At 34.4% G+C, this 57,671-nt stretch carries 41 protein-coding genes and 1 pseudogene (1 of these 42 only partly in view); 25 read left to right on the top strand and 17 right to left on the bottom strand.

All coding sequences use genetic code 11. The features are described 5' to 3' along the window. The 3 genes from JC605_RS04950 to JC605_RS04940 form a co-directional block, all read right to left on the bottom strand. Positions 1-291 carry the 5' portion of a CopD family protein gene (locus JC605_RS04950; RefSeq protein WP_198855528.1) on the bottom strand. 258 nt of this gene lie to the left of the window's left edge, so 291 of the gene's 549 nt are visible here — the first part of the coding sequence; it begins with the start codon at positions 289-291; the stop codon falls past the left edge of the window. A gap of 36 nt (positions 292-327) precedes the next feature. Then, the gene (gene hemH, locus JC605_RS04945) at positions 328-1,347 is read right to left on the bottom strand and encodes a ferrochelatase (RefSeq protein ID WP_198855131.1); all 1,020 of its coding nucleotides are present in this window, start codon (positions 1,345-1,347) and stop codon (positions 328-330) included. 231 nt (positions 1,348-1,578) lie between these two features. Further along, complete coding sequence (locus JC605_RS04940; protein WP_198855130.1) at positions 1,579-2,454, bottom strand: AraC family transcriptional regulator; 876 nt, start codon at positions 2,452-2,454, stop codon at positions 1,579-1,581. Positions 2,455-2,681: 227 nt separating this feature from the next. Between JC605_RS04940 and hemA the strand changes: the two genes are divergently transcribed. The 12 genes from hemA to JC605_RS04880 all read left to right on the top strand — a co-directional run bounded on the left by hemA (position 2,682) and on the right by JC605_RS04880 (position 12,594). After that, positions 2,682-3,932: a glutamyl-tRNA reductase gene (gene hemA, locus JC605_RS04935; protein ID WP_198855129.1), complete on the top strand. Its 1,251-nt coding sequence runs from the start codon at positions 2,682-2,684 to the stop codon at positions 3,930-3,932. 131 nt (positions 3,933-4,063) lie between these two features. Next, positions 4,064-4,468 carry a GxxExxY protein gene (locus JC605_RS04930; protein WP_089053462.1) on the top strand — a complete coding sequence of 135 codons (405 nt, stop codon included), beginning with the start codon at positions 4,064-4,066 and terminating at the stop codon, positions 4,466-4,468. A 94-nt stretch (positions 4,469-4,562) separates the two neighbouring features. Next, positions 4,563-5,486 (top strand): hydroxymethylbilane synthase, encoded by a 924-nt coding sequence (gene hemC, locus JC605_RS04925; RefSeq protein ID WP_198855128.1) that lies wholly within the window; start codon positions 4,563-4,565, stop codon positions 5,484-5,486. After that, a complete protein-coding gene (locus JC605_RS04920) occupies positions 5,486-6,151 on the top strand; it encodes a uroporphyrinogen-III synthase (RefSeq protein ID WP_198855127.1) in 666 nt (221 codons plus the stop codon). The genes hemC and JC605_RS04920 overlap by 1 nt, the downstream gene beginning before the upstream one ends. Before the next feature lie 52 nt (positions 6,152-6,203). Beyond that, a complete protein-coding gene (gene hemE, locus JC605_RS04915) occupies positions 6,204-7,229 on the top strand; it encodes a uroporphyrinogen decarboxylase (protein WP_198855126.1) in 1,026 nt (341 codons plus the stop codon). A gap of 82 nt (positions 7,230-7,311) precedes the next feature. Beyond that, a complete protein-coding gene (locus tag JC605_RS04910; RefSeq protein WP_198855125.1) occupies positions 7,312-7,989 on the top strand; it encodes a hypothetical protein in 678 nt (225 codons plus the stop codon). A 3-nt stretch (positions 7,990-7,992) separates the two neighbouring features. Beyond that, positions 7,993-8,376: a hypothetical protein gene (locus JC605_RS04905; protein ID WP_198855124.1), complete on the top strand. Its 384-nt coding sequence runs from the start codon at positions 7,993-7,995 to the stop codon at positions 8,374-8,376. Continuing rightward, on the top strand, positions 8,373-8,918 hold the full coding sequence (locus JC605_RS04900; RefSeq protein WP_198855123.1) for a GNAT family N-acetyltransferase: 546 nt from the start codon (positions 8,373-8,375) through the stop codon (positions 8,916-8,918). The genes JC605_RS04905 and JC605_RS04900 overlap by 4 nt, the downstream gene beginning before the upstream one ends. Beyond that, a complete protein-coding gene (gene hemF / locus JC605_RS04895) occupies positions 8,915-9,820 on the top strand; it encodes an oxygen-dependent coproporphyrinogen oxidase (protein ID WP_198855122.1) in 906 nt (301 codons plus the stop codon). Before JC605_RS04900 ends, hemF begins: the two co-directional genes overlap by 4 nt. A 306-nt stretch (positions 9,821-10,126) precedes the next feature. Next, positions 10,127-10,585, top strand: a complete 459-nt coding sequence (gene tnpA / locus JC605_RS04890; protein ID WP_198855121.1) for an IS200/IS605 family transposase — start codon at positions 10,127-10,129, stop codon at positions 10,583-10,585. 90 nt (positions 10,586-10,675) lie between these two features. Beyond that, on the top strand, positions 10,676-11,614 hold the full coding sequence (locus tag JC605_RS04885) for a DUF4421 family protein (RefSeq protein ID WP_198855120.1): 939 nt from the start codon (positions 10,676-10,678) through the stop codon (positions 11,612-11,614). Positions 11,615-11,697: 83 nt separating this feature from the next. Further along, positions 11,698-12,594 carry a fructose bisphosphate aldolase gene (locus JC605_RS04880; protein WP_198855119.1) on the top strand — a complete coding sequence of 299 codons (897 nt, stop codon included), beginning with the start codon at positions 11,698-11,700 and terminating at the stop codon, positions 12,592-12,594. Between the two features lie 53 nt (positions 12,595-12,647). On the opposite strand, the gene JC605_RS04875 is transcribed toward JC605_RS04880, so the two are convergent. Both JC605_RS04875 and JC605_RS04870 read right to left on the bottom strand, forming a co-directional pair. Then, on the bottom strand, positions 12,648-14,525 hold the full coding sequence (locus JC605_RS04875) for a hypothetical protein (protein WP_198855118.1): 1,878 nt from the start codon (positions 14,523-14,525) through the stop codon (positions 12,648-12,650). Positions 14,526-14,529: 4 nt separating this feature from the next. Further along, positions 14,530-15,162, bottom strand: coding sequence for a hypothetical protein (locus tag JC605_RS04870; RefSeq protein WP_198855117.1), 633 nt, complete (start codon positions 15,160-15,162; stop codon positions 14,530-14,532). Positions 15,163-15,426: 264 nt separating this feature from the next. Between JC605_RS04870 and hemB the strand changes: the two genes are divergently transcribed. The 3 genes from hemB to JC605_RS04855 are packed head-to-tail and all read left to right on the top strand — an operon-like array spanning position 15,427 to position 17,175. After that, positions 15,427-16,422 (top strand): porphobilinogen synthase, encoded by a 996-nt coding sequence (gene hemB / locus JC605_RS04865; RefSeq protein ID WP_198855116.1) that lies wholly within the window; start codon positions 15,427-15,429, stop codon positions 16,420-16,422. A gap of 1 nt (position 16,423) precedes the next feature. Next, complete coding sequence (locus JC605_RS04860) at positions 16,424-16,765, top strand: cupin domain-containing protein (protein WP_198855115.1); 342 nt, start codon at positions 16,424-16,426, stop codon at positions 16,763-16,765. Positions 16,766-16,776: 11 nt separating this feature from the next. Next, complete coding sequence (locus JC605_RS04855; RefSeq protein ID WP_198855114.1) at positions 16,777-17,175, top strand: c-type cytochrome; 399 nt, start codon at positions 16,777-16,779, stop codon at positions 17,173-17,175. 68 nt (positions 17,176-17,243) lie between these two features. On the opposite strand, the gene JC605_RS04850 is transcribed toward JC605_RS04855, so the two are convergent. Then, a complete protein-coding gene (locus tag JC605_RS04850) occupies positions 17,244-19,301 on the bottom strand; it encodes a M13 family metallopeptidase (protein ID WP_198855113.1) in 2,058 nt (685 codons plus the stop codon). Between the two features lie 226 nt (positions 19,302-19,527). Here JC605_RS04850 and JC605_RS04845 point away from each other — a divergent pair, with 226 nt between their 5' ends. The 6 genes from JC605_RS04845 (at position 19,528) to JC605_RS04825 (ending at position 24,067) form a co-directional block, all read left to right on the top strand. Further along, positions 19,528-20,193: an SCO family protein gene (locus JC605_RS04845; RefSeq protein WP_198855112.1), complete on the top strand. Its 666-nt coding sequence runs from the start codon at positions 19,528-19,530 to the stop codon at positions 20,191-20,193. A 103-nt stretch (positions 20,194-20,296) separates the two neighbouring features. Further along, positions 20,297-20,536 carry a FeoA family protein gene (locus JC605_RS04840; RefSeq protein WP_008465698.1) on the top strand — a complete coding sequence of 80 codons (240 nt, stop codon included), beginning with the start codon at positions 20,297-20,299 and terminating at the stop codon, positions 20,534-20,536. Then, a complete protein-coding gene (gene feoB / locus JC605_RS04835; RefSeq protein ID WP_198855111.1) occupies positions 20,536-22,635 on the top strand; it encodes a ferrous iron transport protein B in 2,100 nt (699 codons plus the stop codon). The genes JC605_RS04840 and feoB overlap by 1 nt, the downstream gene beginning before the upstream one ends. Positions 22,636-22,642: 7 nt before the next feature. After that, positions 22,643-22,768 carry a FeoB-associated Cys-rich membrane protein gene (locus tag JC605_RS04830; RefSeq protein WP_198855110.1) on the top strand — a complete coding sequence of 42 codons (126 nt, stop codon included), beginning with the start codon at positions 22,643-22,645 and terminating at the stop codon, positions 22,766-22,768. A gap of 188 nt (positions 22,769-22,956) precedes the next feature. Continuing rightward, positions 22,957-23,079 carry a hypothetical protein gene (locus tag JC605_RS23835; RefSeq protein ID WP_255562386.1) on the top strand — a complete coding sequence of 41 codons (123 nt, stop codon included), beginning with the start codon at positions 22,957-22,959 and terminating at the stop codon, positions 23,077-23,079. A 61-nt stretch (positions 23,080-23,140) separates the two neighbouring features. After that, positions 23,141-24,067 carry an alpha/beta fold hydrolase gene (locus JC605_RS04825; protein WP_198855109.1) on the top strand — a complete coding sequence of 309 codons (927 nt, stop codon included), beginning with the start codon at positions 23,141-23,143 and terminating at the stop codon, positions 24,065-24,067. A 334-nt stretch (positions 24,068-24,401) separates the two neighbouring features. On the opposite strand, the gene JC605_RS04820 is transcribed toward JC605_RS04825, so the two are convergent. The 3 genes from JC605_RS04820 to JC605_RS04810 all read right to left on the bottom strand — a co-directional run bounded on the left by JC605_RS04820 (position 24,402) and on the right by JC605_RS04810 (position 26,985). Continuing rightward, the gene (locus JC605_RS04820) at positions 24,402-25,055 is read right to left on the bottom strand and encodes an HD domain-containing protein (RefSeq protein WP_198855108.1); all 654 of its coding nucleotides are present in this window, start codon (positions 25,053-25,055) and stop codon (positions 24,402-24,404) included. Positions 25,056-25,197: 142 nt separating this feature from the next. Further along, complete coding sequence (locus JC605_RS04815; protein ID WP_198855107.1) at positions 25,198-26,193, bottom strand: acyl-ACP desaturase; 996 nt, start codon at positions 26,191-26,193, stop codon at positions 25,198-25,200. A gap of 45 nt (positions 26,194-26,238) precedes the next feature. Beyond that, positions 26,239-26,985 carry a 1-acyl-sn-glycerol-3-phosphate acyltransferase gene (locus JC605_RS04810; RefSeq protein ID WP_198855106.1) on the bottom strand — a complete coding sequence of 249 codons (747 nt, stop codon included), beginning with the start codon at positions 26,983-26,985 and terminating at the stop codon, positions 26,239-26,241. A gap of 125 nt (positions 26,986-27,110) precedes the next feature. Here JC605_RS04810 and rnpA point away from each other — a divergent pair, with 125 nt between their 5' ends. The 4 genes from rnpA to JC605_RS04790 all read left to right on the top strand — a co-directional run bounded on the left by rnpA (position 27,111) and on the right by JC605_RS04790 (position 30,878). Continuing rightward, the gene (gene rnpA / locus JC605_RS04805; RefSeq protein ID WP_198855105.1) at positions 27,111-27,515 is read left to right on the top strand and encodes a ribonuclease P protein component; all 405 of its coding nucleotides are present in this window, start codon (positions 27,111-27,113) and stop codon (positions 27,513-27,515) included. A 70-nt stretch (positions 27,516-27,585) separates the two neighbouring features. Then, the gene (locus tag JC605_RS04800; RefSeq protein ID WP_198855104.1) at positions 27,586-28,431 is read left to right on the top strand and encodes a DUF4349 domain-containing protein; all 846 of its coding nucleotides are present in this window, start codon (positions 27,586-27,588) and stop codon (positions 28,429-28,431) included. Positions 28,432-28,433: 2 nt separating this feature from the next. Continuing rightward, the gene (locus JC605_RS04795; protein WP_198855103.1) at positions 28,434-30,071 is read left to right on the top strand and encodes a S41 family peptidase; all 1,638 of its coding nucleotides are present in this window, start codon (positions 28,434-28,436) and stop codon (positions 30,069-30,071) included. A gap of 3 nt (positions 30,072-30,074) precedes the next feature. After that, positions 30,075-30,878: an OmpA family protein gene (locus JC605_RS04790; protein ID WP_198855102.1), complete on the top strand. Its 804-nt coding sequence runs from the start codon at positions 30,075-30,077 to the stop codon at positions 30,876-30,878. A 70-nt stretch (positions 30,879-30,948) separates the two neighbouring features. Here the strand turns inward: JC605_RS04790 and JC605_RS04785 are convergent, their stop codons facing one another. The 8 genes and pseudogenes from JC605_RS04785 to JC605_RS04750 all read right to left on the bottom strand — a co-directional run. After that, positions 30,949-31,395, bottom strand: a complete 447-nt coding sequence (locus JC605_RS04785) for a GNAT family N-acetyltransferase (RefSeq protein WP_198855101.1) — start codon at positions 31,393-31,395, stop codon at positions 30,949-30,951. A 155-nt stretch (positions 31,396-31,550) separates the two neighbouring features. Next, complete coding sequence (locus JC605_RS04780; protein ID WP_198855100.1) at positions 31,551-32,192, bottom strand: DUF1579 domain-containing protein; 642 nt, start codon at positions 32,190-32,192, stop codon at positions 31,551-31,553. 168 nt (positions 32,193-32,360) lie between these two features. Beyond that, a complete protein-coding gene (locus tag JC605_RS04775; RefSeq protein WP_198855099.1) occupies positions 32,361-33,326 on the bottom strand; it encodes a DUF4837 family protein in 966 nt (321 codons plus the stop codon). 46 nt (positions 33,327-33,372) lie between these two features. After that, positions 33,373-35,196: a LysM peptidoglycan-binding domain-containing protein gene (locus JC605_RS04770; RefSeq protein ID WP_198855098.1), complete on the bottom strand. Its 1,824-nt coding sequence runs from the start codon at positions 35,194-35,196 to the stop codon at positions 33,373-33,375. Between the two features lie 110 nt (positions 35,197-35,306). Beyond that, entirely contained in the window at positions 35,307-36,494 is a 1,188-nt protein-coding gene (gene pgk / locus JC605_RS04765; RefSeq protein WP_198855097.1) for a phosphoglycerate kinase, read from the bottom strand. Positions 36,495-36,652: 158 nt separating this feature from the next. After that, the gene (locus JC605_RS04760) at positions 36,653-37,633 is read right to left on the bottom strand and encodes a type IX secretion system membrane protein PorP/SprF (protein WP_233074027.1); all 981 of its coding nucleotides are present in this window, start codon (positions 37,631-37,633) and stop codon (positions 36,653-36,655) included. A 43-nt stretch (positions 37,634-37,676) separates the two neighbouring features. Beyond that, a complete protein-coding gene (locus JC605_RS04755) occupies positions 37,677-56,006 on the bottom strand; it encodes a T9SS type B sorting domain-containing protein (protein WP_198855095.1) in 18,330 nt (6,109 codons plus the stop codon). 120 nt (positions 56,007-56,126) lie between these two features. Next, positions 56,127-57,671 (bottom strand): annotated as a pseudogene (locus JC605_RS04750) (hypothetical protein); the annotation flags it as partial.

Raw genomic sequence — 57,671 nt, 5'->3', positions numbered from 1 at the left:
ACATAATTTTACGTGCATCCACGGCATTTTAATCCAAACGCTTCCTGCATCTGTAAAAAACAGCATCCAAAAAGCAAAAATACTTGCCAAAACTGCCGATGGCCATGTAATAATATACCACAAACGGTAGGCCATTATTTTGTATTGTGCCTGTAGAATTTCTTTTTCTGGCGAAAGTTTTTCATTTGCCTCAATTTGGTAAACAAACAAACGCACGATATAAAACAAACCTGCAAACCAAGTGATCACAAATATAAGATGCAGTGATTTTAAGTAATTATAGTACTCCATCATAAAGTCTTTTTTCTTTACTCTTTCTTCTATTTTCTATTTTGCCCAATCATTAATCCAATTAGAAACAGTCTCACACCATTCATCATCATCATTCAAACAAGGAATTGCTAAGAACTCTTCTCCTCCATTTGCTTCAAAATCTTCTTTGGCGCGCATTGCGATTTCTTCTAAAGTTTCTAAACAATCCGTAACGAAAGCTGGAGTTACAACCGCAATTTTCTTGATTCCTCTTGCTGGCATATTATCGATTTCAACATCAGTATATGGTTCAAGCCATTTATCGCCCGCCAATCTCGATTGGAAAGTCACGCAATATTTGTCTTTTGGAATTCCTAATTGTTCAACTACCAAACGAGTTGTTTCGTAACAATGTGTTCTGTAGCAGAATTCTGCTTCTGGAGTTCCTACTTCACAACACATTTCGTTGGTTACGAATTTTTTATGTGATTTTGTTTTATCTGTCTTGCGAACGTGACGCTCTGGAATTCCGTGGTACGAGAACACTAACTGATCGTAATCGAAATCACGCAGATGTTTTTTAATCGAATCTGCAACGTTTTTAATGTAATCCGGTTTATTGAAAAATGCTGGAACATCTGAAAATTTCATGTGAGGAAATTTCTTCTTGCGAATTTCTTCTGCTAAAACCAAAATGGTCAAAGTAGAAGCCATTGCATATTGCGGATAAAGCGGGAAAAGCAATACCTCAGTAACACCTTGATCGCTCAATTCCTGCAAACCTTTTTCGATTGTCATAGATCCGTAACGCATTGCAAGCGCAACTGGAACATTTGATAAAGGCTGTACTTTTTTGTGCATTCTTTCAGAAAGAACAATTAACGGCGAACCTTCTTTCCACCAGATTTTCTCGTAAGCGTGAGCCGATTCTTCTGGTCTTTTTCTTAAAATAATACCGCGAACTAATAATGCTCTTAATAAATACGGAACGTCGATCACGTATTTATCCATTAAAAATTCATCTAAATAAGGTTTTACGTCTTTTGGAGTTGGACTGTCTGGTGATCCTAAGTTTATTAAAAGTGCGCCTTTCATTATGTGTTTTTTGCTTTAGGCTTTAAGCGCTAGGCTTTAAGCTTTTTATTTGTTTTTAAAAATTTCGGCAAAAGTAAACGCTGTACTTTATTCGAAATATGATAATTATTACTTTTTCTTTATTATTGAATATTCAAAATTGATTTAGCTAATTCGAGAAATTTATTCTCGCAGATTTCGCAGATCTTGCAGATTTTTTAATTCGTGCTAATTAGTAGCGAAAAAAAAAAATTAAACATTCGCATTAATCGACATCAAATATTTTTTTGGAGTCGTGGCAAACTTTTTCTTGAATGCCGCGATAAAATGACTTCCTGTGCTATAACCTATTTTCAGCCCAACTTCATTTACATTATAAGAACCGCTGTCTAAAAGTTTTCTGGCGAAATCCATTTTGTAATCGAACAAGAAACCGTAAACCGTATCGCCATAAATCTGTTTGAAACCCATTTTGAGTTTTTTCAAATTTAAACCAATTTCATCTGCTAGTTCTTGCAGTCCTGGTGGTTCGGCCATATTAGCGATAATAATTTCTTTAGCCTTTCTGATTTTCAAAACGTTATCTTCATCAATCAAAAATGGACATTGTTCTGCATTTGGATCTTCGGTTCTGTTGAAATACAAACTCAATAATTCGTATCCTTTTCCTTTATAATAAAGGTTTTTTATGGACGGATGAAGGTTATAATGAAACAGCTGACTTAAAACAATCGCCATAGAAGGACTAATATTTCCTTCGTTATAATACTTTTTATCCTTATTATCAGGACTTAGAAAAGTAATATAATCGGCTTCGGCAGAAAATAAGGCGTGAAATTTCTTGATTGATACAATTACCGAAATTGCCCACGAGTTTGGAGCCAGCTCTAAATTTAGCGGCAATTCTTTCTGTGGATTGTATAAAAGCAACGATTTTTCTTCTTTCAATTCTAAAGCATAATTGCCTTGATTGAATAAAAATTTTGCATTTCCTTTTATCCCGAAGTGAAACTGTATCAGGCCAGTACCTATTATTTCGTGCTGTGCATAAAAAGGTTCTGAACCATCGTTTTGAAAACGGATCAGCGTAAAGTCGTCTTCAATTTTTATAACTTCTTGAGAACTCATAGCGATATTTTTTTGAAACGAAAATCAAAACAAACTCAAAATGTTATTTAGAACGACTCTAAACTAATCACTTCAAAGGAGTTGATTTTGCTACAAAAGTAGTCCTTTTTACTCAAAAACACCTATTTAGGTTCAAAAAAACATACAGCGACATAAAAAGTACTTTTAGCGTTATTTTTATCGATGGTATAGTAATAATTTTGTTGCACTTTTATGAAAGTGAATTTATGGAAAACAATAACGTACCGAAACACCTTTATTTTTACTCAGTTGGTCTGAGTTATAAAAAAGCTGATGCTGAGGTTAGAGGTCAATTTAGTTTGGACGCCGTTGCGAAAACTCGCCTGCTGGAACAAGCTAAAAACGATGGAATAGAAAGTTTACTAGTTACTTCAACTTGCAACAGAACTGAAATCTACGGTTTTGCTGAACATCCATTTCAATTAATAAAACTTATCTGCGACAACAGCAACGGTTCTGTTGATGCTTTTCAAAAAGTTGGTTTCGTTTACAAAAATCAAGAAGCAATAAATCATTTATTTCGTGTAGGAACTGGTTTAGATAGTCAAATCTTAGGCGATTTCGAAATTATATCTCAAATTAAAACTAGTTTCATTCATTCAAAATCTTTAGGTTTAGCGAATGCTTTTATGGAAAGACTAGTAAATGCCGTTATTCAAGCGAGTAAAAGAATTAAAAACGAAACGGAAATTAGCTCTGGCGCTACTTCGGTTTCTTTTGCATCGGTACAATACATTCTTAAAAATGTTGAAGATATCAGCAACAAAAATATTTTACTTTTTGGAACTGGAAAAATCGGAAGAAATACATGCGAGAATTTAGTAAAGCATACTAAAAACGAGCACATCACTTTAATAAACCGTACTAAAGATAAAGCAGAGAAATTAGCAGGAAAATTAAATTTGATTGTTAAAGATTATTCTGAATTGCATTTAGAACTTCAAAAAGCCGATGTTGTAGTTGTTGCAACAGGAGCGCAAAACCCAACAGTTGACAAAGCCATTTTAAATCTTAAAAAACCTTTGTTGATTTTGGATTTATCGATTCCGAAAAACGTTCATGAAAACGTTGAGGAATTAGAAGGTGTAACTTTAATTCACATGGATTATTTGTCTCAATTGACAGATGAAACTCTAGAAAACAGAAAATTACACATTCCAGCAGCTGAAGCAATCATCGAAGAAATCAAAGAAGAATTTGTTACTTGGATGAAAGGCAGAAAATTTGCTCCTACAATTAATGCTTTAAAAGAGAAACTAAACGCTATTAAAGCTTCGGAACTAGATTTTCAAAGTAAAAAAATCGCCGATTTTAATGAAGAGCAAGCTGAAATCATCAGTAACCGAATCATTCAGAAAATCACTACACATTTTGCCAATCATTTAAAAGACGACAATACCATGGTTGATGAAAGCATCGAATGGATCGAGAAAGTCTTCAAAATAAAAGCATCTTAAAATTTAGTTTTACCATTAAGAGATTAAGAAAATTAAGTCCAAGCTTTGTCAAGAGAATTAAGTCAAACAATTTTTGACACAAAGCTTAATTAACTTAATGTCTTAATGGTGAAAAAACAATAATACATTCTATGACAAAAAAAGAGGTAACACAATTGGCTTATGAAATTACTGGTTTTGCTATAAAAGTGCACAAAGCTTTAGGACCTGGACTTTTGGAAAGCATATATGAAAAGTGCCTCAAATATGAATTAGAACGAAACGGATATGATGTAAAACAACAATTATCTGTTAAAATTGATTATTATGATCTTGAATTTGAATCTGATTTAAGAATAGATTTACTTGTAAATGATTGTGTAGTTGTTGAATTAAAAGCAATAGAAAACCTATTACCAATTCATGAAGCACAATTATTAACTTATATGAAATTATTACAGAGACCACAAGGTTTATTAATCAATTTCAACACAACAAACATTACAAAATCAATGAAACCTCTTGTGAATGATCATTTTGCAAGATTAATAGATTAAATTTAACCATTAAGATATTAAGAAAGTTAAGCTTAATTTTCTTGACAAAGATTGACTTAATTCTCTTAATGCCCTTAATGGTAAAAAACAAAAAATGGCAGAAAAAACAATCAGAATAGGAACGCGCGATAGCGAATTAGCACTTTGGCAAGCACATACTGTCGAGAAAAAGCTAAACGATTTAGGTTATAAAACTTCAATTGTGGCTGTTAAATCTCAAGGTGATATTATTCTGGACAAACCTCTTTATGAGTTAGGAATTACCGGAATTTTTACCAAAACGCTAGACATTGCCATGATCAATGGCGATATTGATATTGCAGTGCATTCTATGAAAGATGTTCCAACGGCTTTGCCAAAAGGTATCGTTCAAGGTGCAGTTTTACCAAGAGCCAATGTTTTGGATATTCTAGTACATAAAGGAAATCCTGATTTTATAAATCCAAGTACCATAGCGACCGGAAGTTTACGTCGTCAGGCGCAATGGTTCAACAAATACCCAAATCATACGGTCGTTGACTTACGTGGAAACGTAAATACACGTATGCAGAAACTTCAAGACAATGACTGGGACGGAGCTGTTTTTGCAGCTGCAGGTTTAGAGCGAATTAACCTCAAACCAGAAAACTTCATCAATTTAGATTGGATGATTCCAGCGCCGGCACAAGGAGCAATGCTTGTTGTGGCAATGGAAAATGACAACTATACTTTGGATGCGCTTTCTCAGTTAAATGATATTGAAACTGAAATCTGTACGCATATTGAACGTCAGTTTTTAAGAACTCTTGAAGGCGGATGTACAGCGCCAATTGGAGCTTTGGTTACATACAATGAAGATGAAGACACTTTGCATTTTCGAGGCGTTTTGCTTTCTATTGATGGAAAACAAAAATTGGAAATTGACAAAACGGTTGACATTTCAGAATGGAAAAAACTAGGTTTTAACTCCGCGCAAGAGATTTTGAATAATGGAGGAACGGAGTTAATGCAGAAAATCAAAGAATCTCTGAAGAAATAATGGCAAAATCAGTTCAAATACTATCTACTAAAATATTATCTCCACTTCATAAACAAGAGTTGATGAAATATGGCGTCGAATTAATTGAAGCCGATTTTATTAAAACCGAAAACAAGGCTTTCGAATTAAAAGACCTTAACGAGAGTCTGATTTTTACAAGTCAAAATGCCGTTCATAGCGTTTTATCTGACCCAAAATCAGAGGAACTAAAAAAGAAAAACGTGTACTGTGTTGGTCTTAAAACCAAAACTTTATTGACAGACAACGGATTCAATGTTATTGCTTACACTGGCTATGCTTCTGATTTAGCTGAAATTATCACTTTGATTTATGGAAATGAAAGTTATACTTTTTTCAGCGGAAACCTTAGGAGAGATACTTTGCCGGAAGCTTTAAAAGAAAACGGAATTAAATTCAATGAAATTGAGGTTTACGAAACTACGCTGCAACCTCAGAAAATAAAAGCAAATCCCGAAGCGATTTTGTTTTTTAGTCCGTCTGGAGTTAAAAGTTATCTGAAACACAATACCATAAATAAACAAATCTGTTTCTGCATTGGTGATACTACCGCAGAAGCTTTAAATAAAATCACGAAAAACATCATCATTGCAGATCAGCCAACAATCGAGGACGTGATCGAAGATGTAATTCACGAATACAAATAAAAACCTTTGCAACTTTGTCACTTTGCGACTTTGCACCTAAAATAAAAAAACAATGTTAAAAAACGACCTATTTTTAAAAGCATTAAAAGGAGAAACAGTTCAGCGTCCGCCGGTATGGATGATGCGTCAGGCAGGAAGATATTTACCAGAATTTAGAGAACTTCGCGATAAATATGATTTTTTTACACGTTGCGAAACTCCAGAATTAGCAGCTGAAATTACAGTTCAGCCAATTCATAGAATTGCTCCAGATGCTGCGATTTTATTCTCAGATATCTTAGTAGTTCCAAGAGCTATGGGAATTCACGTAGAATTGAAAGATAATTTAGGTCCGATTATTCCAGATCCAATTCGTACAATGGAACAAGTAAATCAAGTTATTGTTCCAGATGTAAATGAAACTTTAGGTTATGTATTTGACGCTGTGAAATTGACTAAAGAAATGTTGAATGATGAAGTTCCGTTAATTGGTTTCGCTGGTTCGCCTTGGACAATTTTTTGTTATGCTGTGGAAGGAAAAGGTTCTAAAAGTTTTGATACTGCAAAAGGATTTTGCTTTTCAAACCCGGTTGCAGCGCATACTTTATTGCAAAAAATCACAGATACAACAATTCTATACTTAAAAGAAAAAGTAAAATCGGGAGTAAACGCCGTTCAGATTTTTGATTCTTGGGGAGGAATGCTTTCTCCTGTTGATTATCAGGAATTTTCTTGGAAATACATCAACCAAATTGTTGATGCTTTAGCTGAAATTACTCCGGTTATTGTTTTCGGAAAAGGATGCTGGTTTGCTCTTGGCGAAATGGGTAAAAGTAAAGCTTCTGCATTAGGAGTTGACTGGACTTGTTCGGCTAGAAATGCTCGTTACTTATCTGGTGGAAACATTACTTTACAAGGAAATTTTGATCCGTCAAGATTACTTTCTCCGATTCCGACTATCAAGAAAATGGTTCACGAAATGATCGACGAGTTCGGAAAAGACAAATATATCGTAAATTTAGGTCACGGAATTTTACCAAATATCCCTGTAGATCACGCAAAAGCGTTTATTGACGCGGTGAAAGAATACGGGAATTAGTACTTAGTTTTCAGTCGCGGTCGCAGTATTCAGTTTTATTCTGAGGCTGGAAACTGCGACTGAAAACTTTAAACTCAAAAATATGCTTGCAAACCTAAATCTCAACAGAAACTCACCGTTTTCATTTATCGAATACGGATTTCAGGCGTACTACGCTTATGTGTTTTTGATGGTTTGGACGCATCCAGAATTGCACCCAGTAAGTCTTATAAATGACTTAGCGGTTTTGATGGCTTTTGAGTTTATAATGGTGCATTCAGGAGTTTTCATGGCAGTTATGCCAAAAAAATGGTCGCTTTTTGTGTTTTTCCCACTCTACGGATTATTTGCCTACTCTTTTAATGAATCCGTAGTTAATACTAACATTCTCTATATTTATCTGCTTACGGTTTTAAATAGAATGCGATTTGCCTTTTCAAATGTAGCGCCAGAAGTCAGAATCTATCAAATGGGAAAATCTGCAGCAAAAGCGGTTTTCTACTTTTTCCTAATCCTAGCGGTTTGCATTGGAAATTCTATAGTACCTCCATTCGGATTAACACAGGAATTTTTAGAAAAATCACATTATTTCCAAACCGTCAAATCAAGCGGGTTATTTATAGAAAAGCCTTATGTGCCAATCTGTATGGGATTTATTTATTATGCTTTGCCTGTTTTGTATTTTGTTTATCGAATACTAAAAGGTTTTGGAAAAAAGGAATCTTCTCAAAATGGAAAATTAATTTTTAGCCGAACAACTGTCAAATCGAATAAATTCTAAATTATGCTAAATAAAGGCTTACGAGACGAAGAAAAAATAAGAATTGATAACGTTCTCAAAACGTTACGAACTCTTGTTTTTGTGCCTTATCCTTTGGATGATTTACAAAAGACAGAAATTGAAAATCAACTAAAAGAATTCGCTTTAAACATTGAAACTTTAGTCGATTATTCCAATGAGGATTTAATCACATTATTAATGCGCCTTCATCTTGATTGGGATCAATTAGAACAATTTGCTGATATTTTAATTGAATTTTCTAAAACCGAAAGTTATAATTTTTCAGAAAAAGCATTAGCGGTTTATCAATATATTCAGCAAGAAAGCAAGGTTTTTTCTTTTGGAATAAATACTAAAATCGCATCTTTAAAAAACAACCGCATATGAGTTTTATAGATTGGAAAACAGATCGAATTGAGAACGTTCTTTCTGAGGAGTTTTACAAACTAATCGACAAGAATAAAAATCATATAGGAAAAACATTTCCTGTAACACTAGCTAATTCTGACTCACCAGAAAAAGCAGAAAATTTTATCTCAGTTAATAAAAACAAGGAAAGAAATAGCGAAGGATATTATTTCTTCGCCCGAGACATCAAAACAAATAATCTAATTGGTTATTTATGTGTAAAAACTATCGATTATCGTATTTCAAAATGTGAATTAGGTTATTTTATCGATGAGGATTTTCAAGGAAAAGGAATTACTTCAAAAATGGTTTCAGAAGCACTTGAATTTTGTTTTGATGAATTAAAAATGAATAAAGTTTTCATTTGTACATCAGAAGTAAATTTAGCAAGTCAGCGAATCGCTCTAAAACATAATTTTAAACAAGAAGGAATTTTAAGGGACGAATTTAGAAATGGTGACGGCACTTTGCAAAACACCGTTTATTTTGGACTTCTTAAATCAGAATATATAAAATCATGAAAGACAAATTTTACGCATACATACAAAACTTACAAGACCAGATTTGCGCTGGATTAGAAGCCGTTGATGGAACAACAAAATTCCGTGAAGACTTATGGAAACGTCCAGAAGGCGGTGGCGGGAGAACTCGCGTCATTGAAAACGGAACGGTTTTCGAGAAAGGCGGTGTAAACATTTCGGCCGTTCATGGAAAACTTCCTGAAACAATGCAGAAAATGTTTGGTGTTGGCGAAGCCGATTTCTTTGCCTGCGGATTAAGTTTAGTACTGCATCCAAAAAACCCTATGGTTCCTACCGTACACGCTAATTGGCGATATTTCGAAATGTATGATGAATCTGGAAAAGTAATCGAACAATGGTTTGGCGGCGGACAAGATTTAACGCCTTATTATTTGTTTGAAGAAGACGCAATTCACTTTCATCAAACATGCAAAACAGCTTGTGACAAACATAATCCAGAGTTTTATCCTAAATATAAAAAACAATGCGATTCGTATTTCTGGAACGCACACCGAAATGAAGCCCGTGGACTTGGCGGTTTGTTCTTTGATTATTGCAAAGCAAATGAGCAAATGTCTATGGAAAACTGGTACGATTTTGTAACTGAAGTTGGTAATAGTTTCCTGGAAGCTTATGTTCCAATTGTAGAAAGAAGAAAAAACCTTTCTTATACTCCAGAGCAAAGAACCTGGCAGGAAATCCGTCGCGGGCGCTATGTGGAGTTTAATCTGGTTCACGATAAAGGCACTTTGTTCGGTTTAAAAACCAACGGAAGAATCGAAAGTATTTTAATGAGTTTGCCTCCGCATGTGCAATGGGTTTACGATCATCATCCAGAAGTTGGAAGCGAAGAAGAAAAATTGATCCATGTATTGGCAAATCCTCGTGAGTGGGTTTCGTAGCTTAAAAATTTGTTTAATTTGATAATTATATGTCGCCCCTCTGGGGCTTCTTTCTTTTTGTTGTCAATTCAATTACTATAAATATTTTGCTCCGCTGGAGCATTTTTATATACGACTAGTTCCTGTAAAATGTTAGAGTATTATTAAAGAAGCTTCGGAGAAGCAAAATATTTATAGAACAATTTACATCCCCTAGCATAAAGCCCCAGAGGGGCGACATATTTTCTATACCACAAAAAAAACAATACTTATCCTACAAATTAAAATTATTAATTAGCTTTACTCATTATAATTTTAATTAAAAAAATGGCAGACACTTACTCTCAATTATATATTCAAATTGTTTTTGCTGTAAAAGGAAGGCAGAACTTAATTTCCAAAAATTGGAAAAATGAGATTTATAAATACATTACGGGAATTATTACCAATCAGAAACAAAAACTGATTGCAATAAACGGAATGCCAGATCATATTCATATCTTAGTTGGAATAAAACCAAATGTTTCAATATCGGATTTGGTACGAGACATTAAATCAAGTTCATCCAAATTCATAAATGAACAAAAATGGATAAACGGAAAATTCGAATGGCAGACTGGTTTTGGTGCTTTTTCGTATGGTCATTCACAATTAACACCTGTAATAAAGTATATTGAAAACCAAGAAGAGCATCATAAAACCAAAACGTTCAAAGAAGAATATATCGCATTTCTAAAAATATTTAATATTGATTTTAAAAATGAATATCTGTTTGATGATGTTTAATTTATGTCGCTCCTATGGAGCTTCAAATCTTATTCGATTATTATAATTGCTATAAATATTTTGCTTCTCCGAAGCATTTTTAAATACCACATGATCTTGAAACTGATTTACGCCACATTCTTTATCAGCTTTTTTGGGTGTTTTGCCCAAAAAGATTCCCTGCAAAATCCGTATTTTAAATCATATAATGATAAAATTACTGCTAGTATTTATTATCTAGATACTTCCAATAGTTTTCAGATTGCTTCAGATAATACCGATCCGAAAACATATGTAAATCTAATTCCGAATCGAAGAGAACAAATCGGTTTTACTTTAAATTATAAAATCATTGATATCACAATTGGTTTTGCTCCCAAATTTCTAAGTCAGAATAAGGGCGATTCTCATTCGAAGAATTTTAATTTCAATACCCGTTTTTACTTAAAAAAATGGATGCAGTCGTTCACTTTTATCAATCAAAAAGGATTTTATATTAGTGATGACAACATTACAGCACAATTGCCCAATATGCGTACCACAAAAATTGGCGGATCGACTGCTTATGTTTTTAATGATAAATTCTCTTTTAAAACATTGGTAAGCCAAAACGAATGGCAAACTAAAAGTTCTGGAAGTTTTATTCCGACTTTCTCTTTTTATTACACCAATTTAGATTTAAATACTCCCGATTCGTCGGCTGGAGATATTTATGTTTTAACGCTGGCCCCTTCCTATTTTTACAATTTCGTAATTAGTGATCGCGTCTTAATTGGCGCTGGACTCGCTTTGGGTGCCGGAATTAATATTATTGACGGCGACACCTCTGCTTTATATCAAGCAGATTTCAATTTGAAATTGGCTTATAACAAAGATCGTTTTTTTGGTTTTGCCAGTCTTAACACAATTGGTTTTGCGCAAGATGACAAAGTCGATCCGCGATTGAATGATAATATTTCTACTCTAAAACTGTCTGTTGGGTATCGATTTGATCCTCCTAAAAAAGTAAAAGAAGTTTACGATAAGGTGAATGTAAAAATTGGTCTTTGATAAAATCTTAATCTGAAATAAACAGCCAAGAGGATAAAAATGCTTAAATTACAGAGATTTATGAAAAACTAAAATTCATTATTATGGGAAATAAAAACACAGAACAATTAAATCTCATGCATTCTGGAAAAGGATTTATTGCAGCATTAGATCAAAGTGGCGGAAGTACGCCTAAAGCACTTTTACAATATGGAGTGGCAGAAAACCAATATACAAACGATGAAGAAATGTACACTCTTGTACATGAAATGAGAACTAGAATTATTAAAAGTCCTGCATTTGACAGCCAATATATTCTCGGTGCCATTTTGTTTGAAAACACAATGGATCGTAAAATCGACGGACAGTGGACAGCAGATTATTTATGGGAGAAAAAACATATTATTCCTTTTTTGAAAGTAGATAAAGGTCTTGCAGAAACTGCAAATGGCGTACAACTAATGAAACCCATTTCTGGCTTAAACGAATCGCTTGATCGGGCTGTTGAACGTAATATCTTTGGAACTAAAATGCGTTCTGTAATAAAAGAAGCCAATCCCGAGGGAATACGAGATGTTGTTGCCCAGCAATTTGAAGTGGGAAAACAAATTTTCAGCAAAGGTTTAATTCCAATTATAGAACCTGAAGTTGATATTTACAGTCCTGATAAAGAAAAGTCCGAACAGATTCTGAAACAAGAAATCCAAAAACAGCTTAATGAATTGGATAAAGAGGTAAAAGTAATGTTGAAACTTTCAATTCCGACCGTAAACGATTTTTACAAAGATCTTATTTCAGATCCTCATGTGGTTCGTGTTGTAGCGCTTTCTGGTGGCTATTCACGCGAAGAAGCAAATCAAAAACTCTCTCAAAACCAAGGATTGATTGCCAGTTTTTCTAGAGCATTGTCTGAAGGATTAACCGCAAATCAGTCTGATGAAGATTTTAATGCTGAATTAAAAGAAACCATCAAAGGTATTTATCAGGCTTCAATTACTTAGAAAACATAAAAAAATCCCTGAAGCAATATTGTTTCAGGGATTTTTCTTTTCAATTATTTAGAAGTCATTTCTTCGGCTAAATCCAATGTCTGTAGAATAATGTTTTTATCAGATTTAAAAGAGTTTAGTTTAAAAACAAATTTCAATTTATTGTCGATTAGCTTTTTAGGAGATTCAATAGAAATATCTGAAAACTGAGCCGAAATTTTAGTCATTCGATCCAATTCTGAATCTTTTGCTTTTTTGCCAAATGTTTTCACGGTTTTCGCAAGATCTAGTTTTCCAGAAATATAGTTTTTACTCAAATCTTTCTTTGTGTCTTTTGCAAAAGATCCTTTTCCAGAACCAAAATAATCTTTTGTGTTAGCAACAATTACTACATCTTTGTCTTTTGCAATAAAAATATCACCATAATCTTGTGTACCTGCAACAATATATGAATTTCCGTTTGGGATCAATACTTTTTTGCGAACACCCAATTGCAATAATTTATCTCCAAATGTTGGATGCGTAGAAGTAAAAATCACAGAAAATAGCGGAACATCTTTTTTCACTTTTTCTTCCGTTATTGTTTCTTCATAATTTTCGTCATAACCGTATTTTTTGCTCAATACCTCAACTTCTTTCACATCGTATAAAAAAGCGCTTAAATCACCGTCAAAAAGCTTTGCTGTTGCTTCTTCGTCAACTATTGTAGAAATCAAATCTGTAATTAGTGTAATATCTTCTTTGGCAAATTTTGGATTTTGAAATAATTCTGACATCAATGACGGAAAATTTTCAAGCGCTGCTTTTGTATTCGCATGATATGAAATGTAGCCTAAAGGTTTTTCCGCAGGAAAATAATTAAAGATATTTCTGTTGATTTTTCTATCGCTGATTTTGCTTACAACACTTGCAATTTCTGGAGCATATTCAATCACTTCTTCAATTCGTGAATTATCATTATCAAAATAAAAATCCAGATTGATGCCTTTTACAAAATTCCCAAAGTTCTTCTGCATCGGCAAGTATTTATCATAACCTCCAAATAGTGCTAAAGGATAATTGTATAGCGAATAAAAACTCGACATAAGTCCGCCATAATTTACCCAAGTCGAAATATCTGCCGAAGCATTTATTTTTGAAAAACTTGGCGCTGTAAAACCATTATCAAATAAACCTTTTATAATTTGGCTTTGTTGTTCTGCTAGTTTTTTATCAAATTCTGCCTGCTCTACGGTATATTCTTCATACGGATTTCCATCGTACAGATAATCTTGGTCTGTTGTTTCTACTGATCCAGCTGGTGCTTCAACGGCTATTGGTTCGTCTCGCATTACAGACGGTTCGGCTATTTTTGGCGGATTTGGTGCTTCTTGTACTCCGTATACTGGCGGAGCATCTACAATTACCGTTTCTTCATACGGCTCTGAAATTCCTATTGAATCGTTTAAAACAGGAGGTCCGTCTGGAGAAGCATAAAATTTATTAGGAAGTCTTTTTGTCAATTCAAATATGACCAAATAATTATCATTCCACACAAATGATCTCTTTAAACCGCTTGGTGTAAAAACAGCATATTTTCCAAATTCTTCAATTGTACTATTCTTTCCGTTTGCACCTTGTTTTTCAATCAGATATTGTCTTACTACTTCTTTGTTTTTTATCGGAATGGTAACTTGATAAAACGGAACGCTATCTAAGAAATTCCCATGAACCGTAATTTTTTGATCTAATTGAATGATCGAAGTATATTGACGAAGATCAAAATCAGGTTTTTTACTAGTGTATCTAGTAATAATTGAGTGGTTCAGCACTTCGTTTATGTTTACTTTCTTCGAAAGCTGATTTCCGTTAAACTGAACAAAATAATCGTATTTGTCTGGACTCGTTTGTCCAAAAGTAAAATAGGCGGTAAATAGAAAAACTAGAGTGTAAAAGTGCTTCATAAAATCAAGGCGTTAATTGGATGGTATTATTCATTAAGGTCGATTTCTTAAATACGCTGTACATACTTTGTTTTAAAAAAACCGTTTTTTTATTTTTTGAAATTTGACTGTTTGTATTATCAACAGACAAAATATCTTTATCGAAAGTATAAATAGAAATAATTCTGGCTTCTTCCAGATCTTTCTTTTTCTTTGGGTCATTTACTATTTTTTCGGGAATTGGATACGAGGCAATTCTTTCAAAAGTTTTACCGCTTCCGCTAAAGTGAATCTGATCGCGCTGATTGTTTATCGTATTTACAACTGCGTTTAACGCTTTTAAATTGGCATAATTAAGTTTGATAATGAAAACGTAATTCTGAAAATCTGTTTTTGTAACAACATTTGAAATTCCATCAATCTTCAACGCTTTTTCTTTAAAATCATTAAGTTTCGCGGTAATTTCCTGTTCGTTCGGAATTTTCACACCATCAACTTCTTCCAACCAAATAGCCGATTTGGTCTTAAACCAGGATTTCGAAAAGTCGACCATCAGCGTATATTCACCACTTTGATCGTCGTGATGTTTGATTCTTTCGGTAATCTCAAAACAGCTCGTTAAGAGCAGACAGCATAATAAAGCGAGAATTTTCTTCATTTTACAAATTTAGATGGAATATTCTGAAAAACCATGCTTTGGCTCAAACAATAAAAAATCTAAATTTTTAGATAATATTAACGGATTCTGAGGCAAGCTAAACGCCTTATTCTGTTCCTTTTTCTTTAACTTTGCGCCACCTATTAAAGTAAGGTAAACTTCAAAAAAATAAAAAAACAACTGCAGTTTTAGAATACAGATTTATGAATCTGATTTCAAATTCAGATCAAAATCTAAAATCTAAAATTTTAAATCTAAAATTATATGTTCCCATTACAAAGAGGCAGAAGATTAAGAGTAAATGAATCAATTCGTTCTTTAGTTCGTGAAACCAGTTTAAGTCCATCGGATTTTATGTTTCCAATGTTTATTGCTGAAGGAGAAAATGTAAAAGTCGAAATTCCGTCTATGCCTGGAATTTTCAGAAGATCTATAGATTTAACGGTTGAAGAAGTAAAAGAACTTTATGATTTAGGAATTCGCGCTGTAAATATTTATGTAAAAGTTAGCGAAAATCTAAAAGACAATACTGGAAAAGAAGCTTGGAATTCTAACGGATTAATGCAACAAGCTATTCGTGCCATAAAAGCTGCTTGTCCAGAAATGATCGTTATGCCAGATGTGGCTTTAGACCCGTATTCAATTTATGGTCATGACGGAATCATAAAAGATGGCGATGTAGAAAATGACAGCACAGTTGATGCTTTAGTAAAAATGGCCGTTTCGCACGCAGAAGCTGGTGCCGATTTTGTTGCGCCAAGTGATATGATGGACGGACGCGTTTTACGCCTTCGCGAAGGTTTAGATGCGGCAGGATTTCAGAATGTTGGAATTATGAGTTATTCTGCTAAATATGCTTCAGCTTTTTACGGTCCATTTAGAGATGCTTTAGATTCTGCTCCAAAAGAAGCTGATGTTGTGGTTCCAAAAGACAAAAAAACATACCAAATGGATTATGCCAACCGCATCGAAGCAATTAAAGAAGCTTTGTCTGACGTAGAAGAAGGCGCAGATATGGTTATGGTAAAACCAGGAATTGCTTATTTGGATATTGTTCGCGAAATAAAAAATACTGTACATGTTCCTGTAACTGTTTATCAGGTTTCTGGAGAATATGCTATGATTAAAGCGGCATCTGAAAGAGGCTGGCTGGATCACGACAAAATTATGATGGAACAGTTAATGTGCATCAAACGTTCGGGCGCTAATCTTATTTCGACATACTTCGCAAAAGAAGCTGCAATTTTATTAAACAAATAAGATGATCGTCGATAAACAAAATGCTTCTCATTATTTATGGGGAGACAATTGCGACAGCTGGGTTTTGGCAGATACTGAAGGTTTATCTGTCAAACAAGAAAGCATGCCAAGCGGAACCAAAGAAAAACTGCATTTTCATAATCATGCTCAGCAGTTCTTTTTCATTCTAAAAGGCACAGCAACTTTTTATCATAGAGAAAAAACTGAAATTGTAAATGCAAATCAAGGTTTGTTGATTGAAGCGAAAACACAGCATTATATTGCCAATGAAAACCAAGAACAATTGGATTTTTTAGTGATATCGCAGCCATCAACAAATAACGACCGAATTACAATTGAATAAAATCTAAAAACATGAAAAAGGTATTATTCCTATCTGCAGTTTTAGCATTAGCTTCTTGCAAAAAAGAAACTTCTGAGTCAACAAACGCAGCAACCGAATCTGTTTCTGAAGGCGAATCGGCGAAGGCTAAAAGTCCAGAAGAATTGGGAAAACAGCTTTTTGAAGGAGCTGGAAATTGTTTTGCTTGCCATCAGCCAGATCAAAAAGTAGTTGGGCCAAGCATTAAAGAAATTGCCAAAATCTATAAAGACAAAAATGGCGATATTGTTACTTTTCTGAAAGGAAATGCAGAACCAATTGTTGACCCAAGTCAGTTTGAGGTTATGAAAACCAATTTTGCGATAACACAGGCTATGTCTGATGAAGAATTAAAAGCAATTGAAGCTTACATCTACAGTCATTTGAAATAATTGACTTTTATCTCATAAAAAAAGGCGCTTTTATCAAGCGCCTTTTTTAGTATTATAAAAATTTATGATTACCAGATTTTAACTCGTTTTTCTGGTTCAACGTACATTTTATCACCTTTCTTAATATCGAAAGCTTTGTAGAAAGCATCAACATTCTGAATTGGCACATAAGCTCTGTACATTCCTGGTGAGTGCGGATCTGTTTTTACTTGGTTTTTAATTGCTTCATCTCTTGTTTTTGTTCTCCAAACGGTAGCCCAAGAAATAAAGAATCTTTGCTCAGGAGTAAATCCGTCAATTAAACCTGGGTCTCCATGTTGCTTCAAATACAATTGCAAACCATCGTAAGCTGCATTAATTCCTCCCAAATCTCCAATGTTTTCACCCAATGTAAAATGACCATCAACGTGAATGCCTGGCAATGGCTCAAGAGCACTGTATTGATTTGCCAAATCGTTTCCTAAAGTGGTAAACTGTTTCAAATCATCTTCTGTCCACCAATCTACTAAATTTCCTTCAGCATTGTAACGTGCTCCAGAATCATCAAATCCGTGAGAAATCTCGTGTCCGATTACCGCACCAATTCCACCATAATTAACTGCTTCATCAGCTTGATAATTATAGAAAGGTGGCTGAAGTATTGCAGCTGGGAATACAATTTCGTTATAAGATGGATTGTAATAGGCGTTTACTGTCTGAGGAGACATATGCCACTCTGTTTTATCAACTGGTTTACCCAATTTTTCAATGCCTTTTTGGAAATTCCATTTTGCAATGTTTTTATTATTCTCAAAATATGTTCCGCCTTCAGCAATACTTTTGATCGTTAATGCAGAGTAATCTTTCCATTTGTCAGGATATCCAACTTTTATGGTAATTTTATTCAACTTTTCGATTGCCTTAGCTTTTGTATCTGTAGACATCCAAGTCAAATTGTTTATACGGTTTTGGTAAGCCGTAATAACGTTATGAATCATGTCAAGCGCTTTAGTTTTTGCTTCGGCAGGAAAAACTTTCTCTACATACAATTTACCAAGTGCTTCTCCAACATTGCGATTTACGACTGCAAGCCCTCTCTCATCTGCAGGAAGTTGTTTAATTGCTCCTCTTAATGTTTTACTATAAAAATCAAAATTAGCATTATCAATTGCTGTTGTCAACTTAGTTGCAGAATTGTTTAACAGATCCCATTTTAAGTATTCTTTCCATTGTGCAACTTTGTTTTCTTTGAAAACAGTTTCTAAAGCTGTCATATATTTAGGCTCAGACACAATTACACTTTCTAATTTAATGATTCCTAAACCAGCAAAATATTCGTTCCATTTGATCGATGGAGTTAGCTTTTGAAGTTCAGCAATTGTCATTGGATTGTATTGCAAACGACTGTCTCTTCTTTCAACTCTGTTTAATCTTGGTTGCGACAACTCTGTTTCAAGAGCTAAAATTTCAGCAGCGCTTTGTTTTGCTTTTTCTGGAGATTCTCCAATAAACTGAAGCATTCTCGCAACATGCAATTCGTATTTTGCACGTTTCTCTTTCGAATCTTTATCGTCAGAAGTATAATAATCTTTATCAGAAAGTCCTAATTCGCTTGGACCTAAATTTACAGAGTTTTTAGAACTGTCTTTATCATCAGCTCCAATGTAAATTCCGAAAAATCCAGCATTTCCTTCTTTTTCCATTTCAACCAAATATTTCTGAACATCAGCAATGTTTTTAATTGCATCGATTTTTTTCAGATAAGGTTTTAAAGGCTCGATTCCTCTTTTATTTCTTCCAATAGAATCTAAATAAGTATTGTACAGGTTAATTGCTTTTCCTTGATCTGTATTAGATTTGTACTTTGGATTTTTTGAAGCATCTTGCAAAACTGCCATTACATCTTTGTCAGTTTTTTTAATCAGTTCATTAAAACTTCCCCAAGTCGTACGATCACTTGGAATTTCTGTTTTTTCTAGCCAAGTACCGTTTACATATTTGAAAAAATCCTGACTTGGACTAATTTTCGTATCCATATACGAAACATTGATACCCGGTTCCTTTGGAGCATTTTGTGCCTGGGATGCAGTAATTGCAAACATTGCAGATATCACACCAAACACAGGTTTAGCAAATTGTTTTTTCATAAAAAATTATAGTTTAAGGGAAAATACAAACATATTGTTATTATTTCAAAAATTGTGTTAAAATTCTAACTGCAAAGTCAAAAAGACAGATAAATTTCACAAATAGAAAATTAGCACTGAGGTATTTGTCTACAATACTTAGTAAAAGTTACAAAAGCCTGTTAAAAAAATAATTCAGTAAAGTTTTTAAAATCTGCTTTTTGTATTTTTGCGCCAAATTATTTTTATGAAATCGCTTTTATACAAATACCGCAAATTCTTTATTGTTTTAATAGTATTTTCGGTTGTTACGATATCTTTGTTTTACTCTGCATTAAAACCAAAAAAGACACTTCCAATTTACAATCCTGCCGATGTAAATCCTGAATTGGTTGATAGTACCGTTCAGTATAAAAGCAAGTACCACACCATTGCCGATTTCTCTTTCATCAATCAAAACGGAGATACCATTACTCAGAAAAATTACGAAGGAAAAATTTACGTTGCCGATTTCTTCTTTACAACCTGCGGATCTATTTGTCCAAAAATGACAACTAATCTAGAAGAAGTTCAAAAAGCCGTTTTAAATAATCCGAAAGTAATGCTGTTGTCTCATACTGTTTTTCCAGAAGTAGACAGTGTTTCGGTTTTAAAAGAATATGCTATAAAACATCATGTTGTAGACAGCAAATGGAATTTGGTTACTGGCGATAAAAAAGAAATCTACACTATGGCCAGAAAATCATACTTGGCTGTTAAATTAGGAAGACCAGATCAGCTTTATGATATGGTGCATACCGAGAATTTTGTTTTGGTCGATCAAAAACGCCGCGTTAGAGGTTTTTATGATGGAACAAATAAAGAAGATGTAAAACGCCTTTTAGAAGACATCGAATTCTTGTCTCAAGAGTAAAATCCCTTATTTTTAGAAACATTTAGCATTTGTCGAAGTGTTAAATGCCTTGAAATAAAGAATAATTGCCTACTTTTGCAATCTAAATTCAATCTAAATAAGCTTGCAAAATACAATACACACTCTGAAAAAAGGCGAAAAAGCCATTATCAAAGATTTTGATATCGATCTTATTCCACTTAAATTATTAGAAATGGGTTGTCTTCCTGGCAGCTTAGTTGAATTGCTTCAAGTTGCACCTTTTGGCGATCCGTTATATTTAGATATTAATGGTTCTCATGTTGCAATTCGTATAGAAACAGCTCGTGAAATTGAAGTTGAACTTATCAAAACCAATTTGTAATGAGTGTTCAGAATATTAATGTTGCCCTTATCGGAAATCCTAATACAGGAAAAACTTCTGTTTTCAATCAATTAACAGGTCTTAACCAACAAGTCGGAAATTATCCTGGAATTACGGTTGAGAAGAAAATCGGATTTTGTAAATTACCAAATAACGTAAAAGCGAATATTCTAGACCTACCCGGAACGTATAGTTTGAACGCAAGTTCGATGGACGAAAGTGTGGTAATCGAGCTTTTGTTAAACAAAAACGATAAATTATATCCAGATGTAGCAGTTGTTGTAACAGATGTCGAAAATCTGAAACGAAATCTGCTAATCTACACACAGATAAAAGATCTTGAAATTCCAACGATTTTGGTCATCAACATGTCAGATCGTATGGAACGCAAAGGAATCTCTTTAGATATTCCGCATTTAGAAGATAAACTAAAAACAAAAATTGCTTTAGTAAGTTCGCGTAAAGGTTTAGGAATTGAAGAATTAAAAGAACTAATTGTTTCTTATAAAACACTTCCGAGTGAGCCTTGTTTAAATGCCTCTGTAATTGATCCAGAATATTTTGAAAAATTACAAAAAGCTTTTCCAAACCAGTTAATGTACAAATTATGGCTGGTAATTACGCAAGATGTCAATTTTTTGAATTTAGATCGAAATGAAATCAGAAGCACATTTACCAAATCGCATTCAGAATTAAAGCGCTTACAGCAAAAAGAAACGATTAAAAGATATCAGTTTATCAATGATGTTTTAAAAGAAGGTTTAAAGGTCGATGCTTCAATGGCAAATGATATTCGTGCAAAACTGGATCGCGTTTTAACTCACAAGGTTTGGGGCTATTTCATTTTCTTTGCTATCTTATTTTTGATTTTCCAATCAATTTTCAGCTGGTCAACTATTCCGATGGATTTCATTGACAGCACTTTTGCTTCATTAAGCAGCTGGGTTGCAGAAGAATTGCCAAGCGGTATTTTAACCGATTTACTTTCGCAAGGAATTATTCCGGGAATTGGCGGAGTCGTTATTTTCATTCCGCAAATTGCCGTATTGTTCTTATTCATTTCGATTTTAGAAGAGAGCGGATATATGAGCCGCGTAGTGTTTTTGATGGATAAAATCATGCGTAAGTTTGGACTTTCAGGAAAAAGTGTCGTGCCTTTGATTTCTGGAACAGCTTGTGCGATTCCGGCAATTATGGCAACTAGAAACATTGAAAACTGGAAAGAACGTCTTATTACGATTTTAGTAACGCCATTTACTACTTGTTCTGCTAGATTACCCGTTTATGCCATTATTATATCGCTTGTTGTTCCTAGCAAACGTGTTTTCGGATTTCTAAATGTTCAAGGATTAACACTAATGGCGCTGTATGTTTTAGGCTTTTTTGCCGCAATTTTATCTGCCTATATTTTGAATAAAGTTTTAAAATTAGAATCTAAAACTTATTTTGTGGTTGAAATGCCAAGCTATAAAATGCCTCTTTTCAAAAACGTCGGAATCAATGTGGTAGAAAAAACGAAAGCATTTATTGCTGGAGCAGGAAAAATCATTCTTGCCATTTCGATTATATTATGGTTCTTGGCTTCTTACGGACCAGGAAAAGAATTCAACGAAGCAGAAACTATTGTAAAAGAAAGATTTGCCAATACAACTTTAGACGAAACACAATTTGAAAATGAAGTTAATTCTCAAAAATTAGAGAATTCATATATCGGATTAATGGGACGCGCGATTGAACCAGTAATTCAGCCACTGGGTTACGATTGGAAAATCGGAATTGCCTTGATTAGTTCGTTTGCTGCGCGTGAAGTTTTCGTTGGAACTTTGGCGACTATTTACAGCGTTGGAGATACTGACAACGAATCGACCATAAAAAGCAAAATGCAAGCAGAAGTTCGCCCAGATACTGGAAAGAAAGTATTTGACTTTGCAACGGGAATTTCTTTATTGTTATTCTATGCTTTTGCTATGCAATGTGCCAGTACATTGGCCATTACAAAAAAAGAAACCAATTCCTGGAAATGGCCTGCAATGCAGTTAGTTTTCATGAGCGGATTGGCCTATTTTGCCGCATTAATTGCGTATCAACTTTTAAAATAAAAAAGTTATGTTTCAAGAAATTATAGCCTTTGCGATATTAGGATTAGCGGTTGCTTTCCTAATCAAAAAATTCTTTTTTAAATCTAAAAAGAAAAAAGACTGCGGCGGCGGAACCGATTGCGGATGTTCGTAATTTTTAAGGTTCTAAGACGCTAAGATTCTAAGGCACTACGACTAAATGCTAAAAGCTTCAAATAGATTTTGATTTCTATTTGAAGCTTTTTTTATGAGAAAAATGTCTTATTCTGTTGTTTTAAAAACTTAAAACAGCTAATTAGTATATTTTCTAAGATTAATTTTGGTGCTTAAAATATATTTAAGATGACACCAGAAGATAGAATGGAAGTAATTCGGGATAATAGAGTTGCCCGATTGTTGTGGTTTGCAATAGGTTTTTTCTGCGCAGTGGTTATTACCTATTTTACAATGAAAACCAATCATTAGTTTTTTCTCTGCTGTTTTAATTATACTTTTATCATATTAAAACAGCAAAAAAAACTTTCAAATGAATTTAAAAACTCCTTTATTTTTCTTTCTATTTTTATGTTTTGCTCAGAGCGGAATTTCTCAAACAAAAACAGATGCAAAACAAAATTCAAATAATACTTTCCTAACTTCAGACGGAGTTCCTTTATTTTTGAAAGTTTCAGGAAAAGGAGATGTCTGCATTTTTGTACATGGCGGTCCTGGCGCTTGGAGCAAGTCGTTTGAAGAATTTGGCGGAAATGTTTTAGAAGATAAACTCAAAATGTGTTATTACGATCAAAGAGGATGCGGCCGCTCAGGATCTTCTGCAGATAACAATTACAGCATGGACAGAATGATTGCTGATATTGAAGAAATTCGAGTTTATCTTAAAACAGATAAAGTATTTGTAATCGGACATTCATTCGGAGGAATTTTAGCCACTAAATATGCTGAGAAACATCCTCAACATGTAAAAGGTTTAATTCTATTGAATGCCACGCTAGATATTAACGATTCTCTTTTGAATCAAATTGCTTTTATGGGTAAAACTCTTGGAGAAGATTTTGCAGTAAAAAGCAAGGATTCAATCTTAAACACATTTTTTGAAGCTAAAACAAAAATTAAAAAAGCTGACTTAGATTATAAAATGTTGTCTGACAATAGAGCAAATGTTGAAAAACTGGATAGCATTGATAATAGTGAAAAAAGAAATTCCTCTTTTGCTCAGCATGCACTAAGCGGTCCGTTATATTTTGGCAATTTTACAAAAGAAACTGCTTCTATTAAAGTTCCAACTCTAATAATCTCAGGAACCAAAGACAACAATATTGGTCCGGAACATTATCGACTGTTCAAATTCCCAAATCAAGAAGTTAAGATTATTAAGGGCGGACATATTTTGTATTACGAACAAAACAAGGAATTTAAAAATGTGATTGAGAGATTTGTTCAGAAACTTACATAAGGAAAAGATGAAAGACGACTAAGACTAAAAGAAAAATTGTCTTATTCTAATGATTTAAAGACTTTTCTTGGTATAATCATACTCTCTATAAAATTACTTTTGAAGTGTTTAAAATACATTCCAAATGACAAGGTTTGAAAAAAGAGAAATGGTTAGAAATAATAGCATTACAAAGTTATTGTGGTTTTCAATAGGATTCTTATGCGCTTTTATAATTATGTGTTTTTTAAAATCGAGATTATAAATCTGCATAAGTCTCTATAGAGAAATTCATCACCAAATAAAAAAACGGCTCTAGATTAGAGCCGTTTTTCTTCTTATATCTAAATTAAATCTACTTCAACCCTTCCCATTCTGCATAAAACTGAGCGAGGAAAATTTCCATAAAACGATGTCTTTCGGCAGCGATTTCTTTTCCTTTTTGGGTATTCATTTTATCTTTTAACAACAAAAGCTTTTCATAGAAATGGTTTATCGTGGGGGCGTTGTTGTTTTTATACTCCTCTTTTGTCATATTGGTTACAGGAGCAATTTCTGGATTATATAAAGCTCTGTTCTTAAATCCTCCATAATTGAAAGCTCTTGCAACGCCAATTGCTCCAATTGCATCTAAGCGATCTGCATCTTGAACAACATCCAATTCAACCGAAGAGAACTTTCTTTCGAAATTTCCGCCTTTATAAGAGATATTTTCAATGATATTAACAACATGCGCAATTATATCCTCAGAAACATTTTCGGCTTCTAAAAACGCTCTTGCTGTTTTCGGTCCAATAGTTTCATCTCCGTTATGAAATTTGCTATCGGCAATATCATGCAATAAAGCACCCAATTGCACCACTGTAAGATCACATTCTGTTTCTTTGGCAATCAAAAGAGCATTTTTAAAAACACGTTCTATATGAAACCAATCGTGTCCGCCTTCGGCATCGTTTAGTTTTTCTTTAACAAAAGCAATAGTTTTAATAATCAATGCTGAATCGCTCATACAGAAGTTTTTACGGTTTATAAAAAAAGTTGATTGTTGAAAATTTTAATTCTCCAACAATCAACAATATATTTTAAAGCAACAATGTTGCTTTTTTAAATTTCAATCTAAAAATTCCAATCTAAAATCAGAAATCTAAAATTTAAAGTCTCGCTGGTTCAACCCATTTAAAGATATGAGATTCTTTAGGAATCACAATTCTTTCAGAGATTTTAGCCATACGTGCTGGCAATTTCATTAAGTAATCACGTGCTTTTTCTGCTTCGTCATTCAAATTGGTGATTTTGTCAATTTCCCATTTGTTGATTAATTTCTGCATGATTTCAACATAATCGTTTGCTGTGTAAACACCAATACGTTGTGCAGAATCTGAGAATTGTTCGAAAGCTGTGCTTATTTTTTGACCAGATTCTCTTAAAAAATGAGCCGGCATAACGATTTTTTGTTTCATCATGTATTGAAACGCCAACATCATTTCGCTTGGATCAACTTGGAAAATTCTAGTAACAAATTCACTGTATGCGTGGTGGTGACGCATTTCATCACCTGCAATCATTTTACACATTTTAGACAACTTGTTATCGCCAAATTTCTTAGCTATCTGAGCTACTCTATTGTGCGAAACATAAGTTGCTAATTCCTGAAAACTAGTGTACACAAAGTTTTTGTATGGGTCAGTTCCAGTTCCAATATCAAAACCGTCGTTGATAAGATGCTGTGTTGTCATTTCGATTTCACGCATATTTACACGACCAGACAAATACAAGTATTTATTTAAAAGATCTCCGTGACGGTTTTCTTCGCCAGTCCATTGTTTTACCCACTTAGCCCAGCCGTTTCCTTGACTTCCTTCTTGCTGATCTATTCCTTCTACATCCATTAACCATGATTCATATGTAGGCAATGCTTCTTCTGTGATGGTATCACCAACAAGCGTAACCCAGAAATCGTACGGAAGTTCTTTAGCAATTTCGCGTAATTCTTTTACCTCTTCAAAGAAGTTTTCTCCTTGAGAATTTGGTAAGAAATCCGACGGCTGCCAAATTTTTTCCACTGGAATTAAATACTGTTCAACGAAGCTATCCACGTTTTTTTCCAAAAACTGCATTACTTCTAATCTAATGTTTTTTATAGACATTACTTATTATAGATTTGGGTTTTACATTTTAGCTCGGACTAAAACTTAAACCTGTTTATATTCATTTATTCCTTCTTTAACTGCTTTTTCAGTAATCTCCATGAGCTCTTCAAACTTGTAATCTTTGACAGCTAAAGCTGGATGAGCTGTAAACTTCAGATGATTTCCTAAACCAACAGGAAAAAAACCAAATTTTACCATTTTCCAAGAATTATTGATACTCACGGGCACAACGTATGCAGATGGTGCATATTTGCATAAAATCTTTAAACCGCTTTGCGCAAATTCTTTTGGTACTCCCGTTTTACTTCTTGTTCCTTCTGGAAAGATAACGGCAGATCTTGTGTTTTTTTCGATATATTCAGACAAGCCTTTGATAACTGGTATCGCTTGTTTAGGGTCTTTTCGGTCAATTAGGACAGATCCTCCATATTTCAAATTATAAGAAACACTTGGAATTCCGCTACCTAACTCCTTCTTACTTACAAATTTACAATGAAAACGTCTAAAGTACCAAATCATTGCCACGATATCGTACATACTTTGGTGATTTGCCACAAAAATGATTGGCACACCTTTCGGAACCGTGTCTACCCCTTCAATCGTATATCTTGTTCCAACAAGGTTTGTACACTTTAAAAGGCAGAAATTTAAATAATCAACACTTTTTTTGTGAGCCTGGTAACCAAAAACATTTAAACAAATCCATTGAATTGGGTGAAAAACAACCAAACATAAACCAAATAATAAATAGTAAATTACCGATATTGGATAAGAAATAATTTTTTCCATGCTTCAAAAATTAATGCGCAAAAGTAGTAAATATATTTTTAGACTTATTAAAATTGAAAACAATAACTGTTTTTATGGTTTAATTGTACCTTTGCACTAGAATTTGCAAATTTTTTCTGAATTAAATGAACTTTACTTACCCTAAAAACGAGCGTTTAAAAAGCAAAACTACGATTGGATTACTGTTTTCTGAAGGAAAATCGGTATCTAAATATCCGCTTCGTTTGGTTTACCGTCAGGTCGAAGCAAATTCAGAAGAACAAACCAAGATAGGCGTTTCAGTTTCAAAGAAATACTTCAAGAAAGCCGTTGATCGAAATTATTTTAAAAGAGTTTTGAGAGAAACCTATCGTTTGAACAAACATTTACTTTTGGATAACTTGGATCAGCCATATTCGATAATGCTTTTTTATCAAACCAAAGACCGTTTATCTTACGAAGAAATCAATACCAAAATGATTCAGTTATTTGAGAAATTTGCAACTCAAATTAACAAACCTCTGGATTCTGAAACAAAAACAGAAGCATAAATTTCAAAACGTAAGATTATTAATCAAGTTAGACAAAAAAATCGTAGTTTTAGCTCTAAATTGAAATTTTATGCGACATCTTCTCCTTTTAGTTGTTTTTATTTTAGTTCTTTCTGGCTGTAGCAAAACTGGAGCTTCGGCTGATGAAAATGTAATCATTTCTTCGGTTAAAATGCCTGCAAAAGCAGAAAGCGTCTCTTATGACCGACAAGCAGATCCACTACAAGCACCTCCGCCTCCGAAGGTAGATCAACAAGTCGAACAAAAAATTATAAAAGAAGCAACTTTAAAATTTGAAACCGATAATTTAGAAAATTCATTCGCTCAAATTCAAAAAGCTGTTGCAAATAGTAAGGCTAGAATTATAAACGATTCTGAAGGAAAAGATTTTGCAACTCTTTTTAGAAATCTTACTATAAAAGTGCCTAGTCAGAATTTTGACCGTTTTATAAATGATGTTTCGAAAGGTGTTTCGTATTTTGAAGTTAAAAACATCTCTGCACAAGATGTTACAGAACAATATATTGATCTGACTTCAAGATTAAAAACAAAGAAAAAGCTAGAAGAACGTTATCTAGAAATTTTAAAGAAAGCCAATAAGGTTAGTGAGATTTTAGAGATTGAAGAACAAATTTCGACTATTCGTGAAGAAATAGAATCCAAAGAAGGCCAACTGAAATATCTGGAAAGTCGCGTTTCTGAAAGTACAATCACTATTGAATTTTATAAAACAATACCTGAAAAAGAGGGTGTCAAAATATCTTACGGCTCTAAACTTTGGAGCGCAATTGAATCTGGATTTTATACATTGTCCGATTTATTGCTTTCATTATTAAGCGCTTGGCCGTTTGTCATTTTATTTGTTGTATTTGCCTATTTTATTAGAAAAAGATTAAAAAGAAGAAAAAAAGAATAATCATGTATCCGTATTTCAAGAAGAAATTTATTATACCAGTCGCTGCGGCGGGAATGTTGTTTGTTGGAACCAGTTTTAGAGAAGATTTTTTTGAAATTGCCAAACAGATCGAAATTTTCACGACTTTGTTCAAGGCCGTAAATACCAATTATGTTGACGAAACGAATCCAGGAGATTTGATGGATAAAGCGATCAAAAGCATGTTGGCAAGTCTGGATCCGTACACGGTTTATTTTAACGAACAGGATGTAGTTAACTTTAAAATCAATAATACTGGAGAATATACCGGAATTGGCGCTTTGATTTCTAGAAAAAACGACCGTTTAATTGTTCGTGAACCTTATAAAAATTATCCGGCAGATAAAGCGGGACTTAAAGCGGGAGACGAAATTATCCAAATAGGTGATGTTTTGATTGCCGATTTTAAAGACGATGCTTCTCAATTATTGAAAGGAACAAAAAACACTAAAATCAACATCAAATATCTACGTCAAGGAAAACCAAGCACCACGGTTTTGGTTTTGGATGAAGTTGATATTAAATCGGTTCCTTTTTACGGAAAAATTGATGATAAAACAGGATACATTGTTTTAGCGCATTTTAGCAGAAAAGCTTCTGCTGAAGTAAAAGACGCTCTTGAAAAATTAAAAGCTGACGGAGCCAAACAAATTGTTTTGGATTTAAGAGGAAATCCAGGAGGTTTATTAAACGAAGCAATTGATATCTGTAATTTATTTGTTCCGAAGAATGAAGTTATTGTAACAACTAAATCTAGAATTGAAAAACATAATAATACTTATAAAACACAGAAAGAACCGGTAGATACTGAAATTCCGTTGGCAATTTTAGTAAACGGAAGAAGCGCTTCGGCATCTGAAATTGTTTCGGGTGCTTTACAAGATTTGGATCGTGCTGTTATTTTAGGAAGCAGAAGTTTTGGTAAAGGTTTGGTACAACGCTCTGTTGATTTAACTTATGGAACGCAATTGAAAGTTACTATTTCTAGATATTATACACCTTCTGGAAGATGTATTCAAGCTTTGGATTATGCGCATAAAGACAAAAACGGTGTGGCTCAAAAAACAGAAGCAAAAAACTTCAACGCTTTTAAAACCAGAAAAGGAAGAACAGTTTATGACGGAGGTGGAGTTTTACCAGATATCGAATTAGAAGAAACTAAAATAAGTCCGATTGCTACTGCTTTAACCAAAAACGATGGCGTTTTTGATTATGCTACATCATATTATTACAAAAATCCAAATTTAGGGGATAAGATTCCAACTCTTACCGATGCAGATTATGCGGCTTTTAAACAATTCCTAAAAACCAACAAAATCACTTTCGATACAGAAACCGAAGTGGCTTTGAAAAATACTTTAGCTGCAGCTAAAAAAGAAAAAATAGACGAGACGATTACTGCCGAATATCAGCAATTGTTAAATGCTTTAGAAAAAAGCGAAACGACTTTACTGGATAAAAACCAAAAAGAGATTAAAAACATGATCTTGGAAGAATTGATTAAGAGATATCAATATCAAGAAGGTTTGTATCAGTATTATCTAAAAAACAATTCAGAAATTAAAAGAGCAGTTAGTGTATTAAATAACCAAACAGAATATAAAACGATTTTAAAAATGTAGTGAATGAAGTTACCTCTAGCCCTGATTCTTTTTTCATTTTATACAGTAAACGCACAGCAAAAACCTGTTGAAACCATTTACTTTGAATTTGACAGGTATGATTTGACAGAAAAGCAAATCAATGTGGTTTCTAACTTTATAAAGAACATAGACACTTCTAAAGTAGAGTCTATACAGATTTATGGCTATTGCGATGATCGCGGCAACGACGAGTATAATTTTAGATTATCTAATAATCGGGCCAATACAATTCAGAATCTATTAGTTAAAAAAGGCTTCAATCAAAGTAAAATTGTTATTCTAGAAGGAAAAGGACGTGTTGTTGTAAAAGCAGATACTGTAGAAAATCTGCACGAAACACGTCTGCGAAATCGGCGGGTTGATTTAATTGTTGTTAAGAAAAATAGTTTCGGAAAAGGAATTCATTCTTCCTTCAAAGACATTTTAAAAGTCGGAGATAAAGTTTGCCTAGAGTCTATTTTATTTGATATTGGAAGTGCTAGATTAACTCCCAATTCTAAAAAGGAATTAGATAAAATTGCCATAACTCTTCAAGATCATCGAAACTTAAATTTTGAAATTCGCGGACATGTTTGCTGCACACCTGAAATTTATAGCGATGGAATTGACAGAGATACTAAAGAAAGAAGGCTTTCTTGGAACCGTGCAAAAACTGTTTTCCATTATTTAATTTCAAAAAAAATATCAAAAAGCCGCATGACCTATATAGGCTGCGGCAATAAATATCCGTTAGGAAAAGGCGATAATTACGATCGTAGGGTAGAATTTGTGATTACTAAAATCTAAGTTTTTAGAGCTTCTAAGATGCTGAGTTACTAAGATTCTATGCTTATTGCGTATTTATTTCATTATTTAGTTATTCTCGAATCATCTCAATATGCGGAATATCATCTTCTAAATACATTTCGCTGGTTTGAACAAAACCATGGCTTTCGTAAAATTTCTTTAGATACAATTGCGCGCCAATAGTTATTTTTTCTTTTCCAAAATTAGATTTAATTCCCGCAATCGCTTCCTGCATTAATTCATGCCCCCATTTTTTATCTCTGTAATTTGCATCTACAGTAACTCTTCCGATTGAAGCATTGTCAAAACTAATTCCAGCATCAAATAAGCGAGAATAGGCAACGATTTTACCTTCAAATTCTCCAATTAGGTGCAATGCTTTCTTGTCTTTACCATCTAGATCCAAATAAACACAATTTTGCTCTACTACAAAGATCTCACTACGCAATCTGAGTAAATCATATAACTCATGAACAGTTAATGCCTCAAAAGGCTTTATTTTCCATTTTAAATCCATTCTTCCTTATTTTTTGCCACAAAGGCACGAAGACGCTAAGTTATATTTTTTTTTGCTATGCTAAAGTTTCTAATAGAAATAGCAAAGGCACAAAGTTATATTCATATATAAACTTTATGCCTTTGCTCATTTGTAATTTGTGTCTTGTAGAAAAATTACTTTTTCGTCATAACAATTTCCATGCTTTTATATTCAGATCCGTTTTTCATATCGAACATTTCCATTTTTCTGGTTTTCGGATCAACGATTGTATAAATTTCGCGATATGGTGTTTTCTCGCCATTAACAGGATTAACCATTTCGCCTTTAAATTCCATACTCTTTGCTGCTTGATTGTATTTTCCCATGCCAACCATCATTCCTGTTCCCATATTATCGATAAAAGTGCTGGTATATTCTTCACTTGCGTTATTGTACGCAAGTGTAGCTTTTCCTTCAAAAGGTTGCCCCATCATTGTTCCTTTATAAACAGCTTCTTGATAACGTCCTCCTAAAATCATTTTGATTTCTGCTACTGAGGTCGATTTTTGTGGTTTACCATTTGGTTCTGTCCAAAATGTCATATCGCAGTTCCAACTTCCAACTTCATCGGCCATTAATTTATGTGCTTCACTTGGAGTTGCATAAGCGATCCAAGCTTTCATTTGCGCAGCAGAATCTAATGGCTCTTCAATAAGTGGTTCTTCCGTTTTTACGGCCAGAGAGTCTTTTGCAGTATCCGTTTCAGTTTTTACTTCTTTTTTACATGAAACTAAACATAAGGTTATTATTGCTAAGATTGCGGTTAATTTTTTCATAACTATTTGTTTTAATGTTTGTTACAAATAAAATTACGAAAAAAAATCGTGGTTTCGAATTTCTGTTTCTAAGTTGATGTGCCTTGTCTATTTTATCGTGAAGTTCTCAGAGAAATGCGCAGATTTTATCACGCAACTTTATTAACTTGAAACCTAAAGTAAAAACCATTATCGTTTATCGATTCTAACTGTTTTTATAATTGCCTCAAGATTTAGCATTAGATCACGTTCTTGATGTGATGGCGAATAACAGAATCCTTCGATAACCAAAACACGATTGAAAGTTGGATCTACTATAGCGTAATTGATAAATGGCCCAGTCATGAAATCGTTTTTCAATTCCCAAGTTCCTTTTGTTTCAAAGGCGTCTTTATTGTCTAAGGTTACCTTTGAAAAATACGGTGCGTAAGCTTCGCTGGTAATCATTTGCGTATTGGGTTCGCGTCCTTGAATGTATTTGCCAACCGAATCACGCATTTTGACAATTGCATTTACGACATCTTTTTTCTTCTTAAAATTGCTAAGCGGAATTTGGTAGATCAGTAAGCTAGTATTACCGCTTATGATTTCTTTTTTAAGCCAGATAAAATTCCTTTTGTGCAACATGTATTCATATCCTGTCGGAATCTGAATATTAATATGGAATTTGTTTTTTATAATGGCTTTATTCAATAGTGAAGTACTATTATCTTCTTGAATCTTTTGAATTTCGGCATCGTGAATAATTTTTATTATTTGAGCTGAGTTTAATTCTATACTGCAAATAATATCATCTACTGATTTTCCGTAAATACGAAAAGTATTGTGTGGAAGGTTTTTGCTTCGAATGATTTCGAATTTATCAGCTGTAGCTTTTTTTACCACAATAATACTTCGGCTATCGGTAACAAAACCTTCTAGCAATCTCGCAGGATATTGATTAATGGTAAAAAGTGGTTCTTCTTGAGTGAGTCCAAGAACTGGTGAGGCAAATTTATTTCTAATACTATCGCCCACTTCTCCATACCATAACTGGTCGTCTATAATGACCGAAATGGTATTTGTTTTCCCTGAGACTGTTTCTTGTTTTTCACTTTTGAAACAAGAAGTCAGGAAAAACGGAAGTAATAGCAATAAAAAATGGGTTTTATTCATTTTTTTAATTTATGAAATAAAACCCAAATTTAATAAGATTTTTCTATTATCCGTTTATTTTAAGTTTCATTCCCGGTTTAATATCTTCATCTTTAATACCATTCCATTTTTTAATATCTGAAATTGTTACTCCAGGATATTTTTTAGAAATGCTGTATAAAGAATCTCCTTTCTTAACGTAATAATCTTCGCTAACGTTTTTAGAAGGTGCTTTTTTCTTGAATGAATCAACCGAGTTTGATGCAATTGCTGTTGAAGCTGGCTCTTCTATAACTATTGCTGCTTTAGAAATAATAAGTGTTTTTCCTAAACCAATGTTATTTGAAGTTAAATCGTTAAGTTCTTTTAACTCCGCAATAGTCGTACCGAATTTCTTTGCAATGCTACCTAAATTATCTCCAGCTACTACAACATAGTCCATATCGACTGCTGTAGGTTTCGTTTTTTCTTCAGCAGAAGCAATAGCTTCTTCTTTTTTATCTATAACTGCATTTGCTTTAATAGCTGATGGTGAAGGTTCTTCAGATTTAATTTTTAAACTTCTGCCTATTGCAACGGCATTTGTTTTTAAATTATTCCATTTTTTAAGCTCGCTAATACTTACATTATACTTAGAAGCGATTGCGCCTAAATTGTCTCCTTTTCTAACTTTGTAAAATTCGAAATCTCCACTTTCAACTGCTGTTGCTGGTTTTGCAACCGCTGGTTTTGTTTTTGGAGTATACTTTATAGCTAATCTTGAATTAGTTGATTTCATTTCAGAATCATACTTCACATAAGCATAAATCTGATCTTCGTTTGAAACAAAAGTTGCTACTTTATCTTTTGGAAGACGAATAAAATGCTGTTCTCCTTGGTAAAACGGAACAACTCCCATTTTATAAGATGGATTTAAAAGCTGAATTTGTGATTGTGGCATGTCTAATAAATCTGCAATCTGTTTGAAAGACATTTGATTTTTGACTGCTATAGTATCTGTTTCGAAGTTTTTAACTACGGCTCTTTCTGGGTTAATTCCGTGTTCTTTGTGGTATTCAAAAAGGTACATTGTTGCTAAGAAAGCTGGAACGTAACCTTGAGTTTCTTTTGGAAGATAATTACGAATGTCCCAGTATTTTGTTTTTCCGCCAGAACGACGAATTGCTTTAGTAACATTACCTGGACCTGAATTATAAGAAGCTAAAACCAGTTCCCAGTCTCCAAAAATATTAAACATTTTGGTCATGTATTCTGAAGCTGCTGCTGTAGCTTTAAGAGGATCGCTTCTTTCGTCGATATAAGAATCAATTTTTAAAGCGTATTGTTTTCCGGTTCCGTACATAAACTGCCAAAGACCCGTGGCGCCCATTTTAGAAACTGCTTTAGGATTTAAAGCAGATTCTACAACGGCTAAATATTTTATTTCCAGAGGAACGTTTTGTTTTGCAAAAGCATCCTCAAACATTGGGAAATAATATTCTGATAAAGCCATTAATCGAGAAAACGATTTTTTACGGTTCTTAAGAAATGACTTTATTATATTTTCTAAACCTTGATTGTATTGAATTTCAAAAGGTGATTTCTGATTCATCGCCGCCAAACGCTGTTTTAGCAATTCGGTTGGAAGTTCTTCATCAACAGTAACATCTTTGTTAATGGTTTGAATGTCTTTGGTTAGATCATCATAAATATCTAGACTTACTAATTCGTTCATCCAAAGACTGTCTACTTTTGTAGCTAGATTGTCTTTTTTGAAAGTACTTTTAATAGAATCTAAATATGAAAGTTTAACCTCTGGCTTCAATTCTACATCTGTCTTTGCCGTTTCTTGAGCACAGACAGCTAACGAGAAGAAAGCCGAAACCACTAATGATAATTTTTTTACAATCATATAACATTATTTTAAAATTCTGTAATTCAAACAATTACAAGAGTTGTATTTTTGCAAATCTAAGCCCTTTATCGAAGAAAAGTGTTTAAAAAAATGTTAATTGTGATTTTTTAGTCTAAAATCGCAGCGATTCCAGGTAAAATTCTTCCTTCTAACATTTCAAGCATTGCCCCGCCACCAGTAGAGACGTAGCTCATTTTATCTTCAAATCCGAACTGTTTTACTGCTGCAACAGAATCTCCACCACCAACTAATGAAAATGCTCCATTTTGAGTAGCTTCTGCGATATAATCTCCTAATGCGATTGTCCCTTTAGAGAACGTTTCCATTTCAAAAACTCCTAATGGACCATTCCAAAGAATTGTTTTTGACTCTAAAATTACTTTTTTGAAGTTTTCTAGAGATTTTGGACCTGCATCTAAACCTTGCCATCCATCAGGAATTGCAGTTACGTCTACAACCTGAGTATTTGCATTGTTTGAGAAATCGTCTGCAGCAATAACATCAACAGGAATATGTACCTGAACTCCTTTTTCTTTTGCTAATCTTAAAATTTCAAGAGCTAAATCTAATTTATCATCTTCGCAGATAGACTCACCAATTTTTCCGCCTTGAGCTTTAATGAAAGTAAAAGTCATACCTCCACCAATAATCATGTGATCTACTTTATCTAAGATATTTTCGATAACGGTGATTTTAGAAGAAACTTTAGAACCTCCTAGAACGGCAGTTACAGGTTTTTCACTGTTTTTAAGAACTTTATTTAAACTGTCAATTTCTTTTGCCAATAATGTTCCGAAACATTTATCGTTTGGAAAAAATTGTGCAATAATTGTAGTCGATGCGTGTGCTCTGTGAGCAGTACCAAATGCATCGTTTACATAAATATCTCCAAGAGAAGCTAATTCTTTAGCGAAAGCTACATCTCCTGCCTCTTCTTCTGCGTGGAAACGTAAGTTTTCTAATAAAAGAACTTCGCCTGGTTTTAAATCTTTTGCTGCAGTTTGAGCTGGTTCTCCAACGCAGTTTTCAGCAAATTTTACTTGAACTCCTAAAATATCAGAAGCTGTTTTTAAAATATGTTTTAGAGAGTATTTCTCTTCTGCTCCTTTTGGTCTTCCAAGGTGTGACATTAAAATCACACTGCCACCTTGTGCTAATATAGCATCAATTGTTGGTTTTGCCGCTTCGATACGTGTTGTATCTGTTACATTAAAATTCTCATCCAATGGCACGTTGAAGTCAACACGGATAATTGCTTTTTTATTTTTAAAATCGAAATCGCTTAAAGTTTTCATCTGCTAATTTTTTTAATTTTTTGAAAGAATAACAAATATAGAACTTTTAGCGTAGTCTAAATTTCAAAAAAGCAAAAATAATCCATTAATAAAAACGAAAACGTTGTAAATTATGAAAATAAACAAAATTATTCTCAAAGATGATAAAAATTACTTGTTTAATCGTGAACTGGACTCTGTGTACAAGGACAGTTACTGATTGATTGCAAGAAATCGAATCCGATGGTGATTGAATGCGTTCCTGAGTTATATGCTCCAAGACCATTAAACATTATCTGGTAAGAATATGCAAAATAGAATTTAGATTTCATAAAACCAGCCATTGGTCCCATTGACAAAGGTTTTGGGAACTGGTCATTTAAGAAACGGTAAGAAACTCCAATCCAATAGTAATCTTCGTAACGATTATAACGTCTGTATTTGAAGTTCAAATCAGTTGTAGAACGTTGGTCACTTGCAAAATATTGAAAGAAAACCGATGGTTCATATTCGATACGTCTGTTTTCTCCATCTCTGAAAGTAAATCCAGAATAAATCTGATAATTAGAAAGCAAATCAGGTTCTACTCCTCTATACTTATCTGTATTTTTCTTTAAAACGTTATTGGCGTTAAAACTAAAATAAAATCCTTTGTTACGGTACAATGCACTAATGTCAAAGTTGTTATTTGAATTGTAACGATTGTCTGTAATTGAAGGGTCTAATGCCACAGGAACGCCATTTACGTCTCCTGTAAAATTACCCGTATCGATTCGGAAACTATTAAAGTTATATGATATACCAAATGAAAGATACTGTTCTGAACGATAATCTAAAATCAAGTGGTGGGCAAACGAAACTTTTGCTCCTGTTTGTCTTGTATTACCATTGCTGTCGTTATACAATGATATACCAACTCCAGAACGATCTAGAACACGAAAATCTGCATACAATGATTGGTTATCTGGTGCATCTTTAATTCCGACCCACTGAGTTAAACCGTTGGCTCTAATACGGAGATTATCTCCAATACCAGCATAAGCAGGAGAAAGAATAAAAGGGTTATCAGCTAAATACTGCGTAAACACTGGTAGGTTTAACTCTTGGCTGTAACTTGTTGTTACAGCCATGAGTACTAAGGATAAAATAAACTTTTTCATTGTAATAATATTTTTAGATAACATCATTGGGGCTATAATTTTGTTATCTGTATAAAGTGAAATGTCCAACAAACTCTCTAGGATCTTTTGGATCGTTTAGTTTAAGAACGTACCAGTAATCTCCTGTTGGCAATTCATTTCCATGGTATCTACCATCCCATTTACCATTTACACGGTATTTGGCAACAACTCTACCATATCTGTCATAAATATCGAACGTTAATTCTTTGTATGCTAATGCACCACAATCTGGACCAATAGTATCATTTTGTCCGTCACCGTTTGGAGTAAAGTAGTTTGGCATACAGAAATCATAGAATGTTCCATGAACTGTTATTGTTTTCTCACAACCATTTTTATCTCTCACGATAACTACATAATCACCCGTTTTATAGATTCTATAACTGTTAGATGATGTAAATGACTCTCCATTGAAACTGTACTCGTAAGGAGCAACTCCACCTGTAGCTTGAACCACAATTGTGTTGATGTCTTTACTTTGGTTTGTAATGTCTATTAAGCCAAGTTCTGCAACTGCGTTAACAGTAAAGATTGGCGTTGGCACTTCACATCCGTTAGTATGTCTTGCAACGATGAAGTGATCACCAGCAGGAACATTTGTAAAGATGTTACTTGGCTGGAATGTTCCATTGTTATCAAGAGAATAATCTACATCTGTTGGGTCTGTAATAGAAGCATCAATAGTTACTATTACCATGTTTGCCTGTGAGTTGTTCACACAGTCATACGTTACCTCAGCAACTGGATTAAGCGTTACTGGCAATGGTACACTAACTTCTACTTCTTGAGGACAGTTTCCGCCGTCTTTCACAAATACTGTATAAACACCTCCCGCAAGATTTTCAAACGTATGTTGTGTTCCTGTAACCGGTTGGTAAGTACCATTAATATCATTTAAACTAACTAAATAAGGAGGTGTACCGCCCGCAATGTCAATTGTAAATGCTCCATTAAGTTCTCCAGCACATTCTTCTGGCATTGTCATTCCAGGTGTTTCAACAACTGAAAGTGGTGCTGTAGGTTGTTTAACCTCAACTACTTCTGTATCATAACATCCATGTTCATCCATTGCTATAACTGTATAGAAACCAGCTTTCAATTTCTCAAAAATGTTACTGTCAAAGTATTGATCGTTTCTTGGTGAAATAGAGTATTTATAACTTCCTGTTCCACCTTTACCGATTACTTCAATTGTTCCATCATTTCCACCAAAACATTTCACTGCTGTTGGAATAAACTCAGCTGAGAATACTTCTTTTGGCTGATCGATATTTACATCTTCTGGTAAAGTTTCGCAATCACCGCTCTTCACAACCACTTTGTAATCACCAGCTATAAGCTTATCAAATCTACCATCTGACTGTGGTCCTTTTAGTATGTTTCCGGCACCGTCTAGTAAAGTATATTGATAGTTTCCTAATCCACCTGAAGCATTTGCCACAATTACACCACTTGGATCTTCACGACATAATACTACAGCATTAGATATATCCAAATTAGCTTTCAATGGCTCAAGCGGGTCAATTGTAATTTCGTTAGAAACAAAATCAACACACCCGTTTGCATCTTTCACATAGTACTTGTATGCGCCTGGAGCAACATCAAACGAAACAGAACTTGTAAAAGGAACTGTTGAGTATGTTACATCGTCACTACTATAAGTGTAAGGAGGCGTACCACCAGTAGCACTTAAAGTAAGTTGAGTCTGTGTAAGACAAGTCATTTTTCTAGTTTCAGCCAAACTTGGTTTAACTTCAGTAGGCTCATTAATTGTTATTGGAGCTGACTCGCCAACACAATTGAATCCGTCAGTAACAGTTATCGTATAAGTTCCTGCTCCTAAACCAGCAAATGATGGTGTATTCTGAGGTCCTGAAGATCTTACAGGAGTAACTGAAGTAGTATTTAAAGTATATAAATAATTACTACCCTGTCCGCCTGTAACCGAAGTCGCAGTAATAGTCGCGCTCATATCTCCATTACACAATAATAATGTTTTGTCTGCTGAAGCTGTAACCACAATTGGTGTTGGAACTACTAAAGTAACTTGATCGGTATCAATACAACCTCCAGCATCTTTAACAGAAACTGTATACAATCCTGCTTTTAATCCTGTGAATACGTTTTGAGCAGAAAAATCTACTGTTACTGGACCATCTAATTTATATAGATAATCACCTGGCCATCCACCTTGAGCGCTTATACGGATTTCTCCATCATCATTACCTGTTACACAAGTAATGTCTTTTTTAGACGCTAGAATTTCTAATTCTGTAGCTGGACCCTCAATGTTAAATTCAGTTTGAACGTCACAGAAAGGAGAACCTACTAATGTTGCCACAACAGTATACTTACCTCTTTTCAGATTCGAAAGTTTTAATTCTGTTGTTGTAGTTGATCCTCTTAGAATCGTTCCAGATTCATGTGTAATCACATAATCAAATCTACCAGCATCATCTTTTGGAGTTGGAATATTATCGACTAATGTCAACGTAATTGCTCCATCTTCATCACTATAGCAAGTAAGGTTTTTAATTTCAGAAGCTACAAATTTGAATGTGTTTGGTTCGTTAACAATATAGATTTTTTCAACACTACATCCTGTTACCGGATTAGTCACAACAATTTTATAATTACCTACTTTTAAGTCATTCCATGATCCATTTACACTTGGTGTAAGAGGATATGTATTACCATCTATTCCAACAATAGTATAATCTAAAGCTGGCAATGTTCCTGTTGTAGCGATCGCAGTTACTTGAATAGCTTCATCGTTATTACAAGTAATTTGCGTAGCAACAATTTTTAAATCAGCAATTCCAATGTAAGGATCGATTGTTACTGTAGCGTAACTACCTTGACATCCTTTAGAATCAAATACATTCACGATATAGTCACCACCTAAATAATCAGATTCGGTATATGTGTTTCTATCATCATTTTGTACCTGAACTCCATCTCTCATGAATTGATATCTGATATAAGTGTTAGAACCACCTGTCACAGAACCTGGCTCTACTGTAATTGTAGCGTTACCTGCATTGTTTGTTCCTGCAGAACATAGGTATTGTGTTACTGTAGGTTTAGCAACAACCACTGACTGTGGCTGACCAACTGTAGCTGGTGCTGTTGCAAAACATCCTCTTCCTGAAGTTACCGTTACAACATAATTACCAAATGGTAAGTCGTTGAAAATTGGACTATCTTGAGGTACTCTATTTACAGGCCCAGAAAGGCTATATCTGTATATAGGATTATTGTTTGATGTTGCAATTGTTACTGAGATGCTACCATTAGCATAACCATTACAAGATGTAGGAGTCGCTGTTGCAACAATTCCTGTAACATCAGTTGGCATATCTATTGTTTCTTCAATCTCTACCTCACAATTTGTATTAACATCTCTTACTCTAAAAGTATATTTTATTCCAGGAGCTAATCCTATAAATACAGGACTTGTGCTTGTATTCAACCAATTATCTCTTGTGTAAACATAACTTGGCATTGGCACTTTTCCACCAGAAGCGAATAAAGTGATTGTACCATCGGCAGCTTTACAAGTAGGCACTTTTGTAACCTCTGCACGTAACGCAAGAGGCTCATAAATTGTAACTGGAGCCGGAGCTGTTGTTGTACACTTATTAGCATCTCGTACAGTTACTGTATAATTTCCTGGAGCAGTAACTGTAAAGAAACTAGCGCCTTGGAACTGTACTCCGTCTAAACTATATTCTAGAGTACCAACACCATTTGCAGTAACGTCAATTCTGTATCCTGCAGCATTATAACATTGACTCGCAACCGCAACATTTGTAATTGCAGGTTTTGGATCTAATGAAATATTTACTGTTTTAAACTTAGGACAACCGTTACCATCTTTTACGTAAACATCATACGAATCAAACAACGGTGCAATTTTAGTTGTTGCAAATGTTTTAGTGTTTGAAGATGAATATTGACCCGCTGTTGGAACTGTTCCTGCTGGTACGAAAGCAAATGTAAATCCTGATCCAGGAGTTCCACCTACAATTGTAGAAGCATCAGCAGTAATAACTGCTCCAGTTGTCCAACAATTTTGGTTTTTAACCGTAACAACCATATTCGTTAGATCTAGTACTGGCGGTTCAGTGATGTTTACATCAGCAGATGTAATATCACAAAATGGATAAGCCGTCTCAGTAATTACTACTGTATACTTAGCTCCCGCAGAAAGCCCGAAAGGAATTGTAAACGGATTTGCTGTTGCAGTAGTTCCAGATCCTGAAGCACCTGTAACCGCTACTCCATTGTTGTAAACCTGATAGGTGTATGAACCAGTGTAATCAACAATATTAAATGTGATTTCACCATCACTTAAACCATTACAAGAAACTGACGAAGAAGCATTTGCAATAACTTTAGCAGTATTAAATACTGGTACTTCGTAAGGATCAGTTGTAATAGAACATGATGTTGTCAAATCAGTTATTTTAAACTGATAGAAATGACCAACAGTTGGAGCTAAATAACTAAATGTATTTCCTGTCACAGCATATGGACCACCACTTAATAAAACACCATCCTGATACACTTCGTATTGGAAGTTCGCTGGACTAGCTCCGCCATTGATTACAACATCAATAACTTCACCAGCATTGTTACAAGCAGCTCTTCTTCCTTGTGTAACTGTAGGTTTTTTCAATATTGGGAATGGATCCACAGTAATCTGAACTTCAGCAATACATCCATTTTTATCTCTAACATAATATGTTAGGGTTTGAACATTTTGGTTATCAACTACCGTAAATGTATTGCTTGTTTCCCATTTTGTTTTGTTATTACTATAAGTATAATCTCCTACTAAACCTGTGCCTGTACCAAATTTACCAGTAACAGTAACAATCGTCTCGTTAATACTTGTTCCTGTACAAGTAAACTTTGTAGCCGAAGCTTCTGCCACTACTGCAATTGGAGGGTTAATAACAACGGTTGTTGGAGCGTCACACAATCTGTCAGATGTAACATTTACAGCATAAGTACCAGCACTTAATCCTGTAAACAACGGATTGTTTACTTGTGTTAATACTAAACCAACTGTAGGTGCCGTACGCTGAACAGTGTATGTGTAAGGCGGGTTATCATTACTTGTTGGTAAAGTAAACAAGATAGAACCATTATCAACATTTCCTTGTGTTCCTGAACAATATGGAGATGTTGGTGTTGCAGTAAACGTAACTGCAGTTGGCGCTACCATAGTCACTGTACTAACTGGAGTTGGACAGTTATGAGCATCATACACTACAAAATCGTATGTACTTGTAAGAGGAGAAACAACTGTATAATCAGAATATGTTCCGTTTACAAATGCAATTGGAGCAGAAGCTGCACCACCATTTATGGCTACAGTGTAGCTATAAGGCGCATATCCACCAGATGCTTTTACTCTAATAGTACCTTCAACTGTACCTGTACAGAAAATATCTTTTGTTTTTTCTGCTGAAGAATAAAGCTGTCCTTCAATTGTAGTAATTGAAGTAGTACCAGTACATCCAAATTTATCTCTAACTGTAAATGTATAATCTCCAGGAGTTAAATCAGTGAATGTATTATTATTAATTTGCCATGTCTGACCACCATTAATACTATAATCATAAGTATCTGTTGGCAATGCAAAAGGCGATGTAGATGAAGCAATTACCACAATAGTTGCTTTATCAGCATTTGTATAACAATAATCTGTTGTAGGGTCGATACTTGCTGTTGGAGGAACCGGTGTACTTAAATTAAATGAATCAGTCACCTCACAACCATTAGCGTCTTTTACAGAAACTTTATAAGATCCTGCTGGTCCTACTTGATTAAGATTATCAAACTTACCATTTTTGTTTGTTACAACTGTTAAGTCTGGCTGCGTTAAAGTATAGGTATAATCACCCCAACCATCTTTAGCAGTTATTACTACAGCTCCTAAAGTAGTACAACCTAATGGTGTAACAACTAACGGATCTAAAGCTAAAGCCGCAGTTGGCTCTTTGATAATTACCGGATTTGAAATCGAAGGACATTTTGGATGACCCGTTTCTTGAATATGTACTGTGTAATTATTTCCTGCTACTAATCCGAAAGGAATTACAAACGGATTTGAAGTTGCGGTATCGTGAGAACCGCTTGCTCCAACTACTGCAGTTAGGCCGTCAAAAATTTGATAATCGTATGCACCAGAATACCCAGCGATATTGATTTGAATTGTTCCATTATTTTCTGATATACATTTTACATCAGAAGCCGTAGTAGCTGTTACGCTAATAAGATCGAATAAAGGAACCTCATAAATATTAGATAAAATTTCACAACCTGTTACGTTATCTGTAATTCTAAACTGATATTTACTGCCAGCTGTTGTAGCATTATAGCTAAATGGTGTTCCTGCTGAATTAGTCAGAACCACATAACCAGTTCCATCGATAGAAACTTCGTATTTGAAATCAGCTGGCGTTGATCCTCCAACTACATCAATTTGAATTAACTCTCTACCATTTTGACAATCAATTTGAGATCCTGTTGCAGAATTTCTTTTAGCTGTCGCTGAAATTAATTTTGGTAATGGATCTAATTTTGTAACTAAACCATTTGTTTTGTAAATACATCCATTAGCATCTTTCACCCAATAGTCAGGGTTTTGAGCACTTCCTGTATCAGATAACTCAAATGTATAGTTATCGTCAGCTGGTGTACTATTACTTGTAAAATAATTAGTACCATCTTTACTGAAAGTAAATGTTCCAGTTCCTGTACCACCTGCAGCCGATACAACAACTGTAGTTGTAGTTGGATCAACAGCACAACTAAATGGTGTTGCAGTAGCAGTTGCATAAACTGCACTTGGAGCAGGTACATTAGCAGGCACCTCAAATTCACAGCCTCTAGAAGAAATAACTTTAACTGTATAATCTCCTGCAATTAAACCTGTAAAATAATTATTATTATCCTGTGTAATCGCAGGTCCTGCAGGTAAAACAGGTGTCAGGATAAATTTATAATCCGGATTGTCATTAACAGCTCTTAAGTTAACCGTAAGAGTTCCGTTATTGTTTGTTCCTTGTGTTCCGTTACAATCAACAGCAGTTGTTGTAATATCTCCTGGAACTAAATCTACAAGAGTTGGTACAAGTAAATCAACAATAACTGATTTAGAACAATTTGTGTTTAAATCTCTTACTGTTACAGTATAATTACCCGCAGCCTGACCTACAAATTTTGGATTGTTAATTTGCACAACATTTACAGTAGCTACGGTATTATTTTTTAAAGTGTATTCAAAATTATTTGGTGCAAATCCGCCAGTTACAACAGCAGTAATTGTACCGTCAGCATCTCTACATGTAGGGTCTATAGTAAATTTAGCTTTGATGTCTAAAGGTACAGCAATAGGGTTTAATGTTACTTTATTACCACAACCATTAAAATCTCTAACTTCTACAGTATGATTTCCTGAATGAAGATTAGATATAGAAAATGGTGTTGCAGGCATAGGAACAAAATCAAAACCATCTAAACTATAAGTATATGGAGCAATACCGAATGTTGTCATATCAACATCGATTACAAAAGAGTCTTCCTCAGCACAAACACTGTTTACAACAGCTGTTATTACTGGAGTTGGATCTAATTTCACTTCAATAAACTCTACCTGAATACAGCCATTTGCATCTTTTACATAAACTAAATAGTGACCCCATTCTTTATTAAAAGTACTTCCAGTATGAAGAGCTGGGTCGAAAGAAGCAGAAAGCCCAGCATCAGTCACTGGTTTATCTGAACCATCAATTACACCAGCCACACCTGTATCTGGGAAAATTTGATATAAATAAGGCGCTGGAACTGTAATAGTTTTTGTTGGATCTGATGGATCAACGACTACTTTAGTAACCGTTCCTCCTTGTCCAAAAGCTTCAATTATACCTTGATCAGTTCCACAATTATCATTTTTAGGAGAACTAACCTTTAATGTTAATGGAACAACTGATTCACTTATTGTAAAAGTTTTAGACGTATTCATACAAACTACAGTTGAAGTATTATCCAATTCTGTAAATAAGATATAATATGTCCCTGGAACCAGTGGTCCTACATTTGTTGCCGAATTAGTTGGTAATGTCACTGTACCCCCAACTGCAGGAGTAACTAGTGTATTACTTTGCGAATTGTAAACTTCGTATTTAACTGTTTCTGTTGTTGGTTTTGTACCCGTGAACGTGAATGAAACATTTCCATTACCAGCTCCCTGACATGTTACATTAGCTGGTGTTACAGCAATATTTAAATTAGAAGAAGTCAATGTTGGTGCTTCTGCTTGTTTAAAGAAATAACAGTCTGTTGTTACGTCATAAACGATGAACGAATAAGTAACCCCTGGTAATAAACCGTTAAAAGTCGATTGTGTATATTCAGGATCTGCAGGATTCGTTGAATCTGAATCTTGGTATGATCCTGTATTATCAGCGTATTTATATGGCGGCGTAGAAGCTGAATTGATTGGATAAAGAGCAAAATGATAAGGCCCTCCAATAATCGGCGTATTTACAGTCACAACAAGACTTGCTGTTGTACATGACGCTGTTCCTGCTTTAACCTCAATTTTTAAATCTTCTGGTTTTGATGCCATCGAGATTGTTTTGGTAACTGAACAGCCGTTTTTATCAGAAACCGTTAATTGATAAATACCAAAATTTAAAATATTAAAAGTATAATCACCTCTAACATCTGAAATTGCATGTGGAGCAACTTGCGTTGGCTCATTAACATTATTTGTTAAAGTATAAGTAAATGGTCCTAGTGGAGCAATATCACTTGAACCTCCTGTAAAATTGTGAACCGTAATAGATCCATAAGATATTCCGCTACCACTAGTATCACAAGTCATAGGTTTAACATCAATATCAAATTCAATTTTAGCAGGTTGTTTAATATCTGTAGTTTTCTCAATATAACAACCTTTATCATCTGTTACTCTTACTGTATAATCACCAGCTGGAAGACCAGTAGTTTGTGCACCATAAGAGGTAGAAGTTGTTGTATTGTAGACAGAGATTGTATAAGGAGATACTCCTTTTGTCTTGTCAATTGCTACTGTAATAGAACCCGTTGCATCTCCGTTACATAAAATAGTTGAATTAGGAGTTAATGTAAAATCAGGATCTGTTCTTGGTCCTACAACAACTGTAGATGTAAGACTACATTTAGCATCTGACGCATCTGTTAACGTAAATATATAAGTTGTATTTCCAACTTGCGGAGGATCTACAGGATCTGTATAAGTAAAAGTTGTACCTGTTACTGGTATAACAGTTGGATCTAATGTTCCATTTTTAGTTACAGTATAAGAATAATTAAGTTTTCCTCCAGAAACAATACCTTTTATCTCAGTATTCTGAGTAAGACAGTTTGCAGATTTGCTTAAAGTAGCATTGAATTTCAATTCAGATTCAATATCTATTGCTGACAATGGTAAAATACAACCCGTTGCCATATCTTTTACTTTAACATTATACCTTCCTGGCTCCAAATTAGGGAAAGTACCACTACTTTGATAAACACCATCATTGATATTGTACATGTAAGTAGGAGACGGAACTGTAGGTGTAACTACAATTGTCGCTTTACCAACTGAATCATAACATAAATCTGAAGCTGTCAAATCGATACTTGCGCTTGGCAATACTTTTGCATCAACAGTAAATGTATCTGTAACAGTACATCCGTTTCCATTTAAATCTGTAACAGAAATACCATAAGTACCAGACTGAGTTATATTGGCAAAAGTTGAACTTGGCTGAGGACCAACTAAAGTTCCGTCAGGTTGAGTTAATGTATATCTATTGTTACCCCAACCGCCAGTTGTATTAATAACTACTTTACCATTGTTTGGTGAACAAGTGATAGGAGTAATTGTTGGCGCTAGAAGAGCCAATGGATCTTTCGGCTCTTTAACTTCAAGAACCTTTGTTGCGTAACAAGTTGTTGTTGAGTTTGTAACTCTAAATGTATAAGTATCTGCAGGCAATCCTACATAATCAATAACATTTCCTGTTTTTGAAGATTGAATAATTGGTACAAGTGCATTTACGCTGTTTCTTAGTTCATAAGTGTATGTAGCACCTACATTACCAGAAACTGTAAAACTAAGTTTACCATCTGATGCACCTTTACAAATTACATTTGAAATTACTGAACCGTTGGCAATAGGCAATTCAACTTTTTCAATTTTATAATCGCCAGTAGTTGTACATTTATTAGCATCTGTAACTTTAAAAGAGTAGTTACCTGGAGCTAAATCTTTAAATACATAAGACTGAGCCGTTACACCTGTTGCAACAGCAACTGCCGGAGCTGGAACTGCATCTGTAGATGTAATTTCAACTCTAAATGGTCCTACACCTCCTGAATAAGATACTGTTAAATCTGTATCTAATTGTGTAGCCATACAAGAAATAACATTGGCTTGTGAAAAAGCCATATTTGATGGCGGATTTAATGTATTAACGACAGGTGAAACCGGAATTCTGTAAGGGCAATTATTTGCATCGAATACATCTACTGTAACTGCACCAGGAGTGCTAGTCGTGTAGGTATTTGATGTTCCTGCCGGTAAAACTCCATTGAAACTATATCTGTATTTGTCTGTTCCGCTATATGGTGTTCCTGGCAATAATACCGTAACTGTAATAGTAGCAGCTTGTGTAGCGTTTGATGTTCCACAACTTAAAGCTGTAGTAAGATCAGCTTTAGCTGTTAATTGTGGCGGGTTTGAAACAGTCGTTTTTGCTGTTACAAACTGACATTTTTTCGCATCCGTAACTCTAAACCAGTAATCTCCAGCCGTAGCATTAGAATATGTTTTACTAGTCATGGTAGTAAATGGTCCTGTATCAGAAACTTTAGAAACTTCATAAGTATATGGCGGTAGACCTAAACTAGCGTTTACAATGATAGAACCATCATTTCCATTATAACAAGTAGGATTTGTTGGTGTAGTTGTAGCTGTTGGAGTTACTCTCGCAGCGATATTTTGCGTTACAGTAGTTCTACATCCTTTACTGTCAAAAATTTCAAATTCATAAGTTGCAGCTGCAGCACCTGTAGTTGTTTGGTAGGTAAATGTAGTCGCACCAGCTGCTACTGGAATATTAGAACCACTAAATCCGCTGCCATTTGTACTTACTCTATAGCTATAATCTGGATAACCATCTTTTATAGAAACTTCAATAACTGCATTTGGATTTGTAGCATCACAAGTTAAATCTTTTACTAAAGGATTTAATTTCGCTGATATTGGTGCATTAATTGTTGGCACAGTTAAATCAGTATAACATCCTGTAGAAGTATCAGTAACTCTAATTTTATGAGTAATTCCTGGAGTTACTCCTGTAAAAGTACCAGTATTTTGAACAGCACCATTATCTAGAACATACGTATAATTAGGAGCACTGTTAGGCGATACTACAATTTTTGCTCCAGTTCCTACAACACAAAAATCTGAGTTTGAAACATCAATGCTCGCAGTAGGATTAACTTTATCATTAATAGTAAAAGTTCCTGTTACAGTACAACCATTTAAATCTTTTACAGAAACAGAATAAGCACCAGCATTTAAATTAGAAAATACATTTGTCGTTGTTTGAACAATCGCTGATCCTGCTGGAGATGTAGGTGTAACTGTATATTCATAAGTTCCCCAACCTCCAACTACATTAATTGTTGCTTTTCCTTTATTATCACAAGTTACGTGTACTAATGTTGATGGATTTAATACCAATGCAGCAGGTGGTGCCGCAATCGTAACCGATTGAGATTGTGGACAATTTGTAACTGTATTTGTTACTACAATTGTATGAAGTCCTGGACTTAAATTTGGTACAGAAATTTCAAATGAACTTCCGGTTGGTGGAGTAGTTAATCCTATCACTGCTGGCAATGCATCTACTTTATAACTGTATCCAGTACCATTACCTAATCCTGTAACAGTAAATATTGCAGAACCATCAGTTGCAGTAGAACAGCTAATATTATTCTGAGATTTTAAAGCTACAGCAAATACTGGTAATGATGGTACATCAAGTATTTTTTCATACACACAGAAATTAGCATCCCTAACTTCAAAAGTATATGTTTTACCTGCTGCCAATCCAGTAAAAGTATTACTAGTTTGGTAAGTAGAAGTACCCGGAGGTACAGGAAGTTTAATTCTATATTCTAAACCTGTTGTAGGTACAGCAACTCCTGCAGCATTAACAACATTTGTAATCGTTACATCTGTTGTATTGCTTGGACATTTTACTGCCGTTGGCGTAAGTGTCATTCCTTTTGGAGGATTCAATGCATTAATAGTACCTGCAGCTTTCGTAATAGGACAAGATTTACTGTCAGTAGCTGTTACTTCGTAATCTCCTGCAATAGTTAAATTATTAAATATACCAGTAGTGTTAGTTTCTATAGTTGCACCAGTAGTTGTATTTTTTAATACATAAGTAAAACCACCGTTTCCGTTACCTGCACTTGCTGTAATAGTAGCCGCATTAGTGGTACAATTATAAGGCGTTGTAATAGAAGCTGTAAGTGTAACAGCAGCTGGTTGAATTACATAGAATGTATATTGTTGTTGACATCCTAAGGCATCTTCAACAATATAAGTATATTTAGTACCGGCACCAACAGAACCTGCTAATGAACCGTAACGAACAGGTGATGTTGTTACTGTTGTAAAAGCTCCTGTACCATTAAATTGGATCTTAAATGGTGCAACACCATTTTGTGGCGTAATATCAATATAACCATCTGCTTTTCCAAAACATGTAACTGGATTTACAGCGTGAGTAGCCGTAACCGGAACTTTAGCAAGCACTTCTTTTTCTACAGTAATAGGACAACCGTTTTTGTCTTTAATAGCAAATACATAAGTCGCAGCTGTTGTAGCAGAATAAGAGAATGTTGGACCAGCAGTAGTACCATTATTTACTAGTACCGCACCTGTTCCTTTATTTGTAACAGTATAAGTATAAGGTGATGTTCCGCCATCTATAGTAACATCTATAGTAGCATTTGCAGCAGTACCTGTTTTACAAGATAATGGAACACTAATATCAGCTTTCGCTGTGATCGCTTTATTAATAGTTTGACTTGCTGTAATCGCATCACATTTATTATCATCTAAAATTAAAAACTGGTATGTACCGGTTCCTTTAGCGATATAATCAAAAGTTGGCCCGTTAAAAGTTGAACTTGGATTACTGTATGTTAAACCTCCATCAGTACTTACTTGATAAGTGTAAGGCTTAAGACCGCCAGATACACTAACTCTAATAGTAGCATTGCTACCATCAAAACACAATCCGACATTAGAAACTATTGATGCCGTTGGCTTACTTGGTGCACTAATAACCAAGTCTTTATTCATCGCAACGTTACATCCATTTGCATCAGTACCCGAAACAATGTAAGTTCCAGCAGGAACTTCGTCTATTTTCCAAGTCGTAGTTGGGAATGTTTTTATATATGACGAATTTTTATCTTTAAGTGTAACTACATAATCTGGAGTTCCTCCTGAAACAGTTGCTGTTACAGTTGCCCCTTTACACGTTGCAGCCGATGCACTTGCATTTACTACAAATGCAGTTGGCGATGTAATTGTAGTTGGAATATCGAAACTACAAGAAGATGCATTATTTGCAAAACGTACTTTTACATTATATGTTCCTTCACCTTTATCATCAAAGTTAACTGGAGAAGTCATAGATTTTACCCATGTTGGATTAGTAGCATTTCCATTTAAAGTATAATAGAAACCATTTACAGTATCAAAATTTTTAGCTACAATACTGAAAGTACCATTTTTATCTCCTTTACATTTAACTCCGTTAATTCCTGTTACTTCTGCAGAAAATCCTTGTCCACTTGGAACTTTAAGAGTTAAAGTTTTGTCCTGCAAACATGATTTTGGCACCTGACGTACCCAAATATCATCGATTACTAAATCGTTTCCATTAAATACTTCACTTCCCGAACGTATCACAAAAGTTAAATTGGTGTTTGCTCCAGGATTTAGTTTAATACTAATTGGCACCCATTTTTTTCTGTCAGGATGATTTAAACCAGGCGCAATTTCCCCTGTATCATCTCTAGCTACAACATTACCTTTAGAATCAATTAATTCAATTCTAATAATTGGAGCCGCACTATTATAAGAAGGCATTAATAAATTTCCTACATAAAAGTCGACTATAACATCTTGATTAGGTATAACATCTGCAATTGGTTTACTGTACAAAATACCATATTTTCCAGCAGCATTACCAACGTTTACTAATAAATATCTACCATCAGGATCTCCAGTGTTAGCTAAATTATTAGGGTTTGTTGTATGATCTTTGAAATGGAACCAAGCACCACTATTATTGCTATTTGGATCGTCATCTCTCCAGAAGAAACTTGCTACTGAGTAAGCATTATCTTCAACAGATCTACTAGGTGTTCCATCTGGATATTTACATAAATAAGGTGGGTCAACTCTTTGGTCATTGAAACAGTATGCCGCTGCAATACCAGGAGCTGTAGTTGGTGGTCCACTTCCAAAATCCTCTTTTAGTAAATTACTATAAGTCGGAACAGAAACTAAATTGTACTCTACTTTAATTTTATAATCTCCAACAGGAATATCTTTAAAAATATTAGCTGGAGTATTTGTATTTAAAGTATAAATGTAATTAGAAGGGTTTGCCGGATCTGGCTTCCCTAAATAGTAAGAATAGCTATAATTTGGACTTGCATCTGCATTAACCGTTACTGTAGCTGTACCTTCTCCTTTACAATTATAAGTCAAAACAGGATCACTAAATATAGGATCAGCCGGTTTTTCGTCTAAGATAATACCTGACATTGGGAAAATACACCCAGCAGCATCTTTAATATATAATGTAATAGGAGATGAACTCGGATTTATGTAGGCAAAATTATCTGTAATATAAGTATTTCCTCCGTCAAAACTATAGCGGTATAAATTTGGTGCAGGAAAAGGCACCCCTCCCTGAGGATTGGTAATTCTAACCATCCCTTGTTTAGTATTCCCTGTCGGGCCACAACCTGATAATTCAGCAACACCAGCAGAAGCAGTCAGTGTAGATGTAGGTCCCGTAATTTTAATAACTTTTTCTGGGTCAGTACAATCTACTCCGTTTATTGTATATTTTACTGTAACCTTATAATCTCCTACAGCTAAGCCCGTTGTTGGTAAAGTTGTATATGCACCACCAGCAACTCCAGCAATACTATAAGAAACGGTATAACCAGAATCTGCAGGAGAAACTGAAATTGAAATTTCTCCTTCTTTAGTATTGTAACAACTTACATTTTTCGAATTTATAGTAACTGTTGGTTTAGCAATAGGATTAACTGAAAATGTCGGAATTATATATTCACAGTCATGACTGTCTACAACTTTTATACTATAGCTACCACCTGGATTTGCTACAGGAATTTTATTCTCAGAAACAAATGGTTGATTATTTATAGAGTAATAGTAAGGTGCTGTACCTCCTTTCGGATTTACTGTAATCTCTCCATCTGAACATGCCGTTAGTGATTTTACGTCATAAGTCGCAGTAAGTGCATCTGGTGCAATTATTTTTACATCGCTTATATTGGTACAACCATCAGATGTTGTTACAGTAAGTGTGTAATCTCCTGCAAGTAAATCGAATATAGCTTTATTATTAGAAATTGGCCCAATGGTCTGAACTGTTGCATTACCTTGTTTAATAACAAAAGTGTAATTTGGATTCGAATTATTTGCCGCAACTTCAACAGTACCTTTATTACTTGCACAAAGAGGTTGTGTTATTACTGTCTTAACATCAACATCTAATTTTCTAATAAGAATATTTTTAACTACAAAATCACACGGAAAAGTAGTTACATTGGTTTGTTTAACATGGACAGTATAAGAACCTTCAGTAGCAATTGGGAATATATTACTTGACTGGTATGCTCCTATAGGTCCATTAGGATCCTTGCTGATGGCATACTCATATCCAGCTGGGACACCTTCAACAGTAATACTACCATTACTTGAACAAATAATATCTTTATGCTTTTCTGTTGGAGTTAATGGGTTTTGATAAACATCAAAATAAAAACGATTGAAACAAACTCCACCTTTATAGGTAACTGTCAATCTATATCTTCCTTTTGCATCTGCAGTATAATCAGGTCCTGATCCTACTTGCTCCCATTTACAAAATTCATTCGGATTTCCAGTACTTGTCAATGATTCGTTTGGACAGTTTTTACCTGTTGACACCGTACAGCTGCCTTCAACAAAACGTTCCCATACTATATTGGAAGCATCCGTGATAGTTGTTTTTATTTCTTTTTTATCATTACCACCACACAAATAAATGTTTGGAAATGGTTGACCAGTATCAGCACAAGTTACAACTTCGCTTGCGAAATCTAACACCGGGTTTTTGCTTGTACTTTTAAAACGAGTTACAACAAAAGATTGAGAAATAGATCTACATGGTGCTTGAGCCAAGTTATACACATAATATGTGCCTTCTTTACTCACAGTAAATGGATTTCCTTCACCAATTTTATTGGTCATTTTGGCATCACTATACCATGTGTACTTATCATATCCTTTTGCAGGAATAAGATCTACAGTATCTGTACATAAGGTTACATTTTCAGTATATTCACAACCGTCTACACCTACTAAAAAGTTTGTGGCTTTTGGCGTTACAGCACATCCATCAGTTGAATTAACACTTCCTTGAGGAGCTGTTTCATCGATTGAAAAGCTTGTATTTTCCTTCCCTTTATAAGTAGCAAAAGCCTGGTTGTCGATACTGTTAGAGCAAGCCTCGCTTAGTGAATGACAATCAGGAACTACTTGAACTTTAAAAGAGATTTTACTTACAGTAGGACTATTCTTTGTTATTAATTTAGGATCTGTTACCTCAAAAACAATTTTTCTTGTAACAGGGTCATAAGGTGTTTTAACTATAATTCCATCTGGCAATGGTAGTAAATCATTTTTTTGATCAAAAATAACGTTTATTGGCAACTGATCAGTAATAACTAATGAAGTTGCATCGTCATTACCTTTATTTTGAATCGTAATTTCATAGACTAATTGCTGACCAAGAGTCACATTCTGTCCTCCGATATTCTTCCCGTCTGTGTCTTTTACAATTTTTGTCAGCGCAATTTGAGGAGCGATAACCTCGACATTAAAAGCATTAAAATAAACACCATAACCATCTCCGCTGGTCGTTAGTTTTAAATTAGCTTTAGTATCACCATTTTTAATAATAGCGTTACTGGCGTTATTCAATTCAATAATACCCGCATCAAAACCAAGTGTATTTGTACTGGCTGGATTTCTGGCTAAATTATTTCCAGAGAGATCATTAATTACACTACAAAAGAAATTATTTTTTGCACGCTCGTTAGTATAAACCTGTGTACCATTTACAGAATAAGTATCTCCCGATGTATTTTTATCCCCTTCTAAAGCTGCAAAAGCTAATTTTACTTTTACATTTCCAGTTGGAATAGTTTTAAAATTAGAAATAGCATACGTCAAATCTTGACCGCCTGCTTGAATCCAGCTAAATCCATCATAAGCTGTAATATATTTTGCAGTAGAATTTGGGTCTTCATAAATAACAAATAAAGACCATCCTGCAGCATAACCACCATTACTCAATTTACCTCGAGCAGAATTAATATTTGCAACTGTATATTCCCCTTCAGGATTTTTTGAAGCTTTTAGTAGGTCTGTTACATTATAGTAATAAGCATATGGTACTTGATCTCCATTTGTGCTTTTTGGATTACCAGAGTAATAATCATAGATTAACGTTCCCGAAATTTCATGATACGCTGTTTCCTGAGGTAACTTAAACTTTATATTACCTAATTCACTTCGCTTTACCGTTTTGTTATCTAAAGAAGCTTGTGTATAAATACCCGACCAATACAATCCTGCGTACACAATATTGTAACAAGCTCTACTAGCATCTGGCACTTTTAAAGTTGCAGAACTTGAACTAAAGGTATCGGGATCACCATCAATATCAATATATTGCATGTTCTCCGAGTTATTATCTGTACCTCCAGTAAAAGGATCGTTTGCATACTCTTTGGCTTTACCGTTATCTCTATTAACAATATTATTACCAATAAGCATCATATCTCCTCTAATGCTTGTCTCAAACCTTGGTTTAAAGTCTACAAAGGTTTTTTGGGCTAGCATAAGATAACTTTGCAATAAAAACAAAGTCAATAAAATCAATCTTAGGTTAGTAGGCTTTCTCATAATCTTTTTTTTGTTACTTCTGTTTATCCTCTAAGGGGCATTAGCGAATAAAAAAATTTGTATTTGATAACATTTATTTCAAAGTCTCTCTTCCCATTTTAAGAGAGACTAGTGCTTTTACTAATTCTCGACTTTTACGACAGCCATTCTACCGTTGTATGGCTTGTTTCCTTTTGCTTCCAATGCCTTTGTCGCTTCTTGTAAACCGTCGTATTTTTCATAATAGATGTAATACTTACTTGTTGTCACATTATAAAAGAAATTCACATCTGTAAGTCCTGCAGCTACTGCTTTAATTAAAAACTCATCTCGTTTCTCAACACTGTTGTGTACTGCAAGAATCAAATAATATCCGCTATCAGAGTTTTTAATATTTTTAATAATCTGCATATTTGACTGCTCTTCACCAAAATCAAAATCATTTGCTTTTAATGGTGTGCTACTTACTTTTGTTGTCTCTTTTATTCGTTTAAGAGCGGCAATATCTTGTGCATATCTTCCTTCATCATTCTCATAAGCTGCACGTTTAATTCTACGTTTACGCTCAATTTCAGTTCCTGTTTTAATACGCTCTAAATCGGCAATTAAAGCTGCTCCTTCACTTTCCATTTTCAACTGAGCCGCTTTTAATTCGTTTATCTTTTCAAGATAAGCTTTATTCAAAGGATCATCTTTAGGGAACTTTTTAAGTCTATCGTTATAAAGATTTGTAAGTTTCGCAATCTCATTTTTCATGCTAGCATTTGCATCAGCAATCTGAACTTTCAATGCTTCAATTTGGCTGTTTTCTGCCGCTACACTCTTGAATGGTTTTGGCTCTTTATAAATACCCTTTTCACTTAAATCGTTCTCTTCTTTTAAATCGTTCAAGTCTTTTTGCTTATTCGCAACAGTTGCTTTAAACTGATCTAATAAATCTGTTTGTACTTTACTTGTACTTTCAACAGACTGAGTCAAGTTTTCAATAGCTTTTCCAGTATCATCTTTCGCTTTCGCTGCTAGTGCTGCTGCTGCTGCATCTGCCTTAGCTTTATCTGCTGCTAATTTTGCCTGACGCTCCTCTTCTTCTCTTAACAGCCTAGTTTCTTCTTCAGCCTTTAATTTTTCTGTCGCTTCTGCATCGGCTTTTGCTTTCGCGTCCGCTAGAAGTTTAGCTTGAAGAGCTTCCATATCTGCTTTTGCTTTGGCGTCTGCAGCAAGTTTCGCTTGAAGAGCTTCTGCATCAGCTTTTGCTTTTGCATCTGCCGCTAATTTCGCTTGACGAGTTTGTTCTTCTGCTCTAGCTTTTTCTTCAGCAACTTGTTGTGCTTTTAATGCCTCTGCATCGGCTTTTGCTTTTGCATCTGCTGCCAATTTCGCTTGACGTGCATCTTCCTCTTCTTGTAATTTTTTAGCTTCTGCTTCTGCCTTCGCTTTGGCTGTTGCTTCTGCATCGGCTTTTACTTTTGCATCAGCTAATAATTTTGCTTGAAGAGCTTCCATATCTGCTTTTGCTTTCGCGTCTGCAGCAAGTTTCGCTTGAAGGGCTTCTGCATCAGCTTTTGCTTTCGCATCTGCTACTAATTTCGCCTGACGAGCTTCTTCTTCCACTCTAGCTTTTTCCTCTGCAACTTGTTTAGCTTGTAATGCTTCTGCATCGGCTTTTGCTTTTGCTTCTGCCGCCAA

Origin of the sequence: Flavobacterium sp. IB48 (assembly GCF_016405855.1) — a bacterium.
Taxonomy (GTDB): Bacteria; Bacteroidota; Bacteroidia; order Flavobacteriales; family Flavobacteriaceae; genus Flavobacterium; species Flavobacterium ginsengisoli.
The sequence above is the reverse complement of the archived record's forward strand: the minus strand, read 5'-3'. Positions and strand labels throughout refer to the sequence as shown.

Coding starts and splice junctions, on each gene's coding strand:
- feoB (WP_198855111.1), top strand. CDS start 20,536: ATGAGTGTTCAGAATATTAATGTTGCCCTTATCGGAAATCCTAATACA.
- hemE (WP_198855126.1), top strand. CDS start 6,204: ATGTTAAAAAACGACCTATTTTTAAAAGCATTAAAAGGAGAAACAGTT.
- JC605_RS04870 (WP_198855117.1), bottom strand. CDS start 15,162: ATGAAGAAAATTCTCGCTTTATTATGCTGTCTGCTCTTAACGAGCTGT.
- JC605_RS04770 (WP_198855098.1), bottom strand. CDS start 35,196: ATGATTGTAAAAAAATTATCATTAGTGGTTTCGGCTTTCTTCTCGTTA.
- JC605_RS04930 (WP_089053462.1), top strand. CDS start 4,064: ATGACAAAAAAAGAGGTAACACAATTGGCTTATGAAATTACTGGTTTT.
- JC605_RS04755 (WP_198855095.1), bottom strand. CDS start 56,006: ATGAGAAAGCCTACTAACCTAAGATTGATTTTATTGACTTTGTTTTTA.
- JC605_RS04775 (WP_198855099.1), bottom strand. CDS start 33,326: ATGAATAAAACCCATTTTTTATTGCTATTACTTCCGTTTTTCCTGACT.
- JC605_RS04905 (WP_198855124.1), top strand. CDS start 7,993: ATGCTAAATAAAGGCTTACGAGACGAAGAAAAAATAAGAATTGATAAC.
- JC605_RS04795 (WP_198855103.1), top strand. CDS start 28,434: ATGTATCCGTATTTCAAGAAGAAATTTATTATACCAGTCGCTGCGGCG.
- pgk (WP_198855097.1), bottom strand. CDS start 36,494: ATGAAAACTTTAAGCGATTTCGATTTTAAAAATAAAAAAGCAATTATC.
- rnpA (WP_198855105.1), top strand. CDS start 27,111: ATGAACTTTACTTACCCTAAAAACGAGCGTTTAAAAAGCAAAACTACG.
- JC605_RS04910 (WP_198855125.1), top strand. CDS start 7,312: ATGCTTGCAAACCTAAATCTCAACAGAAACTCACCGTTTTCATTTATC.
- JC605_RS04830 (WP_198855110.1), top strand. CDS start 22,643: ATGTTTCAAGAAATTATAGCCTTTGCGATATTAGGATTAGCGGTTGCT.
- JC605_RS04855 (WP_198855114.1), top strand. CDS start 16,777: ATGAAAAAGGTATTATTCCTATCTGCAGTTTTAGCATTAGCTTCTTGC.
- JC605_RS04815 (WP_198855107.1), bottom strand. CDS start 26,193: ATGTCTATAAAAAACATTAGATTAGAAGTAATGCAGTTTTTGGAAAAA.
- JC605_RS04800 (WP_198855104.1), top strand. CDS start 27,586: ATGCGACATCTTCTCCTTTTAGTTGTTTTTATTTTAGTTCTTTCTGGC.
- JC605_RS04780 (WP_198855100.1), bottom strand. CDS start 32,192: ATGAAAAAATTAACCGCAATCTTAGCAATAATAACCTTATGTTTAGTT.
- JC605_RS04920 (WP_198855127.1), top strand. CDS start 5,486: ATGGCAAAATCAGTTCAAATACTATCTACTAAAATATTATCTCCACTT.
- JC605_RS04760 (WP_233074027.1), bottom strand. CDS start 37,633: ATGAAAAAGTTTATTTTATCCTTAGTACTCATGGCTGTAACAACAAGT.
- JC605_RS04900 (WP_198855123.1), top strand. CDS start 8,373: ATGAGTTTTATAGATTGGAAAACAGATCGAATTGAGAACGTTCTTTCT.
- JC605_RS04860 (WP_198855115.1), top strand. CDS start 16,424: ATGATCGTCGATAAACAAAATGCTTCTCATTATTTATGGGGAGACAAT.
- JC605_RS04785 (WP_198855101.1), bottom strand. CDS start 31,395: ATGGATTTAAAATGGAAAATAAAGCCTTTTGAGGCATTAACTGTTCAT.
- JC605_RS23835 (WP_255562386.1), top strand. CDS start 22,957: ATGACACCAGAAGATAGAATGGAAGTAATTCGGGATAATAGAGTTGCC.
- JC605_RS04850 (WP_198855113.1), bottom strand. CDS start 19,301: ATGAAAAAACAATTTGCTAAACCTGTGTTTGGTGTGATATCTGCAATG.
- JC605_RS04820 (WP_198855108.1), bottom strand. CDS start 25,055: ATGAGCGATTCAGCATTGATTATTAAAACTATTGCTTTTGTTAAAGAA.
- JC605_RS04940 (WP_198855130.1), bottom strand. CDS start 2,454: ATGAGTTCTCAAGAAGTTATAAAAATTGAAGACGACTTTACGCTGATC.
- JC605_RS04810 (WP_198855106.1), bottom strand. CDS start 26,985: ATGGAAAAAATTATTTCTTATCCAATATCGGTAATTTACTATTTATTA.
- hemC (WP_198855128.1), top strand. CDS start 4,563: ATGGCAGAAAAAACAATCAGAATAGGAACGCGCGATAGCGAATTAGCA.
- JC605_RS04825 (WP_198855109.1), top strand. CDS start 23,141: ATGAATTTAAAAACTCCTTTATTTTTCTTTCTATTTTTATGTTTTGCT.
- hemH (WP_198855131.1), bottom strand. CDS start 1,347: ATGAAAGGCGCACTTTTAATAAACTTAGGATCACCAGACAGTCCAACT.
- hemF (WP_198855122.1), top strand. CDS start 8,915: ATGAAAGACAAATTTTACGCATACATACAAAACTTACAAGACCAGATT.
- JC605_RS04885 (WP_198855120.1), top strand. CDS start 10,676: ATGATCTTGAAACTGATTTACGCCACATTCTTTATCAGCTTTTTTGGG.
- hemB (WP_198855116.1), top strand. CDS start 15,427: ATGTTCCCATTACAAAGAGGCAGAAGATTAAGAGTAAATGAATCAATT.
- JC605_RS04880 (WP_198855119.1), top strand. CDS start 11,698: ATGGGAAATAAAAACACAGAACAATTAAATCTCATGCATTCTGGAAAA.
- JC605_RS04790 (WP_198855102.1), top strand. CDS start 30,075: ATGAAGTTACCTCTAGCCCTGATTCTTTTTTCATTTTATACAGTAAAC.
- tnpA (WP_198855121.1), top strand. CDS start 10,127: ATGGCAGACACTTACTCTCAATTATATATTCAAATTGTTTTTGCTGTA.
- hemA (WP_198855129.1), top strand. CDS start 2,682: ATGGAAAACAATAACGTACCGAAACACCTTTATTTTTACTCAGTTGGT.
- JC605_RS04845 (WP_198855112.1), top strand. CDS start 19,528: ATGAAATCGCTTTTATACAAATACCGCAAATTCTTTATTGTTTTAATA.
- JC605_RS04875 (WP_198855118.1), bottom strand. CDS start 14,525: ATGAAGCACTTTTACACTCTAGTTTTTCTATTTACCGCCTATTTTACT.